This window comes from Roseburia lenta, from assembly GCF_014287435.1.
Classification (GTDB): Bacteria; Bacillota; Clostridia; order Lachnospirales; family Lachnospiraceae; genus Pararoseburia; species Pararoseburia lenta.
The window spans coordinates 288,358-346,028 of the sequence record NZ_JACOPG010000003.1 but is presented as its reverse complement, the minus strand read 5'-3'; the positions used below and the strand labels follow the sequence as shown (position 1 = coordinate 346,028).

The following is a 57,671-nucleotide window of genomic DNA, read 5'->3' as shown; positions in this document are numbered from 1 at the left end:
CTGCCCTGCCCATATCAATGACAATTACCTGGATTATCTGACCGTTGACTGTACTTTTGCACACGTGATGGCTATTCCAGAAGCTGCTACACTCTTAGCACCAATGATTGATGCTTTGATTGCCGGTCTATCCGAGCAGGCAAAAGGTATGAGTGCTGCTTTCGATGACAGCAACGGAACTTCTATGGTCAGCGATATGAAACTGCGCGACTTACTTGCCTATGGTAAGATTTCAGATGATGAACTAAAAGCCTTAGACAACCAGTTACGACAGATTTCTGTAATCTAAGCAAGCGAAAAGACTACAGAGGATGTATTTTCCACATTCCCTGTAGTCTTTTCATTTGTCTTACTTTTCTTATTTATTCCAGAGATATACCTTACCGCAAAGACCGGACTTTGATGTCGGCTTGCTCTCGCCCATCATCTTGGCACGCATGCCACTGGCATTCTCACGCCAGAGCGTTGTGGCAACCTCAATGACGATCTCATGCTCACCCGCTTTCAAATATCCACTCAAGTCATACAGATACTCCGGTACGATCTGCAAGCCAAGGCTCTGACCGTCCACAAAGACTTCCAGACCTTCTGCGGCGTCTGTGATCTCTAAGATCTTATCACCGCCATCGCTTGTGATCTTGGTCTCATAACGCACAAAACCACAGAATTTCGGCTTTTCTTCTTCCAGATGATCCGGCAGGCTGACATCTTTTGCATCCGCAAACTTTGGATGGTCTAAGGCAGAGCAGATACTGCGCTTCCATGTCTTTATTTCTGTCGGTTGCTCCTGCTTTTCTTTCTTTTCATACATGCAGTCTGACAAACGCTTGCCAACCGTCTTTTCTTCCAAAGATGGTGTATCGGCTTCCTCATCAAATACCATGATCAGACTCTTTCTTGGTTCCAAAACAAAGGACACCTGACAACCGATATCCGTCATCTGCTGATCTATATCTGCAATGGAATTATCCCACGCATCATAAACATAGCCTTTCTTTTTCATTGGAAGGCTTACCTTTCCCCGATAGGTCTGCGCCGACTCATTGATCAGCATATACATATGACAGTCGGTCTGATAATGCATGATATGAATATATGGATTTTCCGGTGCGATCACAGCATCTTTGATATCCTCTTTTTCAAGATATGCCACGAGATCACCAAGGGCTAGCACCTTGGCATCCCCGGCTAAATCATCCGCCTTTTTCGCCTTGTTTTCTGCCTCTTTTTGCATGGCATCTTCTCCCATGGTATAGGCATCCGGCAGGGCATCCACATAGATGACATTGGATAGACCGGCGATCTCGATCGGCTGGTACTTTGCATAAGGCACGATCACATAGATAAACTTGTCTGCCTGATCCAGATGATCCAGCGGTAGGAAAGAGAAATCGATCTGTGCATCATAAAGAGGTCTTGCCACCTGATCCAGACGCATACACTGACCGGACCACTCGCCTTCGGCATTGTAAAGAACTGCCACCTTTTGTACGATCTTTCCTCCACTGATCAGGCTTGCCACACGGTTCATATATGCGCACAAGTGACCGAAATGGCGATACTGCGGATTGTGTCCGTGCGCATAGAAATGTGGCGGACAATCCGGGTCCGGGTATGCTTTCGGTGAAAAAGCATGCGGCACAAAATTGTTGACACCACGCACCAGAAAATGATCTGCCAGATATTTCATATCGGTAACGCCTGTCTTCCAACCGTAATTTCCAAATATCTCACACATGGTACGTCCCTGCTTGCTTTCTTGTAAATAGGCAGCAGACACACCGAGTTTTCCCAAAGTATAATGATAAAAGGCACCATTACGCGGTCCAAACATACCGGTCGTCGGTTCTTCTTCGCCCTGCGGCATAACCTGACCACCGATATCGTCAATGCCTGCCATATCCTGTCCGTAAAGTCCACGGAAATAATGTCCCAAACCGCTTCCGGTGCAGGCATGAGTATCATCATCCTCGATGGAATGACCGATATACATGACGCCCTTTTCCCGGCACCAGCCGCCGATCTGCTCCGAAAAATCCTTTTTCACCAAATTAGATACCGCATCCATATAAGTTCTTCTCACCTGTGCCGTAAGAAGCGGATCTCCATCATTTTTCCAAAGAAGCGGTAAATTCTTGCGATAGTCTACGCCCAAGGTTTTTTGCAGGCGTTCCTCCAATTCCTTACTCCAAGGCAGATCCTGCTCGGTTCCCAGCACATTGTGCTTTGCATACAAAATACCATTTCCCAGTTCCGGCTCATCCGAGAAAAATCCCGCGATCGTATTGCCAAAAAGATCTCCATAATGTGCAAAGTGCGGTTCGTAAACTGCCTCGATCAACTTATGACAGCTGACCTCATTCATCATATTGATATAAACACGATGTGGTCCTAAGTTTCGCGACAGACCACAGACTGCCACCTGCCAGGTGCCTGCCGGCTTTTTCCATGTGGTACCGCCGGAAAGATCGATCTTCTCACCCTTTGGTCCATAGGCGGTAATGCTATAGACCTGATCGTCATCATACTTTCTGGCATCCTTGGTAGAGCCTGACATCATCATCTTCTGGATAAAGTTCAGTTTATATTTTGGTGGCTTTGCCAGTTTCTCTGTACGGAAGACCACCTCTCTGGCATCCCCTTCATAGGAAAGGAATTTACAGAAAATGCTCTGTCGGCACACTTCCTGCGGTGCATCCTTTAAGGCACCGTTAGCAAAACCTGTCGGGAAATGACTGTCATCTAGTATCCAGACTTTCATTCCCAATTTTTTTGCCTCATCTAAAATGACATCCATATCCTGCCACCACTTTGATCCACAGAAATCCGGGTGCGGACGGCTTTCCACGCAAAATGCCATACAGTTTGCATCATGGATGGCGTTTACATATTCCCGTAATGTGGCTTCATCTTCCCCATGCTGCCAGAAAAATGGGAGCATATGGTTGGTGACTTGTCCTGTGAGTAACTGTTCTACTACTTTTCCCATACTTGATCTTCTCCTTTTGTTCTTCGCTTATCTTACCTGTATTATACTTACTTTTTCCAACAAATAAAATCTCATTTTTACGTCTTTCTTTACATCTCTGCCAAATTCTCCAACACGATTCAGGCATCCAAGCAGGATCGTTTTGCCCCGGTCGGCAAACACCGGCAAGACCTTTAAGCAGATCATCCAGACAGAAAAACTCTCCCGGGCAGATCATCTGCCCCAGTTTTTCGTCCAGTGACATATCCTTTAAGGTATTGTGTTTATTATTATTTTATTGTTTATTTAACTCAGAAAGAATGTACCTTTTATACAAAAACGGATGCCGTTCTTGGCATCCGTTTTTTCCTCGCAGGATCATCCTATAAGGTTCCCAATATGTAATTGATAAACTGCTGGGCAGTTCTTCCAGAGATACCACCATGGCTGAGTTCCCACTTATTTGCCTCTGCACGCAGTGTCTCGTCACTCATCTGCTCCTCGGTCACACCATTCTTTCTTGCCAGTTCCACAACGATATGGAAGTACTCTTTCTGGCTCGGCTTGGAGTAATTGATCGTAACACCAAAGCGGTTGACCAGAGACAGTTTTTCTTCCATGGTATCGGAGTGATGCATACCGTTCTGTGTCTGCACATCATTCCGGTCATTCCAGGTTTCCTTAATGAGGTGTCTGCGGTTGGATGTGGCATAGATCAGGATATTGTCCGGCCTTGTCTCCACACCTCCCTCGATAACAGCCTTTAAGAATTTGTACTCGATCTCAAATTCCTCAAAAGAAAGATCATCCATATAGATGATAAATTTGTAATTACGGTTCTTGATGCTTGCAATGACATTGGACAGATCTTTGAACTGATGCTTGTAGATCTCGATCATGCGCAGACCATCCGGGTAAAATTCGTTGACGATCGCCTTGATGCTCGTCGACTTTCCGGTACCACTATCACCAAAGAGCAGGACATTGTTGGCGGCTCTGCCTTCCACGAACGCCTTGGTATTGTCGACCAATTTCTTTTTCTGGATCTCATAACCGATCAGATCATCCAGCATAACTTTATCCATGTTGTTGATGGCAACAAACTCAACATCGCCTCCATCCTTTTCCTTGATACGGAAGGCCTTATTCAGTCCAAACATGCCAACACCATAGTCTTTATAAAATCCGGTCACGGCAGCAAAGAAAGCGTCCACATCCTCTGCGGCTTCCAACTGGGCAGAAAGTGCAATGATCTTTTCGCTCACATTTTTATTATACATGAGTTCCTTTTTCTGGATGGCATGATAATCGGATAACTGCGAAAAACAGTCAATGCCAAGGTCTGCCTCAATTTTTGAAAAATCATAATCAAAGAGATTCTTAATCACAGTAAAATCGTTCTTTGCAAAGTGATTCACACTGCCATCGTTGGCTCCCACCTTTTCACAAGTGATGGAAAATGGGTTTTCATTGGTCACCAGATAAAATGCCAGATAATTGTGCCAAAGGTTATGGTCAAATCCATAATCTGTCGCAACCACCAGAAGTCTCTTGACCTGCGTGTAAATGTCCTGGATCAACTGCGCCTGATCCTTTGTCTTATTTTCATAGTGACGGAAGATCTCACCGAACTGGTATAAAATACAGTCCTTATCCATGTCACCATACATGATCAATTTTGAAATCTCACGATACATCTTCTAATACCTCACTCCTTTTATCCTGTGTTACACCTTATTGTAGCACAGACAAATTCGGAAACCAATGTTTTTACAATCATTATCCTTACTCATATCTAAGTGCGTCGATCGGGTTGAGTTTGGCTGCCTTATTTGCCGGATAATAACCGAAAAAGACACCGATTGCCATGGAAAATCCAAGCGAGATCAGGATACTCTTGACAGACGGTACCGCACTGGCTCCGATATAATTAGCGGCTGCAATACCGCCAACGCAACCGACTACAATACCGATCGCGCCCCCGATCAGGCAGATCACAATGGACTCGATGATAAACTGCAGGCGGATGGAGGAGTTCGGTGCGCCGAGTGCTTTTCGGGTACCAATTTCCCTCGTTCGCTCCGTAATGGATACCAGCATGATATTCATGACCCCGATACCGCCCACGACAAGAGCAATACCACCAATCAAAGCAATCGCCGTTGTGATCGTACTCATCATGGTTTCCATGATAGATACCATAGATGCCATACTGGTCGCCGACACGATAAAATCGCGGTTATTACGGTAGAGGTTGTCAAAATAGGACTCAATATCTGCCGCCAGTTGATCCGGATTCTGATTTGGATCTACAACCACGGTCAACGTCTGATAACCACTGGCATGATTGATATCCTGTGCCGTCTTTAGCGGAATATAGAGATTGGTTGCATCACTGTTCATAAACATGGAATACATGCTCATAGTCTCATCTTCGTCCTTGGCATAAACGCCCTCTATGATGAGATTGTAATACTTATCGTTGACAGAAACTGTCATGGTAGAGCCGACAGCCGCATCCGCATCTCCATGGAAAAGATCATCCAGCGCCTCTTCCGAAAGCAGGGCTACCATAGCACCATTTTCCAACTCTTCCTCGCTAAAATAAGATCCCTGTACCAACTGCACATCATTCGCCAGAAAATAGCCAAGACTTGTTCCCATAACGGATACATTGGCTTTTCCACTCTCTGCATTCTGCTGGATAGAACCGTTTCCCACCTGTTCCGTGATGGAATAGGCAGTGATAGAATCTCCAAAGGCTTCCTTCATCTGGCGAAGCATATCCGTCGTTATATAATCCTTTTGTGTCGGCTGCTTGGCATTGTCATCCTGCGAAGATCCCCAGTTCATACCAAACATGGAATCGGATGCCTCTTCATCATCTTTTCGCTCTTCCAGTGTTACAGTGATATTGTTAGCCCCCAGCGAACTCATGGAATCTGCGACTGTGCTGGTAACGGAGTCTCCTACCGTCATAATGGCAATAACAGAACCAATACCAATAATGATGCCTAACATAGTCAGAAGCGCCCGCATCTTATTGGCTTTGAGGCTAAAAAGCGCCAGACGGATATTTTCGTAAATCATCATCATCTTGCCGTACCCTTCCTCTCTCCAAGGACATTTCCATCCTTGATCGTAATGATACGCTCGGTCTCCTCTGCCAGTTCCGGTGAATGGGTAATGAGCACGATGGTCTTGCCCTCCTCCTCATGCAGTTTGTGAAAAAGATCCATGACCATACGTCCCGTCGTAGAATCCAAGGCACCGGTCGGCTCATCCGCCAGAATGATCGCCGGATCATTTGCCATGGCACGGGCTATGGCGACACGCTGCTTTTGTCCGCCGGATAATTCCTCCGGCAAATGTTTCATACGTTCCTCCATACCGACCAGTTCCAGCAATTCCTTGGCACGGGCAATGCGCTGTTTGCCGGGAATCCCCGCATATAACATAGGCATCTCCACGTTTTTGATCGCATTGGTTTTAGAGATCAGATTGTATGTCTGGAAAACAAAACCGATCTTGCGGTTGCGGATCTTGGAAAGTTCTGCATCCTTTGCCGCAATCATGTCCACACCATCCAAAATGTATTTGCCTTCTGTCGGTCGGTCTAGCGCACCGATAATGTTCATCAGTGTTGACTTTCCGGAGCCGGATGCACCCACGATGGCAACGAATTCACCTTCCATAACCTTTAAAGATATGCCGTGCAAGACCTCGAGTTCATTTGGTGTTCCGATATAAAAACGCTTAAAGATATCTTCCAGTTCTATGATCGTGCGGCTCATTATACACCTCCCATAGAACTTGACTGGTTGATCATATCCTCTAAACTATTCTGCTTCTCTGCTGCCGGAACGATCACTTGATCCCCTTCTTCTAAACCGGAATTGATGATCTCCGTATAATAGTCACTCTCGATTCCCTTGTCTACCTTGATCTTCTTGGTCTTGTAAGTGCCGTCTTCGTTTGTACCTGTTACTTTTTGCACATAATAACTAGTTCCCTCATCATCTGTCTGCACTGCATTATATGGTACAGAAAGAACATCTGCATTTTTCTGTAAAACGATATTCAATTTTGCGGTCATACCAATACGGAGTTTATCACTCTGTGTGTTTAAAGCTATGGTAACCGTAAAGGTAACGTCATCATTGCTGCTTCCTGTGCTAAAAGATGACGAGCCACTACCGCCCATGATACTTCCTAAATCGAGTCCTCCAAGACTGCCGGAAAGATCGCCACTGGAACTTCCGGTTGCGATCGGTGATACCTTTTTGACCGTACCGGAAAGTTCTTCGTCTCCGGTTGCATTGGTCTTGATGACGACTTCCTGCCCTACCGCAATGCTGTTAATGTCGTACTCATCGATCTCGGTCGTGATATCAAAGGAATCCACATTGTCGATCACTGCGATCACACTGCCATTATAGGTGTCACCCACCTCCACATTGACCGCCGTTACCAGTCCACTTGCCGTTGCTTTTACTACAGTTCCGTCAATCTGCTCCTGTAAGTCATCAATACGTTCCTGCTGGGTCTTGCCGGAATCCTCGGTAGAATCCATGGTATTGTTGTAAGTATCCACCTGATCCTGATAGGTGTCGTTGATCCGCTTGATCGTATCCTCACGCTGAGAGACCAGACGATCGTAGGAGGACTTTCTGCTGTCTGCCGTCCTGCGGTCCGTATCCATCTGACGCTTTAAAGTATTGACCTGTGAATTGGCATTGGTATATGCAGTGCTTGTCTTATCCATAATGCTGTTTGCCATCGCCACCGCCTCATTGTAGGCTGCTACCGATTCATTGTAATTGTTTTCCGCACTCTGCCACTCATCATAGGCATCCTGGATATTGGTATCAACATCTGCCAGATCCTCATCCCTGGTCTTTCCTGCCTGTTCCAGATTGCGTTTAGCACTATCCTTGGTGCGCTGCGTCTGCTCATTGGTATCCGCCAAACTCTCCTTGGCATCAGCGAGATTGTCCTGAAGGTCTGCACTGTCAAGAACGGCTATGACATCTCCGGCGCTAACCCTATCTCCCACCTCGACATTGACGGCTAGAACCTCCACGCCGGTCGTATCGGAAGTGATCTTTTCCTCATCTGCCGCCACAAAAGTACCTGTCGCCGAAACACTTTCCATCAGTGTACGCTTCTCGACAGTCGCCGTCTCCTCATTGCTATCCATCTGCTTCTTACCACCGGAAACAACACCGATGATGATCGCGATGACAACGACCACCACAATCGCGATAATGATGCATACTTTCTTATGCTCCTTGATCCATTTCATCTTTTTCTTTCTCCTTCTTTTCCTATGTAAAAAACTTCCATAATCAAACGATTTTGCATATGCTCAATTCTATAGGTTCAAACTGGAATATTCAAGAAGGCAATCAGAAATTTTTTATTAAAAAAGTATAAACTCCCGCATTTTCTGTAAGATCTTCTTTTCCCTGCGAGAAACCTGTACCTGGGTCATGCCCAGCCTGCCCGCGATCTCTGTCTGTGTCATATTCTCAAAAAAGCGCATTTGTATCAGATTTTTTTCCTCCGCGGATAATGCCTGCATGGCCAAGGCAAGGATCTGTTCTTCCAAGACTTCCTCCTCCATCGGCTTTTCCTTTCCCTCCAACTGGTCCACCAAAAGCACCTGACTTTCCCCCGAATCATAGGCAGTCTCATAGATGGAGGTGACCGGTCTGGCACTTGCCATGGCAAGGACAACATCTTCTCTGGTCAATCCCGTTTTTTCTACGATCTGATCCACAGAAATATCTTCCTGCCCCTGCTGCAGGGTCTGGATCTGCTTTCTGTGTTCTGCGATAGTCCGAGACACCTTGATGGGGTTGTCATCCCGCAAAAAACGGCGGATTTCCCCTAAGATCAGGGGAACCGCATAGGTGGAAAAGCGTACGTCATATGTAGTGTCAAAACGATCGATCGCCTGCATGAGTCCGATCATGCCAATTTGAAACAATTCCTCCTTATCCTTACCGGAAGATGAAAAGCGCCCCACCATGCTCCATACCAGGGGCATATTATCCACAACCAGCCTGTCTCTTTCTCCCTTATCTCCTTTTTGCGCACGTTCGATTCTTTCCGTGATTCCATCCATACTAGACCTGATCCTGCAAGCATTTCGTCATCGTAACCGTCGTACCGACTCCCAGAACCGACATCACATCCACACTATCCATAAAGGTTTCCATGAAAGCAAAACCCATGCCCGACCGCTCCAGTTCCGGTTTGGTCGTATAAAAGGGTTCCCTTGCCTTTTTGATATCCAAGATCCCCTTACCAAAATCCTGCACACAGATGGTCAGCAGATTTTCCTTCATGCTACAACGCATCATGACATTACCTGTTTTCTTGTCATAGCCATGGATCACGGCATTCGTCACTGCCTCGGATACCGCTGTCTTTACATCATCCATCTCCCCCACAGTCGGATTTGCCCCCACCATAAAAGCAGAAACAACCATGCGTGCGAACGCCTCATTTTCTGAGATTGCATCAAAGGTTACTGTCATATGATTTTCCATGCCTACACCTCACTTTTTTGATTTTCCTGATCTGACGGCACAACAGTGATCAGCCGTTGCAGACCGGAAATGCGAAAGATCTGCTCCACACGCGGGCTCAAATTGGTCGCCACCACCTGTCCACCGGAAAAACTCAGATTCCGGCTCCTGCCGATCAAAACACCAATCCCGGAACTGTCCATAAACTCCGTATTGGTAAAATCAAAGATCAGGGTCTTCACATGATAAGTCTCGATCAAAAGGTCCGCCTCCTCTTTGAGTTGGGTTGCCAGATGATGGTCAAGTTCCTTTGGCACGACCACACGCAATTTTCCCTGCCCCATTTCAAATTTGTATTCCATCTGCTTGTCCTCCTATTTTTCCTGTTTATGAAATAGAAAAAGACGTAGGGAAATATTTTCCTTACGTCTTTTGTATGCTTTCTTATATGAAATTCTCTCTTAGTTATTGGTAGTATTGTCATCCCCGCCATTAGATTGTGCATAGGAATCTATGCGTTCCTGTGCCGTTCTTGCATGGGATGTATCCGGGTATTGCTCAATGACCTTCTGGTAATTTTCTATGGCACTGTCAAACTCCCAGGTATTCCACTGACACTCTGCCAGATAAAAAAGCGCATCACCGTTATGATAGGTCTGGTCGATAAATACCACCTGACCGAAACTATCCTTGGCAGTCTGATAATCCTGTCTCTGGTATGCCTGATAAGCCGTATTATAGGCATCTTCCAAAACCTTGGCATAGACTGCCGTATGGATCAGATCATACATAGCCTGCCCTTTTTCTTCAAGCAGATCCCGATTGACGGAAGAAAGTGCCTCCCCTGCCTGATCCAGATTGGATGCGTCGTAAGCCTCCTTTGCCTCCATGAGTTTTTCATAGGAGCCTACCGCATCTGACTTTCCGGTATATTGTTCCAGTTCTTTGTTGAGGTCTTCCACCTGCTTTTTCAGGCTGCTGACATTGGATGCACTGTTGGTCAACTGTTCATTGGTATCGACCAAAGATGCCGCCGCATTCTCAGAAGCCCGCTGGCGAATGGTCGGGATGACCAAAAAGAAACAGATCAAAAGTCCTATGACCAGTCCTACCAGAATATTGACCACACTGGCTCTGGTGCTGTCGATCATATCCCGGAAGGAATTGCTCGGCATAACGATGGTATCATTGCCATCCTGAAAAGAAACCAGATCATCCTTCTTACGCTTCTTTTTGTTCTGGTTGAGTTCTTTTAATTTCTCGCGCACCTCTCTGGAATAACGCAGTGTGATGGTATTTCGCACATCGATCTTGTTAGTTGCATTTAACTCCTTGCGCGCCTCATTATACTTGCCATCCTGAATATACAAAAGAGCCAGCAACTGATGTCCGGCAACAAATTTAGGATTTAGGTTCAATACCTTGCGCAACTGGATAGTCGCCAGATCGCGGCTGCCCTGTCTGCAATACAAAAGTGCCTGGTTGTATTTCTTGGTTGTCTGGTTTAACTTATCAAGCATGCCAGGTGTATTCTGGATCTCGTCGAGATAGCGGTCTGCCAATGGATTGTCCGGCTCTAAGTTCTTACTGATGACCCACTCGCTCAGCGCCATGACAGTCTCGCCCAACTCAAAATATACCAGTCCCAGGAGATTTCTCGCCTGGGTATTGTATTTGTTGTATTTTAAACTCTTTTTCAAAGAAACGATCGCACCGGACAGATCGCGTACCTGCGCCTGCTCCAGACCGGTATTATACAAGGTATTGGACGATGCCAGAATGGTGCGATAGATCTTCAAATCACTGCCACAATGAGGGCATACGTTTTCATGATCCACAAGGGTGCCACACATATAACATTTCATGTCTGCTTCTATCTCCCTCTCTTTTGCTCTGTCATCTGCCGAAGGATATCCGTCATATCCGTCAGATCTCGCTTCTGGATCTCTTCTTCCGCTTCTTCTACTTCCATACTTGGCTCAAACTTTTTCAGTTCTTCTTCAAAATCTATCATTTCAGCCTCCAAACTACTGCTTTCTTCTATCTATCATAATGATTCTTTGTGAACATTCCGTCAAAATCTGTCAGCAGATGCTCTATTCATCCGGAACCGGATCCAAGAGCGGATCCATACGGATACCGGTCATGGTCTTGACAAATTCCACGCGCTTCTGAAAATCCGTCAGTTGTGCATACTGATCCATGATCCGCACCGTCACGCCGGAATATACGGTATCATAGACACGCACAGTCGCTCCTCGTCCTGCCTCCATCAAGGCTTTCAGTTCATCAAAACGCACGCGGGCTTCCGCAACCACCGCTTCATCGCGGATACGGATACGCAGCAACTGCATACGCCTCGGATCTTCCTTGTAGGAAATTCCCTTCTTTTGTGCCAGAAGTTCAAAATCCTCGATCCCCTGTTTGATCTTGGCAAGATTGGCATCCAAAGACCGGATCTTGTCTGCAAGATCTGACATTTCCTTGATGCGCTCCTCGTCAATCCCAACCATAACATGGGTCACGGTCCCAAACTTATTGCCGATCACCAGGGAAGATACGCCCTGCACCGCCGTCACATAGCCGCCGATGATAGCAGAACGCTTGCCTGCGGTCGTGATGACCTTGGAATCACAATTTACCAGACAGTTGAAAAGCACATCCGCGTGCAACATTCCCTTACAGGAGACAATGGCATACTCAATAAACTCTGCCGTAATCGCACCCTCTGCATGGATCGTGGTACGTTCTCCACCCTTGACACCGCTCAAAAGATAAATATCTTGTCCGGCGCGCAGGTCGCACAATTCCACCAGACCATCCACTGTGATCGATCCTGTCGCATGAATACGGATACCGTTTTTGACACCGCCATGAATTACCACATCGCCCTTGAAATCAATGTTGCCAATGCTCATATCCGCATCCTGGTCGATCTCATAGACAGGAGAAATATTGATCCGATTGTTCTTTAGGACGATCTTACCATCCATATCCGCATAATAGTACAGATTGTCATCCGAACGATGAAAACCACGTCCACCGATCGGTGGCATATCACGCATCATGCGCGGCTCGATCTCTTTGCCACGCACATTCATGCCCGGCATACCCATGACCGCAGGATGGTAAGTGGCGATCAGGTCACCCTCATGCACGACCTCGATCACCTTGATACTAAGGAAATCCGCAGATCCATCCGGTCGGATGGTCGGCTTCTTGGAGAAATCCTGACTAAAATGATATTCGTAGTAGCCATTGATCCCTTCCATGGGCTCTTTTCCCACAGCAACGATGAGTTCAGTATCAAAAAGGATCTCCTGGCACAAAGAGGAAAGCATATTCCTATCAATTCCATAGACTATCCCCTCTTGTGCAAGCATGTTCTCCAGTGTATCCACATCATACTGAGGCGCACTTTCCCCCTCAGCCGGAGCCGGAAAACGGATCGTCGCAAACATAGCCTTATTGTCAACACGAATGATCGGTTTCTTGGCATATGGATTCATCGGAGTTGTCATTTACGACTCCCTTCTTTGACCGCCGCTACCACGCGGCTGGTACCAAGTCTGCTTGCTCCCAGTGCAATAAAATCTGCTGCATCCTCCAAGGATGCGATACCACCTGCCGCCTTAACCAGTGTTCCATCTGTTACATGCGATGCCATCAGAGATACAGTTTCTCTTGTTGCTCCTGCTTTTGAAAAGCCGGTAGAGGTCTTGATATATTCTGCCTTGGACTCGGACACCACCTGACACATGGAAATGATCTCCTGGTCTGTCAAGAGGCAGGTCTCGATGATGACCTTTAAGAGTCTTCCCTGGCACGCTGCCTTGACCTGATCGATCTCATCTAAGATGTCATCAAAACGTCCTTCCTTGACCCAACCGACATTGACGACCATATCAATCTCGCTTGCGCCCTTTGCCACAGCATCGGATGCCTCAAAGCACTTGGTAGCCGTTGTAGCGTAGCCATTTGGAAATCCTATGACCGTACAGATTGGAAGTCTGCCATCCACATAGGCTGCTGCTCTTTCTACAAAAGAAGGAGGTATGCAGGCGGAAGCAGTCTCATAACGCATTGCATCATCCAAAACCTCTTGCATCTCCTCCCACCTACTGTCTACACGCAGTAATGTGTGATCTACCTTTGTAAGAATCTGCTTTACTTGTGCTGCATCCATTGCATATCCTCCTTAAAATAATGTGCCTTACTTCATCTGTGCCAGACGTGCGAGCACATCATCCATCATCTGCTGGTATTTATCCATCTTCGCGCGCTCCTCAGCCACCTTTTCTGCCGGAGCCTTATTCAGGAACTTCTCATTGGAAAGCATGCCCTTGCTTCGCGCAAGTTCCTTTTCCAGTTTTTCTTTTTCCTTGGTCAGTCTTTCCTTTTCCTTCTCAAAATCTACCAAATCCTCGAGTGGAATATACATGACCGCATCCGGGATAACAACCGAAACGGCATCTTCCGGTACGCCCTCTGTACCTGCCTGTACGCATACCTCACTGGCACCGGCAAGTGTCTGATAAGACTCTGTGATCTCGGTAAAGATCCCCCGCACTGCCGCATCATCCGATGTGATGATGATCTTTGCCTTGCGACTTGGCGGTACCTCCATATCGGTACGGAGATTTCGCATACCACGAACGACATCTTTGGCTCTGTCGATCATAGCCTCTTCCTTTGGATAATGACGGTTCTCATCATATACCGGCCAGTCGGTCAGCATAATGGTCTCCTCCTCCGGATGCAAGGTGCAGAAGATCTCTTCTGTGATAAACGGCATGAACGGATGCAAAAGTTTCAGAGCATCGGTAAGGACGGTCTTTAAAGTCCAAAGTGCAGCATTTGCAGATACCATATCCTGATCCTTGCGATACATACGAGGCTTAACGATCTCAATGTACCAGTCACAGAACTCATCCCAGATAAAGTTGTAGACCTTTTGTACCGCAATACCAAGTTCGTACTTGTCCATATTCTCGGTCACATCTTTTGCCAGTGTATTGACCTGTGAAAGGATCCACTTATCTGCAACGGCAAGATCTGCTTCCTCTGGCTGGGTCAGTTCTACACCTTCTAAGTTCATCAGGATGAAACGTGATGCATTCCATACCTTATTTGCAAAATTGCGGCTCTGCTCTACACGCTCCCAATAGAAACGCATATCATTGCCCGGTGCATTACCGGTGATCAAGGTCAGACGCAGGGCGTCTGCGCCGTATTTATCAATGACTTCCAGTGGATCGATACCATTGCCCAAAGACTTGCTCATCTTGCGTCCCTGTGAGTCGCGCACGAGTCCATGGATCAATACCGTATGGAAAGGTGACTTGCCTGTGTGTGCGTAACCGGAAAATACCATGCGGACAACCCAGAAGAAGATAATGTCATATCCGGTCACAAGTACATCGGTCGGATAGAAATAATCCAGATCTTCGGTCTTATCCGGCCAACCCAGAGTTGAAAATGGCCATAGAGCAGATGAGAACCAGGTATCCAGCGTGTCTTCGTCCTGTTTCATGTGTACGCCGCCACACTTCGGACACTTGGTCGGTGCTTCGGATGCGCGTGCAACCACAGTCTCCCCACAATCCTGGCAGTAGTATGCCGGGATACGATGTCCCCACCACAACTGTCTGGAAATACACCAGTCGCGGATATTCTCCAACCAGTGCAAATAAGTCTTATCATAATTCTTTGGCACGAACTGCAATTCGCCTGTCTTGATCGCCTCAACCGCCGGCTTTGCCAATTCTTCCATGGCAACAAACCACTGCGGCTTTACCATAGGCTCAACCGTCGTCTTACATCTGTCATGGGTACCGACATTGTGGACATGATCTTCAATACCAACCAGCAGTCCCATCTCGTCCATCTTCTGAACGATGACTTTACGTGCCTCATAGCGATCCATGCCTTCAAATTCGCCACCATTGCTATTGATGGTCGCATCATCATTTAAGATATTGATGACCGGAAGATCATGACGCTTGCCAACCTCAAAGTCATTCGGGTCGTGTGCCGGTGTGATCTTAACGACACCGGTTCCAAATTCCATATCTACATACTCGTCTGCAATAACCGGGATCTCACGGTTCATAAACGGAAGCATAACGGTCTTGCCGACGATATCCTTGTAACGATCATCTGCCGGATTGACAGCCACTGCGGTATCTCCCAGCATGGTCTCCGGACGGGTCGTAGCAAATTCTACATATCTGCCCGGCTCTCCAACGATCTCGTATTTCATATGCCAGAAATGTCCTGCCTGCTCTACGTGCTCTACCTCTGCATCAGAAATAGAGGTCTGGCAGACCGGACACCAGTTGATGATACGGTTGCCCTTATAGATATAGCCCTCATTATATAATTTGACAAAGACTTCCTCGACTGCCTTAGAACAGCCTTCATCCATGGTAAAACGTTCTCTCTGCCAGTCAGCAGAAGATCCCATACGCTTGAGCTGACGGATGATACGTCCGCCGTACTCCTCGCGCCACTTCCAACATTCGTCTAAAAATCCGTCACGTCCCAGGTCATCCTTGTTGATGCCCTGCTTTTTCAGATGCTCGATGACCTTGACCTCTGTAGCGATGGCTGCATGGTCTGTCCCCGGCTGCCAGAGGGCATTGTATCCCTGCATTCTCTTGTAACGGATCAAAATGTCCTGCATGGTATTATCTAAAGCATGTCCCATGTGGAGCTGACCTGTGATATTTGGAGGTGGCATCACGATGGTAAATGGTTTCTTGCTGCGGTCTACCTCAGCGTGAAAATAGCCATTATCCTCCCATTTTTTGTAAAGTCTGTCTTCCAACCCACTCGGGTCATACGTCTTTGCTAATTCTTTACTCATTTTATCTATTATTCCTTTCCGCATAGGCGGATCTACTCCTTGCCTATGTTACCATCTTATCTATATTATCTTATAAGGAAACAGGGGAAAAATCAACTGCCTTTTTCTCATTCCCGGTTAAATCCATAGGGTGTTTTGCTCCGCCATTTAAAAATCAGATTTGGCAGGAAAATATCCAGATTGCGCAGGGTAGAAAACGCCTTTGCCCCGGCACTGCCACCTCGAAACTTATCTTTATAGGAGATCGTCCGCCGCAAAAGCCGGATATCTTTGGGATCCATGACCTTTTCTTCTTCCAGAACATGAATAAACTCATAGGTGGAGTCATCCATCTTCTTGGCGTCCGCAGACAAATTCTGTGCCGTATAACCATGCACATAAAGCGGCTGGTCTACAAAAGAAAACGGTGTCCGCTGGCAAAGCAGAAGCAACCAGAGGAAATAATCGTCCGATCCGTTCTTTTTTCCTATATGCTGTGTCCAGACAGCAGGGATCATAGCCTTTGGGATCAGGCACTGTCCCGGTGAAACGATCTGGTTGCCAATGCGAAGATAGGTCCTGTAATCACCGACCAACTTTTTATGGTAATCCGTGCGATACCATAAGACCTCTCCGTCCTTTTGCTCCATAAGAGCATTGGAGACCAGTACCGGATAACGCATGATCTGCGCGATCTTTGTCCGGGAAAATTCCTGCCCCAGCGTCGCATGCACCTTATCTGCCTCCGTCTGGTATTTTTTCATAGTCGCAATAAAGGTAGCGACTGCATCCTCCCGCAAGCGGTCGTCCTGATCCAGAAAGATCACATAGTCACCGGTGCAGAGAGAAAGCCCGCGTACGCGCGCCGCATGGATCCCGCCGTTTTGCTTCTGGTCGTAGATCCAGATATTGCAATCGCCACCGTCTTCCGGCAGGACAACGCTCTCCTCCGGACTGTCATTTATGATCACGGATTCCAGTTCATCCGCACTCTCCAGATTTTTCTGGTTTGCGCGGATCATTTTTTTGTAATCTGCCATATAAGCATTTCCCTTATAAAAGGCAGTGATAATACTTACTTTCATTAAAAACTTGCTCCATATTTTTTGCCAAAGAACTTTGCTTTGAGAAAAGCGCCGCCCTTTTTCAGCCAGTTGACCGGTTCCATGTGCATGGTCGCCACTTCCTTGATGCGCGGTGCTTCTTTGCTCTCTTGCTCTTTTAACAGCCAGACATTAAAAAGAATCTCACTGACACGTCCAAAAAGTCTCGCCTCAAAGGCGCTCATGTTTTTCAGATCATCCTGCATGGCATCCTCTAAGTCTGCCAGGATCGGGAAAAGCCATTTGCAGTAGGCATCCAGATAGGTCCGCCGCATAATGCACATATTAAACATATATCCCCAGGTTGATGCGTAGACCTTTTTGCATGCTGCGTCATATTCCGGGCATTTGCTGTGAATGACCTCCTGTGCCAGATCCAGGTGCTTGGCATCCAGCGTGTGTGCATAGTGTGAATACAGGGATTCAATATAATACTTACGTTTTGCCGGCACGACGATGTCATAAGCCTCCATAAGATCCCCGGCTTCTGCTGTCGTCAATACGCAATCCATCAGGTCGTTTGCATGCGCCTTCCGATAAGAGCGGCTCTTTCCTGTAAAGTATCTGCGGTAATGTACCAGACCGATGGCATCTGCATCCAGATTTTTCCAGGCCCAGTAGAGCCCGGTCAGTTCGCAGTAAGTTGGATTTTTTGCTGATATATTCTCGCCTGTATTGTCACACACAAGTCCCGGGATGCTGTCCTTTCCCTCTGCGCCCACTTGTAGGGGCAGATAGACGGATTCTGCCGGTGTCTTGTATGGCTTATGCATGGCAATGATGATCTTTGTTTGCATAATTTTCTCCAAATCATAGTTTTTTACATTATAGCATACTATGCAGGTGAATTGTTCAAGGGGATATGAAAATAGCCGTCATTACTGCAAATAATGACGGCTGTTCCTAAAACACTTATTTAATTTTTCCGATCTTCATGCCATCACGCATCGCCATCGTCGTCATCTGCGATCGTATTGGCAACCGCTGCGCTCGCGCCTGCCACTGCCGATACCACCACAACCACTGCAACGATAACAACAAACAAGATCAGTATGGCAAAAAAAATCAAAAACCCCATCTCTGTCATTTTACCTACCTCCAAAAACAACTAAGCACAGTATAACACACCGGGATGGAAATTACACATGTTTGTTTTATTTTCTGTAATAAATAGAATTCCAGTTCATTTCATTCTTAAACTGACGGATGTTGGTGTCCTTATCAATATAAACTGCCTCAATGCCCATATTGGCAGCCCAATCCCCCATCTGCTCTGCGCTCAGATCATAGGAGAAGGCAGTATGATGTGCACCTCCTGCCAGAATCCAGGCCTCGGTGCCAACTTTGAGATTTGGCTGCGGTGTCCAGAATGCAGTTGCAACCGGAAGTTTTGGCATTGGTTTTTCTGTCTTTTTGCAATCCACATCGTTGATGATCAGACGGAAGCGGTCGCCAAGATCAACCAGTGATGTTGCAATAGCAGGTCCGGTCTTTGATGTAAATACCAGTCTTGCCGGATCCTCACGCTCGCCCATACTCAGTGGCTGCTCCTTGATTGCGATCCTGCCGTCCGCGATCGTCGGACAAACCTCAAGCATATGTGCTTCCAGAACGCCTTCCTTACCCGGTACCAGATTGTATGTGTAGTCCTCCATAAAAGATGTTCCCTTGGCATCTTTGACTCCCTGGGTCATGATCTTCATGACACGCACCATAGCCGCGGTCTTCCAGTCACCCTCAGCACCAAATCCATAGCCTTTTTCCATCAGACGCTGGATGGCAAGTCCCGGCAACTGTTTGAGTCCGCCCAGATCTCCGAAGTGTGTAACGATCGCCTGATAATTTCTCTCTTCCAGAAAACGCTCAAAACCGATCTCTATGCCCGCCTGCACTGCTACATGCTGACGGAATTCTTTTTCGTCTCTGCCCTCAAGCAGGATGTCATACTTGCTGTAATATTCCTCTACCAAAGTATCAATATCTGCCTGTGATACGGCATTCACGGCTTCTACGATCTCATTGACCGGATAGGCATCTACTTCCCAGCCGAACTTGATCTGTGCCTCGACCTTGTCGCCCTCGGTAACAGCAACATTTCGCATATTATCAGCCACACGCATCACGCGGACATGGCTGCTCTCGATCACGCCCACTGCCGTACACATCCATGCGCCGATCTCCTTCTGGACATCCGCATCTTCCCAATAGCCGGCGATGACCTTGCGCTCCATGCCAAGACGGCTGAAGATATGACCATATTCACGATCACCGTGCGCGGATTGGTTCTCATTCATAAAGTCCATATCGATGGTGTCATATGGGATTTCCCGGTTGAACTGGGTATGTAAATGCAAAAGTGGTTTGCGCAATTCCTGTAAGCCCAGGATCCATGATTTTGCCGGAGAAAACGTATGCATCCAGGTAATGATACCTGCGCAATTCTCATCCGTATTTGCTTCGTTAAAAGTTCTGCGGATCACTTCATTTGTGATCATGGTCGGCTTCCAGATGACCTCGTATGGCAGGTTGCCGGATCTGTTCAAAGCCTCAACGATGATCTTCGAATGTTCTGCCACATGTGCCAGGCACTCCTCTCCGTACAGATCCTGTGATCCGGTGCAAAACCAAAACTGATAATTCTTCTTTTCTAACATGTCTGCTCCTTTCCTATATCTCGCTATTTTAGCGTAATCATTACTCTCTTACTGATTATCTTATGTTAAAGTCCAGATCCTGTCTTTTCATTTTTTTATGAAGATAGGGTAATATTTTCAATTTCGTTGACACTGCTTTTTTGCAAGTTGTATGATGATGCCAGAAAGCCTGCCAAAGTACACATCCTTTGGCAAATACAGACAAAAGGAGCCGCTGTTTATGAAAGTAATGAATATTGAAAACCCGGAAGAATTTTTAAAAGTCATTGATGCCTGTGAAGGACAGGTAGAACTCGTCACCGCTGATGGCGACCGTTTGAACTTAAAGTCAAAATTGTGTCAACTTATTTCCCTGACGACCATTTTTTCTTCCAGTTCCGCTATCCCGGAAATGGAGATCATCGCCCATGAAGCAGATGACTCCAAGCGCATCATGGATTATCTGATGCGTGGCAAAATATAACGTAACTTTTTTTCATACTCCTTACAAAAAGAAACTGACCGGAAAGTAAGTATTCCGCGTCAGTTTCTTTCTTTTTACCGATTCTGTTTTAACTTTACATAGGCTCCCGCCATATGTTCTTTCGCCCAGGCGATCTCTTTGGCTCTGCGATAGGCTCCGCTGATATCTCCCCGCACCAATGGGGCATAGAGGATCTTTGCCACGCGCCCATCCTCCGATAAGTGGCGGCGCAGTCTGCCATACAAAGGACCTTCCAGTTCAGCCCTTGCCCTTGCCATGACCTCGCGCTTGCTGTCGCCGTGCTGTATGCCTCTGACCATGGATGACTGGAAAGACCGGAAATATACCCCAGCCATGACTTCATGCAGGCGCATGCGCCATGCTCCAACGTCCAGATTTTCCAACCCCCCTGTCTCTCCTTTGGTCATGCCCTCGGTCACCGTCTGGATCTTTCGCATCTGCATATTAAGGAATGCCTGTACTCTGGTCTTTTGCAGGGCAAAATATTCCGGCAGATACTTGTCCGTCAGGCGGCTCTGTCCGCGATTGGCATAATGGTACAAGACATCCGGCAACGTCAAAAGACTTTGCAATGCTCCTGCTGCCTGCACATTAAATAAAATATCCTCAATATGGACGATATTCTGAAACTGCAACTTCTGTTCCTGTAAGAAAGAAAGCCGGTATGCCTTATTCCATGCATAGCCAAACATAGTCTCATGCTCCAGTTCTATGATATAAGGATAGGCATAGGCAAGCGGTCTTTTCCACCCCTGTGCGCCATCATGGATATGATCTGAAAAATAATATAATTCCGGCGTCTTCTGCACCTGATAGGACAAGGCATTTTTTTGATAGTAGTCCTCGGTGTAGCCAAAGACGACCATATCCGCCGGCTGCTCGTCCAAAGCATGATAGAGCCTTTCCAAAAGGGTCTTTTCCACGCCATCATCCGCATCCAGAAACAGGATATAGTCTCCGGCAGCATGAGAGATCCCGGTATTGCGCGCCATACTAAGCCCCTCGTTCTCCGGCTTATGGATCACGACATAGTCTGCCTGCTTGCCGCGAAATGCCTGTAAGTAAGACTCCGCGACCGCTCCCGTCTGATCTGTAGCACAGTCATCTACCAGGATCACCTCAAAGTTGTTATAGGTCTGTTCCAAAAGATCCTGCAACAATCCCGGCAGATATTCTTCTACATTGTATGCCGAGATCACCACGGAAAATTTGATCTGTCCTGTCATCTTTTTGCTCCTTATCTTTGCTACTTCTTATCATAATGCATAGGATGCGCTTTCGTCTACTGCTTTCTTTCCGTTATGTACTGAGGCGAGCCGGAAGCAGGTAGAAGTGGGCAGGACCGAAGGGGCGGGGAAGAATGTATTGGAGTGTAAATTCGTCGTATTTCTGAAAGAGGCTGCTTGTTTGAAATTGAACTGTCTTTGCACAGCTTCGACAGGCGGCGGGATATGTCCGTCGGTGGCAGATATTCAGGGGCGCCGCGCATAAGAGGTGCTAAGAACTTGTCATTAGACCTACAGAAAATTGTGGTAACCGGAGCAAACAAACGTCCTGTTTGGTTGCTCCTTTCGGGTACATCCGTGTACCCTCATTACCTGGTAATAACAAGTTCAAAGCACCTCTAATACGCTTTGCATTCATATCTGCCACCGACGAACACTATCCCAGAGCCTGTTTAACTTTGCAAAGACAGTTCTTATAAATAAAAACAAACAGCCTCTTTCTAGAGATACAGAATTTCACGACGCGTTCTTCCCCGCCCCTTCGGTCCTGCCCACTTCTGCTTGCTTCCGGCTCGCCCCTATTTCCAACAACGAAAAATGCCAGCAGGCAAAACCCTCTGGCATTTTCACACATTTTATTTATATTTCTTTTCCGGTGGAGCACAAGAACTACAACCGCCGCACGATCCACAGTCACCGGAGCATAAGCCTTTCCCGGATTTTTTCTTTTTGATCAAACTGTGTAAGATTGCTGAAACAATAGCGATCAGTACAAGTAATACAATGATTGTTCCCATATCATTCACCTCGAAACCGGCTCAAAAGAGCCACATTTTTATTTATTGATTGCTGCATATTTATCCTTGCGGAAGAGCAGATAGATAAAGCCGATCACAAAGATAAATGCTACAACGGTTCCAAATCCAAAGACACCAGCCGTAAAGAGTGTTCCGATCTGGTAGATGCACATTGCTACAATGTAAGCAAGTATACACTGATATCCGATTGCAAACCAGAACCACTTTGGATTGTTCATCTCTCTCTTGATAGCACCCATTGCTGCGAAACATGGTGCACAGAGAAGGTTGAATACCAGATAGCCGTAAGCGGCGATTGGTGTCATCACCTGCGCCAGATTGCCCCATACTTCGGAACCATCTTCTGCAACTTCTGCAAATCCATAAAGCATACCAAAGGTAGCAACAACGTTTTCTTTTGCGATCAAGCCAGATACGGCTGCAACTGCCATCTTCCAGCCCTGACCTGCCTGTGTCCATCCAAGCGGTGCAAAGATCCATGCGATCGCAGTGCCGATCTTAGCAAGAATACTTGCATCCAACTGCTCTGCCTCGAGCATTCCGAAGGAACCATTTGCCCATCCGAAACTCATCAGGAACCAGAGTACGATGGTGGATAAGAGGATGATGGTACCAGCCTTCTTGATGAAGGACCAGCCACGCTCCCACATACTACGAAGTACACTGCCAACGGTTGGCCAGTGGTAAGCAGGAAGTTCCATAACGAATGGAGCAGGATCGCCGGAGAACATCTTTGTCTTCTTCAAGATGATACCGGAACAAATAATTGCTGCCATACCCACGAAATATGCACTCCATGAAACCCATCCTGCGTTATCGAAGAAAGCACCTGCGATCAAAGCGATGATCGGCAACTTTGCTCCACATGGGATAAAGGTTGTTGTCATGATAGTCATCTTACGGTCACGGTCATTTTCGATCGTTCTACTAGCCATGATTCCAGGAACACCACATCCGGTACCGATCAGCATCGGAATGAAGGACTTTCCGGAGAGACCAAACTTACGGAAGATTCTGTCCATAACGAAAGCAACACGCGCCATGTATCCACATCCCTCCAGGAATCCCAGGAAGATGAAGAGAACTAACATCTGCGGAACGAATCCAAGAACTGCACCAACACCGGCAACAATACCGTCCAAGATCAATCCCTGCAACCAGTCAGCACAATTGATAGAAACTAAGAAGTTCTCAATTGCCGGAGGAATGATCTCGCCAAAGAGTACATCATTGGTCCAGTCAGTCAGGAATCCACCAACGGTTGTGATAGATACATAATAAACAAGCCACATAACTGCTGCAAAGATCGGCAGACCAAGAATACGGTTGGTCACGATACGGTCGATCTTATCTGAAGTGGTAAGGGCGCCCGCATGTGCCTTCTTGATACAATCATTGATAATGCTTCCAATGTAGTTGTATCTCTCACCTGTGATGATGGATTCTGCATCATCATCCAGTTCTTCTTCACAGGAAACAATATCTTTTTCGATATGTGCGATGATATCCTGTGATAATCCTAACTTTTCCTGTACCTTGGTATCACGCTCAAATAACTTGATCGCATACCAACGCTGCAGATTCTCATCATCAATGTTATGTAAGCAAAGTTCTTCGATATGAGCAAATGCATGCTCTACAGAACCATTGAAAGAATGCTTAGCCTTCTGAGACTTCTTAGAAGTAGCGGCGATGGCTCTTGCTGCTGCATCCTCTACACCGGTACCCTTTAATGCGGAGATCTCTACAACCTCAACACCCAGTTCTTCGGCAAGTCTCTTGGAATTGATCTGGTCGCCATTCTTGGCAACAACGTCGATCATGTTGATCGCAACAACAACCGGGATTCCAAGTTCTACCAACTGTGTTGTCAGGTAGAGGTTTCTTTCCAAGTTGGTACCATCAACGATATTTAAAATGGCATCCGGATGCTCGTCGATCAGATAATTTCTTGCAACGACTTCCTCCAATGTATAAGGGGACAAAGAATAAATACCCGGTAAGTCAGTGATGGTAACTTCCTTATCTCCTTTGTATTTTCCTTCTTTCTTTTCTACCGTAACGCCCGGCCAGTTTCCTACAAACTGGTTGGCTCCGGTCAGGGCATTAAACAATGTGGTCTTACCACAGTTCGGATTACCTGCTAATGCAATACGTACTCCCACCTTTTAGTCCTCCTTCACATCAATCATGGCTGCATCTTCTTTGCGAAGAGACAACTCATATCCTCTTACAGTAACTTCAATCGGATCACCAAGTGGTGCGACCTTGCGCACATATACTTCTACGCCCTTTGTGATACCCATATCCATAATTCTTCTCTTGGTAGCGCCCTCTCCGTTTAATTTTGTAACGACTGCGGACTGGCCTACCTTCACATCACGTAATGTTTTCATCTTGTGACTTCCTTTCCTTTGCCATTTTTTTCCTTTATTTAAAAAGCACGTCTTACGCGTACCATTTAAACCATGATCTTAAGTGCCATTTCTTTTCCGATCGCCACACGCGAATCTTTGACATTGATGATCACATTGCCATCTGCCTCCGAAACGACGCTGACTTTGGATCCCGGCACAAATCCTAATTTTTCCAGAAACAATCTCGTTTCTTCTTTGCCACCGACCTTTTTGATCAGCTGCTCTTCTCCTTTGTTTACCATAGCCAAAGGCATCATCTTACTCACCTTCCTCATTTTGTGCACAAATAAAACTTTTGTTAGTATCCGCTAACTCACGGTCAAAAAAGAAAATGCCTGTTCCATGTGAGCAACAATGGTTAGCACTTTCTAACTACATTGATATGTTAGCACAATCTAACTACAGTGTCAATCGCCTCACTTTAGAAAATTTCATAAATTTTCCGGTCCAGTAAGCGGTTTCCTGTATGATTTTTCCATTTTCTATTGCACTTCTTGGAAAAATGCTTATAATTATTTATACAGTTGTTTAACTAATAGGAGGTTTTTACATGAAGAAAGAACAAAGACTCAATCCGGACATTTTTGCAAAGGAATCTATCTGGAAACTCATGGTCAAAATGTGTCTGCCAGCGGTTATCACCATTCTGATCATGGTCATCTATAACATGGCAGACATCTACTTTATCGGACAGTTAAAGGACCCCTACAAGGTCACAGGGCTTTCCCTTTGCATGCCGATCACCACACTCTTATCTGCACTGGGCAGTATGATAGGCACCGGTGCTTCTTCCTGCATTTCCGTTGCCATGGGACGCGGAGATGACTCCAAGGTAGCACACTACTCCAGTTTTTCTTTTTATTTTTCCATCTTCATCGGCGCTGTTTTTACCGCCATCGTTCTCATATTCCAGACCCCCATTCTGGATCTGATCGGCACCAGTGCTAATACCAGAGGCTACGCAGCCTCCTACCTTAGTCTGATCATGCTGGGTGCACCGCTTACCATGCTAAATACTGCGACCGGTCAGATCATCCGTTGTGAAGGTGCCTCTGTATCTGCTATGGTCGGAAACCTTTTGGGAACCATATTAAACATCATTTTGGATCCTATCTTTATTCTTGTGCTTGGCATGGGAGTTCCGGGTGCTGCCATCGCAACCTTGATCGGCACCGCCAGCAGTAGTATTTACTATATCGTTTTCATCATAAGAAAATGTAAACACGTAACCATTCATCTGCACGATTTTACACTGGGGCAAGGCGTTGCGACCGGTGTGCTTGCCATCGGTCTTCCCTCCGGTGTCAGTACGCTGCTCAACAGTATCTCCGGCATTTTTGAAAACAATCTTCTGGTCGCACACGGCGATCATTATGTAGCCGCCTTATCCGTTGCCGGACGTGCCACCATGATCATTGGCATGCTGCAAATCGGCGTTGCTATGGGTGTCCAGCCGATCATCGCCTACAGTTACGGTGCAAGAAATTGGAAACGTATGCGCGAGACGATCTTAAAAACTTCCCTTGTAACCGTTATTCTCGGTCTTGCGCTCACGCTTTTGTGCCGTGGTTTTTCCACTACTCTTGTCAAGGCATTTTTGGATGATACGACGATCATTCCGCTTGGTGTCTACGTGATCAGCATTGGCACACTTTCCGGACCTTTTATCGGTCTCTACCAACTTTGTACCACCTTTTTGCAATCAACCGAGAAGCCATCCTATGCGCTTTTTGTATCTCTTCTGCGGCAGGGCGTGATCTTTATCCCGGCACTTTACCTTCTGGATTCCCTTTACGGATTCCATGGTATCGTGTGGGCGCAGCCGCTTGCGACCTTTATTGCCCTTGGGCTGGCGCTGATTTTCGCCTTGCATCACTACAAAAAACTTCGCACACTTTCCGAAATTTAATGCCATTTTTGCAAAATCCGTGCTATGATGTCATCATAAGTTTATGGCTATCTCCTTGCGAGATAGCAGATTGATCAAATTTAAGATAAGAGGATTATAGATGAACACGAAAAACAACAGAAAATTTCAGGAAACAGATGCTCACATCTGCGCTACTTTTTTAGACTTGTTAGATACGCATGATTTTGACAACATCTCCATTTCCCTGCTCTGTCAGAAAGCCGGCATTACACGCGCCACTTTTTATTCTCATTTTGGCGATATGAATCATTTTTTTGATGCTGTAGCCCAACGGCTTTTTCTCGAATTGCGGGATGAGGACTGTGCAAACTTTCGAAAGATGGACTCACAGGGCGAACTCCACCATGCTTCCATACTATCGCTCTTTGAACATATTTTGAAGTACCGCTCCTTTTATCAGGTCTATATCACACGGGTATCACAGTTACCATTTCTGTCTGTTGTTGCCACCTTCGAACATACAGATGGCATTCACCAATACGCCGTCCGCCATGGTATCACCTCTGCGCGTCAGGCGAATTATTGTGCTACCTTTTACTACACCGGGCTAACTGCCATGATCCGCATGTGGCTGGAAGACGGATGTCCGGAGACACCGGAAGAAATGTATCAACTTATGCTCTTTCAAGCCAAAGCAAATAAAAATATTTTTTAACAAAACTGTTTTATTTTTCCGTCTGCTCGCTAATCTGCCTTCCCTCGTGATCCATATGGTAATTGTCGCGGTGGATGAGTTCCGAGATCGGCACGATCTCATAGCCCTGGTCGCGCAAGGAATTGATGACCGTTTCTAGGGCATCTGCCGTATAGGTCGCACCATTGTGCATCAGGATAATAGATCCATTTCCCAGATGCTTGTGCTCTGTGACTGTCTGCACGATGGAAGATACCCCGTAATTTTTCCAATCCAGACTGTCAACATCCCATTGGATGGGGTAATAGCCCATCTCACGCGCCGTCGTGATGACCTCATTGTCATAGTCGCCATAAGGCGGGCGGAACAAAAACATATCATAGCCGGTAATCTCTTTGACCTTGTCATGCACCTGCTGCAATTCCGATTTACATTCTTCCACGGACAGTTGTGACATATTCTTATGATTTTCGCTATGGTTTCCCAGATCATGCCCCGCTTCATAAATGGCTTTTACATCATCCGGGTAGGACTCAACCCAGCCTCCGGTCATAAAAAAGGTCACATGCACATCATTCTTTTTCAAAATCTCTAGTATCCGCGCCGTATCCTCATTTCCCCATGCCGCATCAAAGGACAATGCCACCTTCTTTTCATCCGTATCGACACAGTAGATGGGCAGTTCCCTGCCGCCAACGCTCGCCGATGTTGTCAGCGCATTGGTCTGATATTGTCCGATCAGCCCTATACTAAGACAGAGCAGCCCCAGTACGACCAGGCCTGCTCTGATTTTATTGTTTTTATGTTTTTGATAATCAGCCATATGTTTCCCCAAGATCTCACTTGGTTTATCCTATGACCTGACTTTTGCTTTTATGCATCCGATCTGGAATAGGCATTTTTCATCTGATTGCTCAGTTCATAAAGAACCTTATCCAGTGTGTCTGCCGTTTCTTTCTGCAGCATATCCGCGATCGCCTGATTTGCTTCATGGCGCAACTGACGACGTTTTGCCGCATCCTGCTCTTTTTCGATCAAGGCATCGTATCTGCCGATCAACTCATGTCCCTTTGCTGCCACTTTTTCCTGATATCTTTCGATATGGAAAATAGACTTGCCATAAGAAGCATCTGCCATGGCTGCGATCATGCGGCTGTTCCAATAGAAGTTGTCGGTCGAAACCTCCTTGGTCGTATTGGACATATATGCCGGTGTTTCTGTCACATCTGCATAGAACGGCACCAGTACATTAAAGGCATTGGAAGCAAAGGCGATCCACTGGATGACGCACTGATCTTCCGTCGCATATGGGCGCATCTGTACGACAGATAAAAAGTCATTGCGGTTAATGCCGATAGAACGATACGCACCAGCCAGGGATTTGTCGCCGTAGGCTGCATAAGGATCATAAGGTGTCCCCTGGAAATGCGCAGAAAGCACATATTTGACATCCTCTACCGTGACCTTTTTCTCCGGTACCACGCACCATGGGATATCATCTGAAAACGGTGTAAAGTCTGCATCCGGTCCATCCCACTTGGCAGAATTCGGATTCAGATAACGCTCCATATACCATGCACGAGGCGTATTATACACATGGTCAGAATCATCATGGCTGCCAAAAGCATCTCTTGGATTAAAATCGCCGTCCAGAGAAAGATCCAGATGATTTTTCTCGATAAATTCTGCCAGATCCGCAGAACACATAAAATCTTTCTGCTGACCCAAACCATCCTCAATATCAAAATAGTCAATGCCTAACTGATTTGGCATAACGACATAAGCATCATCCGGCACACGTCTGGCGATCCAATGATGTCCGCCGATCGTCTCCAGCCACCAGATCTCATCCAGATCCTGGAAAGCGATGCCGTTCATCTCATAGGTGCCGTACTGCTCCAGCAAAGAGCCAAGACGTTTGACACCTTCTCTGGCACTACGGATATAAGGAAGTACAATGTAGACGATATCTTCTTCGCCGATACCTCCGACAATCTCCTCGGTATCCTCAGTCTTTTCCTGATAAACGACCAGAGGATCTGCTCCCAGGACACGCGGGTTGGAAGTGATCGTCTCTGTTGCCGTCATGGCAACATGTGCCTCATTGACACCGCAGGCTGCCCAGATACCCTCGCCCTTCAAGGCATTTGGTACGGCAGTATAGCGCATCGGATCTTCCGGAAGTTGAATCTTTACATGGGAAAGTTCCGAAGTATATACCTTTGGCTGTTTTGCCGGATCCATGGCAATAAATTTCTTTGGAGTAAAATGACCGGAACCGGAATCGTCGTTGCGGGCGATCATGGTCGAGCCATCATATGATGCATTTTTTCCAACTAAAATTGTAGTACAAGGCATAATTTTGTTCCTCCTGATAAATATAGTTTAGGTTAAAAAATATGTGCAGTTGCACAAGATGCTAGTCTATGGCAACTGCACATTTTATATTAGTTACACAATATGAGCCTTTAACAGGTTCGTCGTACCTGCGATTCCCAGTGGCACACCAGCGGTAAGGACCACGGTATCTCCTTCCTGGATTAAACCAGCTTCCTTAGAGCGCTCAAGTGCATGATCGAAAAGTTCATCTGCATCCTGCTTTTCCTCGACTTTCAGAGGAATGACGCCCCAGGAAAGATTTAACTGGCGGCAGACCTTATCTGACATACAGCCACCGATGATCGGGCTCTGCGGACGATACTTGGAGATCATGCGGGCAGTTCGTCCGGACTTGGTGACCGTCACGATACTGGTCGCATTCAAGTCGCCAGCCATCAGACAAGCAGTATGCGAGATCGCATCAGTAATGCTTGGCTTTTCATTGGTCTTGCGGGCACGCAGTCTTGAAATATAATTGATGTCCGCCTCTGTACGCAGTGCGATACGCACCATAGTCTCGACTGCCTCCACCGGATAATCACCGGCAGCAGTCTCACCGGAAAGCATGATGGCACTTGTACCGTCATAGATCGCATTGGCAACATCGGTCGCCTCTGCTCTGGTTGGTCTTGGATGGCTCATCATAGAGTCAAGCATCTGTGTCGCTGTAACAACCACTTTACCGGCATGATATGCCTTTTTAATGATCATCTTCTGGATGATCGGCACTTCCTCAATCGGAATCTCAACACCCATGTCACCACGGGCAACCATGATACCATCGGCTGCTTCAATGATCTCGTCGATATTCTGGATTCCCTGATGGTTCTCGATCTTGGCAATGATCTTGATGTCGTCGCCGCCATGCTCATGTAAAATATCACGTAATTCCTTGACATCTGCTGCGGTTCTAACAAAGGAAGCAGCGATAAAATCAAAGTCTTCCTTTACTGCAAATACGATATCCTTGTAGTCCTTCGGGCTGACATAATCCATAGACAGTTCCACATTTGGTACATTGACACCCTTTTTATTGGACACCTTACCACCGTTGATGACCTTACAGATAATATCGGTATCGGTAACATCCGTAACTGTCATTTCGATCAGACCATCATCGATCAAAATATGTGTCCCCGGTGCTACATCCTTTGGCAGATCTTTGTAACTGACAGAGACACGGTTCTCATCACCCATGATCTCATCTGTCGTCAGCGTAAAGGTCTGTCCTGCTTCTAACATAACCTTGCCTTCTGCGAACTCGCGGAGACGAATCTCCGGTCCCTTGGTATCCAAAAGTGCCGCTACCGGCAAGCCTAATTTCTCTCGTGTTGCACGCAGTTGGGTCAAACGTCCCATCTGTTCCTCGTGATCTCCGTGTGAAAAGTTAAAACGAGCAACGTTCATACCTGCCAACATCAACTTTTCCAGTACGCCTTCCTTTTCTGTGGAAGGACCCATTGTACAAATAATCTTTGTCTTTCTGACCTGTTCCATTTCCTTTTCCTATCCCTATTCTCAATTCTTATTTGCCGATCATGGTGCCATTCTCGCCACCAATCGCAGCATCTTCTGCGGAGAGTTTTGTGATCAGCACCTTGCGGATCGCAGAATCTCCAATGTAATCTACTGCCGCCTGGATTTTTGGAAGCATTGTGCCTTCCTCAAACTCACCGGCTGCCATGTAGTTTTTCGCATCCTGAATGCTCATATAGTCCAGAGGTTTCTCATGATCTGTGCCAAAGCCCAGACACACCTTATCTACACCGGTCAAGATAACAAGCATATCAGCATCCAACTGATCTGCCAGTTGTCCGGCGATTGTATCTTTTTCAATGACTGCGCTTGCGCCCTTTAAGTGGTTATCTTGCTGCAATACCGGGATACCGCCACCACCGCAGGCGATCACGACCTGTCCTGCATCGCAAAGTGCCTTGATCGCATCGATCTCCACGATATCCATTGGCTTTGGTGTTGCCACGATACGTCGATAGCCGTCTTCAACAGCAACGACATGGTTGCCTTTCTTTTCTTCTTCCGCAGCCTCTGCCTCGCTCATCACACGCCCGATCACCTTGCTCGGTTTGTAAAAAGCTTCATCATAAGGATCTACCATGACCTGCGTCAGAACGGTAGAAACCGTCTTGTATATTCCATGGGTCAGAAGTTCACTACGAATCGCATTCTGTAAGTCATATCCGATATATCCCTGACTCATCGCAGAACATACCGACATCGGTGTCGCGGTGTATTCCGGGTATAATCTGCAAAACTCAGACATAGCCGTATGTATCATACTGACCTGTGGGCCATTGCTATGGGTGATAACCACCTGATAATCCTGTTTGATAAATTCAGCCACTGCCTTTGCAGTCTTGACCAATGCCTTCTGCTGCTCCGGAAGTGTTGTCCCTAAAGCATCATGACCTAATGCAATTACGATTCTTTTCTTCTCCATCTGCTAGACCTCCATCCTACTGTTCGTAAAGAAAATAACACTTCTTTACCAAGTTAAATATTATCATAATAGCCTGCCTGCAACAAGCAAAAAAAGAGCGAAAATCTCTTTATCAGAAATTTTCGCCCCTCCCATATTCTTCCTGCCTTATTTTTTCTTGGTAAGCGTGACTTCCATGGTCTTTTCTTCATAGTTGTTGGATGCCTGTGCCACAACAACGTCCACCTTGGTACCTGCCTTCAAATACTGCATCACATTGGATATCTCATCCATAGAACTTACTTCTCTGCCATTGAAAGATACGATGATGTCGCCTTTCTGGATGCCAGCCTTGCTTGCTGCGCTGTTGGCCGCTACCTTTGTGACATACACACCGGTCGGCATGTCATACTGCTTTGATACATCGCTGGCAACGTCCACACCTGAAATGCCAAAGTAAGATGCTTCATCATCGGAAACTACTTCCTGGTTGATGATGGTCTCGATGATATTCTTTGCAGTAGAGATTGGGATGGCATAGCCCATGCCCTCAACCTTGGTATCTGAATATTTTGCAGAAACAATGCCGATGACCTCGCCTTTCATATTCAGAAGTGCTCCACCACTGTTACCAGGGTTTACGGCTGCATCGGTCTGCATCAGGGTACTGGTGACCGTGTTGCCGGACTCATCCTCTAACTGAACTTCACGGCTGAGCGCACTGATAACACCGGTAGTAACAGACTGTCCATAGCCAAGTGCATTACCGATAACAACAGAGGATTCACCAACCTGTACCTGATCGGAATTGCCAAGTGTTGCCACCTTGATCGCATCCATAGTGCTGTCTTCCACATCAGAAAGCGCAACTGCTACGACTGCAAGGTCTACAGAAGAATCTGTTCCCTTTATGGTTGCCGGGGCTGCACTGCCATCGTTGAAGGTGATCGTCAGTGATTCTGCACCGGATACTACATGATTGTTGGTTGCAATGTAAAGATAATCATTATCCTGACTGACAATGATACCGGATCCTGCGGATTCACTCTCGTAGGTCTTGGTCTGCCCAAACATGCTGCGATATTCCGTATAGGAAATATTGGTAACTGCCACAATCGCCGGCATAACATTTTCTACAATGTCGGAAACATCGGATACCGTCGTTGCCGTAGAAACTGCGGTACTGTCCACACTGTCATTGGTCGTCAGTGTCTTTGCTGTTGCCGCTGTCAGATCTACACCAGTCTTCTTGCTGACTGCGTAGGTCACACCGCTAAAGGTGCCGCCTGCTACCAAACCAAAGACAAGGGCTATTGCAACGACCTTCAGCAACTTATTGCCAAAGTTGCCCTTGGAAAAGAATTGTTTGATCTTGCCATTGCCACTTCTATGATGCTTCTCATGACCACCTGCATTCTGTCCGCCATAGGGATTGTAATTGTAGGTATTCTGGTCTTGATAAGCATTCTGCTGATAGCCGGTCCCTGCACCGCTCGTATAGGTCTGCCGGTTCTGCTGATCTGCTGTAGCATTTTCTCCCTGATTGATGTCAGAGTAACTATAAGAATAAACGGAACTCGCCTGTTCTCCATTATTATTCTGCGTGTTCTCGCCTTGTGTATTCTGATCGAACTCGCTCATTTGTATCGTCTCCTTTCGGTTCCTTGCTTATGTCACTTAGTGTAGGGGTTAAATGTGATAACTTTGTGATGAAAGATAGGACATTTTTTGAAGTCTTGTGAAGCGGCGGATTGGATGGGCGCGTGTACAGCTGGGGCTGAACCAAGGGGGAGGCAGGGGAGGATGTGTCATAAAATTCTGTATCTCTAGAAAGAGACTATTTGTTTTTATCTTTTAGAACTGTCTTTGCAAAGTTAGACAGGCGCTGTGCAAGAGACAGTTCATTTTCAAACAAACAGTCTCTTTCAGAGATACGACGAATTTTTACTCAAATACATCCTCCCCTGCCTCCCCCTTGGTTCAGCCCCAGCTGTACACGCACCCATGCAATCCGCATTCTTTAGGAACGCAAAAATCCGAGGGCAATTCCCTCGGATTTTTTTCTGTAGATTTAGAAGCCGTAATCCAACGCATCATCCTGCGTGTAACCGGTGAAGTTTACGATATCATCACTGATCTTGACCAGTTCATCAGACAACTGTGCATCCTCATTTCCAAACAGATATGCATGCAGATATTTTACATTGGATTCCAGTGTACACGGTACGACCAGACTTCCCTGCGAACCAAAGTTACCTGTTCGCTTAGCAAATGGGAATCCTGCGGTTCCTGCCAACTGATAATCTTTCATGGATGTTGCCATGGAAATGATCTGTGTCATGGTAAAGTTGGTGCCGATATCATCAAATACGGCATCTACCAGATCGTTCAGTTCACTCAGGCTTGCGCCATCTAATTTTGCCACCATCTGCTCTAAGACGGTTCTCTGCCTCTCCGCACGACCGAAGTCACCGCCTGCAGTATAACGGATACGGCAATAGGCAACTGCCTGCACACCATTGACCGTCTGATGACCAACGGATACATTGCCGCCCTTTCGTCCGGTGATCTCAGCGGTCATTGCGATGTAGCCGCCGACACCATTCATATAAGATGCTTCTTCATCCGTAATGTCCAATTCAATGCCGCCCAAGGCATCTACCGCCTCAGCCAGTGCATAGAAGTCAACGGATACATATTTTTGAATGTTCAGATCCAGGTTGCGGTTGAGCATCTCAATGGCTTCCTGCGGTCCGCCATGATTGTATGCATAATTACATTTACGGAATGTCTCATCACCATCCACATCCAGACAGGTATCACGGTAAACAGATACCAGTTTTACTTCCTTGGTGTTGTTGTTAATGCTGCAGATCATGATGCTGTCACTGTTACCGGAATCATAATTACCGGTCGCACGGTTGTCCACACCAAACAGGGCAATCGTCGTATAGTCATCCAAAAGATCCTGTGTTTCTTCATCCAGATTATTTGTCTTTAAGTTCTTCAGATCATCCCAGTTGATCAGACCGACCTTTAACCAAAGGAAAAGACCTGCCAAGAGCAAAAGTAAAACAATTACCTCAATGATGAGGATTGTCTTTCTTCTCTTTCTCCGTTTCTGGCTGCGGGTCATTTTTTACCCTTCTTGCCTTTGCCACGCACCTCTTCCTCATGGTCGCGGCGTGAGCCACCACGGCTGCCACTACTGCGCCTTCTGTCGGATGTCTCCTGCGGCATTTCTATATTGTATATCTCTTTTTTTGCCATTTTATTCTCCCTTGTGGAATCCTCTTTACAAAATTGCACATATCAAACTAGAATTTTATACCATAACAAGTTTGTCGTCAAGAAATACCACTCATTATTCACAGATGCTATGCCAGTCTCTCCTCTTCGGATCCGATCGCATCCAGGCGATAATTGAGTAATCCCATCGGCAGATTTGGATTATAGTAAGGATCTCCCTCTGCCAGCAGATCTGCCCATTTTTCCAGCATTGCTTCATGCGAAACCCGACTGCTCTCATCCTGTTTGCCGGGACTTTTGACAATGATCCCCGGATCTACGATCGTACGATAGCCTGCTTTTTTTGCACGCAGGCAGAAATCCAGCATCTGGTCTCTGCCGGAAAGTTTTGGATCCAGTCCTCCCAGTTTTCGATAAACCTTGGCATCGATCATGCAATAGCGGAAATCGACCATACTGACCTCCCGCGGAATGCCTGCCAGATTATCGTATGTCGTCTGATAGATCTTCGTATCGTAAAATGCCGGGTAGATATCTCCCTGCGCATCAAATAAAAAGCCACAGTTTTCCATGGCAAATCCGCCTTTTAAAAAGCGTACTCCCACAACAGCAACATCCTTCCGGCACAAATGCCCGTACATTTTCTGCAAATTCGACCGTGTCAGGGCACGCACCGATGGCTCATGCAAAAACATATAGTCCCGCTGCTGTGTCGCCACACCCTTGCCATCGTAAGGAATCTGCCACCATGCTCCACCGGCTGCCGGCGTGATCGAACCGTCCAGCAGGATACCCTGCCGTCGCAAAGATGCTTCTACCGCAAGGATGTGTTCTGCCGCAAAACGTTTCTGCCAGACTTTTTCCTCTTTCCGCAGTAGTTTTTCCCGCATTCTCTCATGATATAAAAGCATAGGAATCCGAAGACTTGCTCCCCCCATTTCCACCAGCCGGAGCAGATATTCGTAAACACAGGCATAGGACAATTGCTGGCGAAACTCGCCCAAGGCATATGCCGCCGAACAGGAAACCAGGAAATGCTGCCCAATATAATTGCAATGCCGCAAAAGTTCCATGTTCAGTTCCGGTTTAAAATGCGGTTCCATGCGATCCTGTCCTACCAGCATATCGTGATCCATATAGATCAGCTCCGGTGCTTTCTCCTGCTTTTGCATAAAGCGGTTGTATGCGCCGGCGATCTGCAAAAGGGCATCCGGTTGTAGTCTATCGTGCTGTCCTACAAAGAAAATATAGTTACCTTCCAGGTCACGTCCTTTTTTTCCAAAGTCTGCCATCACATAATGAGAGCCTATGTTATACGCATAGGCTCTCCCCTTAGAATTCTTTAATTGTCTGTAATGTGCCCGGTCATCTTCCGGGAAAAATTCGGCTACCATGGAAGAAAAACCATAGGCCGGATTCTGATCCAACACATAAAGTTCCCATCTGTCATAGGTCTGGGAAACCAGTGATTCCAGCAGATCACGAAAATATGCTTCTTTCGTTTCATGCAGCCAAACAATGACTGAAATTCCCGGCATCTCCATTATTTTGATCCCTTTCCCGTAAGTACAACACCAATGGTCTTAAATAACAACATGATATCCAGTCCCAAGGACCAGTTGGAAATATACTGGGTATCCAATGCGACCACATCTTCAAAATCTGTGATGTCGCTTCGTCCGCTGACCTGCCACATACCGGTCAGCCCCGGTTTGATCCCCAGTCTTGCCTTGTGATGATATTCATAGTTTAAAAATTCATCCTCTGTCGGCGGACGCGTACCCACCAGACTCATATCGCCTTTTAGGACATTCCAGAACTGCGGCAGTTCATCAATGGAATACTTTCGCATAAAATGACCGATCGGTATGATCCGCGGATCATTCTCCATTTTGAACATATTGCCGCTCATCTCGTTATCTTTCATCAATTCTGCCTTGCGCTCCTCTGCATCTACATACATGGAACGAAACTTGTAGAAATTAAAGCGTCTGCCATTCTTGCCGATCCTCACCTGTTTGAAAAAGACCGGTCCCGGTGACTGGATCTTGATAATCGGTGCAAAGATAACAAAAGCGATCGCCGTCAGTGCCAGACCCACAATACCGCCTGCAATATCCATCAGGCGTTTTACAAATAATTGTCTGGCATTGGCAATGTGCATGCTGGATGTCAGGACAATGAAGCTTCCATAATTTTCAATACGACGGTTTGGAACCATCTGCTTGGTATTGATCAGGCTGATGTGTGCCGTGATGCCAAGTTCCACCATCTCTGCCGCAAGTGCCTCAGACGAAGATCTGGTATTGCCGTTGATAAAGACCTCGTCCACCACATTGGTTCGCAGATACTCCATAAAAGTATCCGCACTGGCAACGACCGGGATCCCCTGTATCATCTGCCCCCGCATATCTTGATCAATAACAACGACACCTGACACCTTAAAATCCGTGTACTTGTCGTGTGCGATCTCATTTAAGCACTGTTCTACCGTATGCGTATCTGCCACAACCAGCATCCATGCCTTATTCTGATCTTCCAACTTGCGCTTGCGGATGACTCTTTTTAAGACCACCCTGCTAAAATAGGACAGGATGATAAAAAGTCCCAAAAAGACAAAAAGCATCTGTCTGGAATACTCCACAGAGGTCTTTGTCGCATACATATATACCAGAACACCGCCCCAGACCACGGCGCAATGCGTCACAGTCGAGCGTAATTCCTGATACTTGTTTCGCCGCAGGATACCCGTGTATGCCTCTGAAAAAAAGACCACACACACATCGATCAAAAGCGCGATCACCGCAATACGCACATATAATTCGTGATTAAAAAGCCATGCATGCTCAAAGCGCCAGCCATACGCCAAAATGAGCGCCAACTCCATCATGAGCATATCTAAGATCGTAAAATCCAGATGCTTCATCCAACTACGTTTTTCGTCTCGGTACATTCATGCCTCCTGTACGCCCATAACTCTCTACAAGGATGCTTTCATGCTCCCTGCGTGTTTTCTCTGTCGTGTAAAAATCTCTTATGCCTTTGCCTTGCCGTGGATAAACAACCAAGACTGCGCGTAATCTTCGCGCTGTTCGTCGCTCATCTGTGAGTATTCTACAAAGGTCAGACGGGATGGCAGCATCTGCACGCCACTGCATTTGTGACATTCAACTTCTTTTCTGCGTGATACTGTGCGAATCCATCCACATTCCGGACAGATGAAAACTTTCATCATAACTCTACTCCATTCCTCTCCAATAATTCTCTTGCCGAATCCAAAGAGTCCACACCATGTAAATTCTTGATCGGTGCGAATTCCTTTTCTCTGACGACCTCATAAGGCAGATTGTCATCCATCATACGGATCATATCTACAACCAGTGTTTCAAACTTGTAACCATTTGGTGACTCCGGTTTGATCAGATTCCCCGCCTCGTCAATATATGGGATCTTTTTCTCCACCACATGTACCGGAAGATGGCGTCCCACGATCTCTTCCAACTTATCTACACGGAAAATGTAATTTAAGATCACTCCAAAAGCATAGAGCAAATCTCCCTTTTCATCGGTGCTCTCTGCCATTTCCTTGCTCATTTCATAGTATTCCACAACAGATGGCTTTCCATCCTCCAGACAGAGAACTCCCATCTTCTCATAAGCGTCTACCTTGCGCACCACCTTACTGCCGCTGACCTTGCCGCTGAGAATGGTTGCTCCGACAAAAGCAGGATCACAGATGCGCTGCAAGACATTATCTACCGCGAAAATGTTGATCCATTCTACCCCACGCTTATGTACATCTTCCAGCAATCCAGCCTTTTTCAAAGATGAGAACCAGCCGCCATTACCGTTTGGTGATGTTGCCAGACGTCCCGGCTCCTCTAATAACAACTTGCCATCATAGTCGACAGCCGCTGCCATCTCCTGTACGAAGAAGGCGACATCCTCTTTCGGATAACCGAAATAGTCGTGTTCCTCGAAAAAGCGGATCGTCTCGTCATTGTTCTTCTCACTGGTCATGATGTAAAGCGGAATACTCTTACCGGCAACACTTGTCACATCCATCAGATTGTGGATGAGGCTTTCAAATAAGTACAAAGTACGGTTGATGCCCACATTTAACTCGCCCTTTGGCTTGTCCAGCCCCAGACGCGTTCCCATACCGCCTGCCAGTAAAAGCGCTGCAACCTTGCCTGCCCGGATTGCCTCATAACCTGCTTCCTCGAACTCTGCACGGCGCGCATTGATCTCATCAATATCCACGGCACTGAGCGGAGAAATCTCTCCTACCGGCACCTTTTCCTGCACACCTGCCAGTGCCAGATCGTCCCAATTCACCTCGGAGATCTGGGTCAGAAGTCCCTCCTGTGCCTCCGCGGATAAGTCATCAAAATGTCTGAGGACATGTTCTTGTCCATGTTCTTTTAAAATCTCTTCTGCTTCATTTCTTGTCATTACGATACCTCTCCTATCTCATATCTGGTATAGATCGTATCTATTCTACCGACCTGTCATACATGACCGGCAAATGCGTAGGGTCCTTTAACTTGTAGAGCGTATAGCCCAGATTCGGATACTCCGCCACCTGCGTCATAGCATCGGTTTCCTCTATGGTATAGGCATCATTTGACACCAAAATATAATCCAGCGTCTGCGGTGCCCCGTAGCCGGCATACTTGGCTACTTCGCCCTCACTCCACAAACCATACTTTTTGATATTCCCCTGCGTCAAGGCAAAATACCAGCCCCCGGCAATACCGATATTGCGCACATTATCACAATCGATCAGAAATGTGTCGAGCAATTCTTCATGGGTAACCGGCTCTATGACCCCAATACCGACATCCGCATGTTCCCGCACAAAATCACATACCTGCTCCGCCTCGGTCGTTTCCGCCTGCGTATGCGTATGTGTTTTATACTGGACATATGTGGATAATATATTATTGCCAAGTGATACGATCAAAATTCCCGACAATAATAATGTGATAAAAAACTTGCTCTTATTATAAAACAGATAGGTAAAAATTGCCACTATTACTATCAAAAGCAGCACGCAAAGCCTTGCCTTGTATGGCAAAAAAGTATGTCCGTCCTGCGAAAATACCTGAACGAAAAAGAGCATGGTGTGGTCGATCGTCTGTCCGTTAAAACCGACAAAGGAGACCAGGCATAGGCCAAGGGCTGCCGCTAACGCCAAAACATGGCGAAAAGCAAAGACCGGTCTTTTTTGTTCCAGCAGATGAAAAAGAAGGATCAAAAACGGTACAAAAAGATACTCCACATAGCGGATATGCGCACGTGGGGTCAGGCTTGGATAATCCTCATAGATATAGATCGTATAGGACACAACTGCCGCTGTAACCACGATCACATAGACCAGAAAGAGACATAACTTTCTGGCATTTTTCTCCATCGTTCTGCCAAAGATGACCGGATAAAGTATCGGCAAGAACAAAAAGGCGATCAGTGTGCTCACGATAAAAAAGAGGGTTCCGTATAAAAGATACCAGAATCGTTCCTGTAAAAGCGTCAAATCAAATCCCAGTTGATAATACTGTGTTCCCGCATTGGAAAACAGGTAGATCCCGATACAGGCGACCGCCATCAAAAGCAGTGCCAGAAGAAATTTCCAGGTCTGCTTTTTGCCCGGTGCCACGTCGTCCTTTTCCATCCCTTTCCGTTGTCTCCAGCCCAGCAGGCGGTCTGTCACAAAATATAAGACCAATGCCACCGGTATCACAAGTACCAGTTCCTTGACCAGATATGCCAGCAGCCAGACCAGCACCGTCACAACCAGCATGAGTATCTTCTTTTTCCCATGCCAGGCATCTGTCAGCAACTGATAGATCAAATAGATCAAAAGTACCATGACCGGTATAAAGAGGACTTCACTGGCATAGGTCATAGAATAGGTCATGGTCGCAGACAGGGCATAAAAAAGCAGACTCCATCTGCGAAATCTTTCCTCTTTCAGAAGTTTCTTTGCCAGAGCATTAACCGGAAAAAGTCCCAAGGACATGACCAGCGCACTGATAAAGCCTATGACCATAGTCCGCACCCTGAGATTTGAAAAGGCAAATGCCGGTGCGATCAGAAGCGAATAACCGATCTTTCCAAAGTCTGTCGGCAGATTGAATGCCAAAACCTTGTGCTGGTTCCACAGACTGGCTGCTGCCGACAAATATAAAGCCTCGTCCGGATAACAATTAACGGTACGGGGATAGTAACATCCCAGCACCGTTCGAACGATCACGCTGATCCAAAAGACCGCCCATACAAAGCGGTTCTCCTTTTTGTGTATCAATGTCATATCTGACTCTCCTACTTTTTCCCACGGAATACGATCAACTTGCTGAACACATAATTGAGTGCGATCACAATGATCTGCGCCAACATCTTGATCAACATGTTTGGCAAATGATAAACCTCGATGCAGAAATATAGCATCATCTCCTCGATGCCAAGTGTCAGCAGACGTCCTAAGCAAAATCCGCCCAACTGCACAAAAAAGGCATACACGCCCTTGGGGTGAAAAATAAATACCCAGCGGCGGTTCGTATAAAACGCAAACAAAGTGGCAAAGATCCAAGCGATCGCATTTGCCACTAATACACCAAGATCTATCGTCTCAGTAAATAAGGAATATACAAATAAATTGATGAGTACTGTACCTAATCCAAATAAGGCATAAAGCCACATCTCCCGATATTTGTAATAAATCGGACGAAACCAGCCAAGCCATGATACGGATACAACCCGATCAAATATATCTTCTTTTCTCATCCATTCCCTCCTACAGGGAGTATTTATCTACAGAATGAATGCATTTTACCACTTTTGTAAGAGAGTGTCAAAAACCTTGCCTGACCTCTTATGCCGACTTGCAATAGCCCATGCGGATGTGATCCGCCAGCATGGCAATAAACTCCGAATTGGTTGGTTTCCCCTTGCAGTCATCCACCGTATAACCGAAAATGTAATCGATCATCTCCACACTTCCGCGCGCCCAGGATGTCTCGATCGCATGACGGATCGCACGCTCGACGCTAGCAGCCGTCACACCGAACTGGTCTGCCAGGCTCGGATACAAGCGCTTTGTGACAGATGATATATACTCAACACTCTGCAAAGTCATAAAAATGGCTTCGCGCAGATACTGATAACCATTCAACTGTGCCGGAACACCGACTGCCAGCAGGAGTCTGGTGATCTCCCTGCGGATACATGCCGCCTCATCCGTCTGCGGATTACTGTAGACACGCGTTAAGACATTCTGTTTTTGCCCCTGCATCCGGTCTTCGACACTCCGCTTGATCTCGCGCAGAATCAGATCCGCGTGGAAAGGTTTGACAATATAATATTCTGCCCCTTTGGCAAAAGCATCAGCCGCCACACGCTCGTCCCCAAGTGCGCTGACCATAATGAACTTGGTCGGAATATCTTCCTCCTCTTTTACCTGACTCAAAACCTCTAAACCATCCCCTAAGGGCATGACAACATCCAATAACATGACATCCGGCTTCTGGCTCTTTACCAAAGCCAGGGCTTCCACACCGCTCATCGCTTCGCCAACGATCTCCAGATCTGTGTCCATTTCTGCGATCGCACGAAGCATCTGCCGCGAAAGTTCGTTATCGTCTGCTATACCAACCCTGATCTTCTTCATTTTTCATGTTCTCCTTTTCCCACCGTTTACGAAAAAGCAGACCTATATCCACAGATACATCCATCCGGTTCCCTGATTTCTCGTAAAACCATATTTTTTGTAGAATTTTATACGCTGCCATTTGGACAATTTTCCGATCTCGGAAAATTCTTCCAATATTTTCTTTTGTTTTTCCGGAAGGGCATCAACCAAATACATCTGCCCTGCCAGATCCCTTCCCTTTTGCAAAAAAGCCCGCTTCTGCTGCATAAAACGACCGCTGCATAAATCTATCAGATTGCGCTTGATCTTATCTGCCTTGCTCTCCGTCCTGGCTCCCATCTCATTGTTGGCATGCTGCCTGTAATATGCACAGGCCTCATCCACTACTCCGACATGTTCTGTGCCATATGCCGCCGCCAAAGCCAAGATCCATACATCATGCATCTCAATCTTGGTCGGATCCCGCAACTCTAGCGCCGCATCACGCAGCGGGCGGTTAAACAGCATGGTACATCCTGCCGCCGGGTTATCCATGATGATCTCTGCCATAGACGTACGGTAAGGATCCCGTCCGATATAGCGGATGAAAGACGGGGCAATCTCCTGCAAATTCTCATCGACCACCTGCATATCCGTGAAAACACAGAATGCCTGGTATTTATCCTGACAAAGCGTCTCCGTCTGTTTCATCTTTCTGAAACTTTTCTCGACCTTGTCCGGCATCCATACATCATCCTGATCAGCAAACATATAGTAGTCGGATTCCACCTGCGCAAGCATCCAAAAAAAATTATCCTTTGCAGATCCCTGTGCTTGACCCTCAAGGATCATAAAGTGATACGGATGATCTTCCACCCACTTTTTGAGAATATGCATCGTCTGGTCTGTCGAACCGTCGTCATGGATATAGCAGAAAAAATCGTCTTCTGTCTGTTTTTCCAGCGACCGTAGCATCTCTTCTACATATTTTTCACCATTGTAGGTTGCCATTAAGATTGCAATCGTTTTTGCATTATTTTTTATCATTTATGCCACCTCGTCTTTTCGTGCTACCATTTTAACACCCTATCCATACTGACTCAAGTAACATTCCATGATTCCATCTTCCCTATGGACTTTTTCACATCTGTGTATTATATCAGACCCAAAAGTCGAAAATCTCACCTAGATTTTTGTACTTTACTCAATTATAATGGTAACGTAAGTAGAAATTTTAGACTTCGGGGAGATAAAAGTCGATGACACATATTGAAATTACACAAAATTTTATCGAAAATCTGGAAAAAGCAAGAGAAGAACTCGGATGGACACAAGCACAGATGGCGGAAAAGTTACAGATGTCCCTTTCTTCTTATAAGTATATGATATCCGGCAAATCTGCCAAAATCCCTATTTATGTTGCCTATCTGGTCTATCAGACGACAGGGAAATTTTTCTTTGAACTCTGTGGCGACATTGTACCCGAGATGAGTCTTCTCATGGATTACCGTCAACTGTCCAAAGAGCGTCAGCAGGCGATTCGTACCTCTATTGCAATGGAACGCGCGATCGCTGCCCAGTCACCAGAGGCCATCGCCCAAGCAAAGGACACGCCGGAGGAACTCCTGCCGCTTTACACCATCCTTGGCAATATGGAAGATGGCATGTATTACGATACCTCCAATGTGGAATATTTTAATGTAGCACCTTACCGCGCCTTTTATGGGGATGAGATTACCTGTGGTGTGCGCGTCACGACCAACCATTTGCATCCTGCATATCATGCAGGCGATATTTTGTTGGTCTGCCAGCGTCCTCCAAGAGATGGTGACACCGGACTTTTTCTCAACAAGAAAAATCGCCGTTTGTATATCCGGCGATTTCGTCAAACAGAACCCTGCCGTCTGGAACCGATCACCGCGTATGGTGAGCCGATCACAGTCGACAGTTATGATTACAATGATATGTACCAGTGGGTCAAATTCGGTTATGTGGTTGCCAAGATCAGATAATCCGCAACGGCAGCAATGTACTCCGTATTGGTCGGTCTTCCTTTGGATGCCTGTACGGTATAGCCGAAGATCCGATCCATGGTATCCATATCCCCCCTGCTCCAGGCTATCTCAATAGCATGACGTATCGCCCGTTCTACTGTGTAGTTCGACACGTCATGCTTTTTTGCTATCTGTCCATAGACGATCTTTGCCATCTGATGCCTGGTATCCGGTCTGGTCGCCACCATAAAGATGGCCTCTCGTAAATATTGGTATCCACGCAAATGCGCCGGCACCCCCAAGAGGAGCATCAATTCCGTAATGCGATGCTCCAAGGGCTTGCCCGGTGTGTTTTCTTTCGTGCCTGCATTTTCCGAACTCTCCAAGATCAATTCCCGACCCAATGCCGCACGAATGCTTTGAATGATCGTCTCCGAATCAAAAGGCTTGATAATATAATAAAGAGCCCCCAGCGCAAACATTTCTTCTGCTAATGCCCGCCTGTCTGCCGCGGTAACGACGATCACTTTGGTGTCTGGTGATATAGTTTCATCCGATTGCAGTTGCCGCATTACTTCTTTTCCGTCCACCAGCGGCATGATCATATCTAGCAATAAGATCTGCGGTTTGCACCGGCGCACCAAGTCCAATGCTTCCTCTCCATTTCCGGCAGTTCCTGCCAAAACGAAATCATCCTGCGATGCCACGATATTGGATAGCATCTCCACTGTCATCTCCTGGTCATCCGCGATAGCAATCGTAATTTTGTCCATAACGCCCAGTCTCCTTATATCAACTTCATAACCCATGGAAACCTTATCATTTTTTCTCGTTTCCCTCCAGTCTGCATGCGCGAAACCTGTCGTTTTCTGCGTCAATCTCTGCAATCACATCTTATCCGTTTGCCATTTCAAATTTGCGTGCCAACAGTTTTTCTTTAAATTCGGATTGTTTATCCTTGCTCAGATATGCCTTGGTCCCATCACTCATGATGATATTCATACCCTCGTAATTGATGGTCTCATCTAAATTGATCAGATAGGAACGGTGACTCCGGTAAAAGCCGCAGCCCTTTACCAGATCCTCCATCTCATGCATGGTACAAGAACTGATGAAATCCCCCTTTCGCGTGTGGATCAGGATATTTCTGCGGTTCATATTGACATAGATAATGTCCTTTATCAGAATCGGCATGGTTCCGAGTCCTACGATATTAACCTCAATACACCGCTCCTTTTCTTTGGCTTTGCGCACTGCACTCAGCGCCTCCGTGATCTCCGCCTCCATGCAGGCTTTATCAATGTATCGAAAAGCATTGACCACATAGCCTCTGCGGCTCAACTCGGTATGGGAGGTCAGCATGGCTATCTTTGCATATTCGTATTGCTTCTGATAACGTTTTGCTGTCTCAAAACCATCCAGCCCCTCCATTTCGATATCCATAAACAGAATATCGTAATAGGTGTTCCGGTCTAAAAGTTCCCTGCCGCTGGAATAGCGGTCGATATGTGGTGCATCCAGACCATATTTATTCTCGATCACATCTACTGTCTTCTGTTGCCATAGTGGTTCATCGTCCACTACCGCAATCTTCAAGAATTCTGCTTCATATTGCATAAACTTAACCGAACGACGAATCGGGCATCTGCTGTATCATAAAAGATGTGTCCGTTATTCTTACGGACCACCTCGTTGATATTGGCAATCCCAAACCCCTGATGTCGTAAATCTCCTTTCGTTGATACAAACCGATTGTCAGTCCTTTTGATCGGATTGACATAATCATTCTTCACTACAATTAAAATCTGTGTCTCATCATAACGTACGCCGCAGTATATGGTCTTACCGCCCGCTTCTTTCTCTGCATCTATAGCATTGCTCAAAAGATTGGATAAGACGGTACAAAGATCGTAAGCAGACACATAACATTCTCCCGGGAAGTGACCTTCCACCTCCATGGTAATGCCTGCCAGTGCCGCTTCATCATAGTAGCGGTTGATGATGGCGTCCGCTATATCGTTGTTGACGGTCACACGATTGCCAATGGCGGCGATCTGCTCTGTCATCTTGTGAAAATAGGCTTCAAACTCTTCCCGCTTGCCTTCCTCATATAACTGTTTCGCCATAGCCATATGCGACTTGAAGTCATGACGGAAGCGCTTGGTATTCTGCTCGCGCTCACTCAGATACTGATAATGTGCCACTTGTTCTTCCAGATACTTTGTCGCCAGCGCCTGCTGGGTACGGTAGGTGTTGCGCGAAAAATAGAGAGCGATGAGAAGTCCGAGTTGGACGAAGACGCCAAGTCCCATAAGGACGTAGGCGAGTTCTGCTATCCATGCTCGTTCATAATCTAACGCCTTTAATACAAATTCCCCTAAAAAGGTGATACTAAAACATTCCGCAGCCAAGACAATCATAAAAACAAAGATATATCTCAATGGTATTTTCTTCATTTCTGACGCATAATTTTTCAATATATACCAGTAAAGCAGACCTATTACGATCCACAAAATGGTTTGCGTAACAATTTTAACCATGATTTCTGCTACTGAAATAGAAAAGATCGACAGAAATGTAATTGTTGTTACTTTTAACAATTGTGTCATGATACTGATCAACACCATTGCTATTACTGTACTAAATAAGATGTTAATAGGGTTTCCCACTAAGATAATTTTATAGATCACTATGATTGTCACTACATATATGAGCATTTGTTTATTTGCATCTTTCACATACACAGATTCCAGTGTATATGCAAAAATCACTCCTATTGTCCATAATGCCTTTGTCTTGTTCCATTTAAGCGATATTTGAGATATCAATGAGATAATTGTAATAATCAAGCCTACATATTCCACATTGCTAATAAATGAAAAGATGATATTCATTATTTTACACCCTTTTCCCGTTTTCTTAAATTATACCAACAGAACGGAAAAAGGGGTACTAAATTCTACTTACCATGAACAAGATTTTTGATCCAGTTTTCGATAACATCAAACATACTCATAAGTCACTGTCCTCCTTTCAAAAATTCAAGAAGACAATAACTTTTCTTATTACATTACCCAGATTTTTCGCGTCAATGCCTTAATTTTTCGCGCAAAAAAGCCAGCCCCATCGGGCTGGCTTATCATCTCATCATATTCACGATGCTTTTATTTACCTACAACATAATCCTTATATGAGGAATTTACCTTATCCTTATCAGACAGGATCAGATCATCTGCTGTCATACCTTCCGGCATCGGCCATTCTACACCAATATCCGGATCATTCCACATCAGACCACCTTCATCATTTGGATGATAGAAATCGGTTACTTTGTAGCAGAACTCTGCGTGATCGGAGAGAACGATAAATCCATGTGCAAATCCCTTTGGAATGAAGAACTGCTTTTTGTTCTCAGCTGTCAAAGTCACGCCAAACCACTTGCCAAATGTCTCGGAACCCTCGCGGAGATCCACTGCAACATCAAATACTTCTCCGCTGATCACACGCACCAACTTATCCTGTGGATAATTGATCTGAAAATGAAGTCCGCGAAGAACGCCTTTTTTGGATGCTGACTGATTATCCTGCACAAACTGACAATCGATCCCTGCTGCTGCGAAATCATTGTAGTTGTAAGTCTCCATGAAATATCCTCTGTCATCACCGAAAACGGTCGGTTCAATGACCTTCAATCCTTTGATTCCATTGCAATCATCTGTTACTGTTATTTTTCCCATGATTAACACCTTCCTGTGATTCTAGTCTTATCTGCTATCTATTATACAGACACATAAAACGTTCGTCTAGTCTACTTTTCCAAATGTTCGTACTCATAATGCACATGTTGCAGTTCCATCTCAAAATCCTGCCGGTTCTTTCGCGTGATCGTCTGGAGTTGCAGTCCCGCAAAAAAGGAAACCATCGCCGCTAAAATAACAAAGCAGCATACGATCAAAGTCGGAAAACGTTCCACCAGACCTGTATGATTGAACTCAACCAAAACAGGTATCATAAACCCAACGCCTAATACCGCCAAAATCAATGCAATCACGCCAAAGAATGCCATTGGTTTATACGTACGAAACAGGCTTGCAATGGTACGAAGCACTTTAAATCCGTCACTGTATGTATTTAGCTTTGACTCACTGCCTTCAGGTCTGTCTCGATATTCAATAATCACATTCTCTACAAACATATTCTTATCTGCTGCATGAATGCTCATTTCCGTCTCGATCTCAAAGCCCTGGGAGAGAACCGGAAAGGTCTTTACAAATTGATAACTGAATGCCCGATAGCCTGTCATAATATCCTTGATATTGGTGTGGAAAAGGCTATTGATGGAAGATCGCACAATGGAATTCCCAAAATTGTGGAAAGGTCGCTTATTTTCCTCAAAATATGTGGATGAGAGGCGGTCTCCCACCACCATATCTGCATGATGATTTAACACACAGTCCACCATCTCTCTGGCACTCTCTGCCGGATAGGTGTCATCCCCATCGGTCATCACATAACATTCTGCATCAATCTCGCGGAACATACGGCGGATAACATTACCTTTGCCCTGCTGGTATTCATACTTAACAACCGCCCCTGCCTTTCTGGCAATCTCATCCGTACCATCAGAGGAATTGTTGTCAAATACATAAATGGTTGCCTCCGGTAAGGCTTTCTTAAAATCTGTAACAACCTTTTCGATCGTCTTGCTTTCATTGTAGCAAGGTATTAAAACTGCAATTTTGTCCATTTTGGTGTTCTCCTTCTCGTAGAAATATCATTACTATAAATAATGGTAACAGTAATTGTTGGGCAAGTCCATAGCGCGGCCAGTAAGATATTGGCGAAGCTAATATAAGTGTAGCCATAAGTCCAAGCGCCGGTGCAAGCACAGTAAGCCGGCGAAAATCCAAGCGCAACAAGGCAAAAAGAGCCACTCCAATCAATAACCAATGAATATATCCAATTGGTATACATCGTGCTGTATATGGGAACATTTTTGTCAAGAATGAATTATTATCTACCAATTTAGTTTCAATTCCCTCTACCCCCATTCCATACTCAGGATAGATATTTCTTGGCACACCATTCAAGATATTTCCTGTAAATCCATTGACCCACTTCTGATTCACCGACCAAAATCCAAAGGTCTGTAATTCCCACGCTTCAAAACAAATACGCGGATTCTTTCTCAGAATGGATAGATATGTACGAAAAAATCCATCCTCCAGCACTTCTTTTTGAAAATTGGGGTTCCACTTCAGATTATCTACCAAACATGGTGTATAAGCTGACTGATATTCCTCCATAGGTAACAAACGCCCCATATAATCACTGTCTTCTGCAGAAAGTTCTCCGTTCTCAACAACAACGCGTGCCATCTGTGCCAGAAAGATTCCATAACTTTCCGCTTTTTCATCATCCTTTACAATACCATATGCATCATAAACCGGTCCAGTAATAAACTTGGAAGCAATCATTACTATCAAGCATATTACCAATATCTGTATGCCTTTTTGCCTGGTCATTTTTCTAAACAGCAAGAACACTGACAAACATACTATCGCTATTGCAATATAAAAGCCATTATTCCGGCTAAAGATCATAGCCAATACCGAAATTAGTAATAAGATATTTCTTATAATATTTTGTTTTTTGTCTGTTTCTACATATAGTATATCAAATAACAAGATTGTGACGCAAACAATTGTAACTGAGAAAATCGGGTCTTTCCAGATAGCAATCGAATACTGAGCAATATATGGCGAACATCCAAAGACTACAAGCATCAGCCAAGTAAGCCATCGGTTCAATCGAAATCGCGTCCGTATCCATTGAACCATCAATCCAATTCCCAGAGCCATAATTCCCATCTGTATCACAGAATAAATTGCAAGGCCCATTGTCAATCCGCCTAGATGTTGCCCCAAACGAAGGCATAATCGAATGAACAACACATATGCAACCGGATGATGATTGGTAAGCGGTTGCTGTCCCAAGGCTTGCGCAATATTTGCTGTACTGTCGCCAAAGATAAATCCAGGATAATAAACATATAAATATGGTGACCATAGAAGCATCAGGACGATACTACTTACTGTGATTTTCCCCAGTGGAATGCGCTCTCCCGAAACTCCTTTTATTTCAATAGGTCTTTTCTTAATCATTCGTTCACACAATAAGATACCAATGTAAATACAACATGCAAATAATAATCCTTCTGCCAGATCATATCTATGATAACTATCAATTGTGTTCCCTGTACCCTGGTAAACCTGATCAGTAAGATGTATGTGTTTTCCAAGTATAATCACAGCCGACAAGCCAATGGAGAATAGTATTGTTGCAAATTTATCTCGTAATCCAACTACTGATTTTTTGAAATCCATGTATGATTTGTCCCCTCTCTATTTATTTTAGTTGTTGCTTCTTTGTATGTCTGTATGCATCTGATTCTATTAAATAGTATACATATTTATAACCAATTTCTCATAGACAACATTCATCTCATCATGTAAACTACCCTTATACAATATATGAATAGAGGTATTATCATGAACATTCTAATTGCTGGTGCCGCTGGTTTTATAGGAACAAACCTTACATTAGCACTGATGAAAAATCCTGCAAATCACATTACAATTACCGACACAGACACTTCATATTTCACTAATGAGACAATTATTGCTGCCAATAATGTCTCTTGCCTTGCGCTCCACACACAGACACACAACTTCGAGAATATTCTGGAAAATATAGATCTTGTATTTCATCTCGTCAGTACGACAAATCCGTCTTCTTCTAATAATGATATTGAAGCCGAATTAAACGAAAATATTACTTTTTCCACTCGCTTACTAGAAGCCAGTGTAAAGCATCATGTTTCCAAAATTATTTTTATTTCCTCTGGTGGAACCGTATATGGAAATGTCGCATGTCCAATCACAGAAAATGCCCCTACAAATCCCATTACCGCATATGGCATCCAGAAATTGACAATCGAGAAGATATGTCATCTCTACCATTGTATGCATGGGATTGACTATAGTATTTTGCGTCTAGCGAACCCATACGGACCATATCAGCGTCCAAACGGAAAACTTGGTGCCCTCACCACCTTCACTTACAAGGCTCTTCACCAAGAGACACTTCATGTCTATGGAGATGGATCTGTTGTTCGCGATTATATCTATATTGATGATGCCATTGACGCAATGTTAAAAATCGCCTTTGGATCCCCCCAATATCATATCTATAATATTGGTAGTGGCACCGGAACAAGTCTCAACGACTTAATTGATCATCTTCGTTCTGTGCTTGATATCAGAATAGACGTAAATTATGAAAAAAAGCGCAGTGTCGATCTCCCCGCAAATTATCTGGACATCACACGATACGAAACGGAATTTGGTACACTAGTTCACACTCCAATCGATGATGGCATCCGGCGTACTGCTGATTTTCTTAAAGCTCATTCCTAATTTATAAGATTCCTTATACTGCCCAGTAGTTTTCCAATGCCCCAGAAAAGCCACCTACGAGCCATATCAATCAATAAACATCCAAAGAAAACTACTAACATCTTCTCTGCAAACTGACCATATGGTTCAACTGTCTGCAATGCATTCGGTTTCCATATGGTCCAGACCACAGGTCGCAAGAAGTCATTCTCATGTATCATATAAATACCAAAAACTGAGCCCGCAATATATGTCACAAGTTTCGAATAGAAATTGACATTGGCAAAAAAGGCAAACCAGGATAGTGCCCAGATCACGCCAACAAAAGAATACAAAGGCATCAGATACTGTGCGCATCCCAAAATTGAATTATTCTGCCACTTAATCCCCACATAATTGCAAAGTGCCACAGATCCTATGGCTATGCCAAAACAGATCATTCCCACAAGGGCATTCCATACGTTTGCATACTTTTTCTTTCCATATATATGTAAACGATAGTAACCTCCAAACGCATACATGACAAAGAAAAAGTCCACATTGCTAAATTCCCATGATTTATCCAACTGTGTCAGCGTTGGTACAACAGACCAACAAAGGAATAAGATCAGCAGGAGCCGTCTATACTCCTTTTGCGACAACTGATTTAATAAAGGATTGATGTATGGCACCAAAAGATAGAACAGCAAATATGCTATGATATACCAATTTCCCCACAAGGTCGGGAAAACGACCCGCAGCATATTGAAAAAAGAAAATGCCGCCAATCCCTTGTAGGCTAATATTGCAAAGATTACAATCGCATAGAAATATATTTCCACTACTAATTGTAAGATCTTTTTCAAACGTTTCTTTCCGTCATTCCGAGATCCGATCATATAAAAGCCCGTGATCAGCGCAAAAAGATCACAACTCCATGATCCGTACATAGAGACTTGCTCCAAAAAGATGCGTCCCTTGCTGATATTATCCACGCTGACCGGTGCAAATCCTCCATGCACATAATAATGATGTGCAATGATAAGGAACATACCAATGATCTTTAACAAGTCCAAACTGGAATTTCGTTTTTCCCCTTTACTTATCATACTTAACCCCTTTATCTCTTAAGATATTGTTTTGCCATAGAAGCCAATGCCATGAACTCCTCATTGCGCGTTATCACGGAGAGCAAAACATAAATAACAATACCCACCAGAATTTCTACAAACAGTAATGCTATCGTCCCAAGTCCCAATGGTAAATGGGCTACCAACAACACGCCTGCTCCCATAAGGACTGACATAATGGTTGCCGGCAGGCAATCCCATAACTGCTCTCTGATCGAATAATCGACGGTCTTATGCGCCATTACACCATTGATCACAAATTCCAACAAGGTATTTAAAGGAAGCGTCAACGCAATCGCCATCACGCCATATTGCATGGCAATGATGATCGAAAGGATCAGAATTGGCTTCTTGAAGATCTCTGCCTTCAGCATTTTATCACTGTAGCCCATTGCCTTAACTGACTGTAGGGTAATCGTTCCGGGCACTGAAAAAATTGCCTCAATACATACGACCCAGACAAACGGAACCATAGCGATCCATTTCTCCGTATACAAAAAGATCGTCAATGGCTCTGCCACTACTAACAGCCCTGTCATCAAGGGATAAATGATATAGGTCAATACACGGATGCTCTTTCTTGATAAAGCCTTCACTTTTTCGCCCTCGTCATTGATCTTTGACATTCCCGGAAACAGAACACTGATCAAGGAGGTGTAAATATTACTCTTGATCAATGTTGGCAGCTGTTTTCCCTTCGTATAATACGCCAAATCCGCTGACGTGTATTTGGCTCCGATAATGAAATCTCCCAAATTGTTGCATACCGTCCCAAGCAGGTCTGTCATCATAACCTTTCCGCCGTAGCGGATCATAGGCTTTGCCGCTTTCCAGGAGAACATCAGGCGCGGATGCCAGCGAACCGTAACTGCTAAAAACAGGGTGTCAATGATCGTGTTTGTCAGATACTGTGCGATCAATGCCCATACCCCATATCCTTGCAGCGCCATAACAATGCCAACGACAGCAGACACCAAAGTACCTATGATCGTAGAAAAGAAAAAGCGTTTAAAATCCATACGTCTGGAAATGTATGCCGTCTGTATGGATTGATAGGCGGAAATCGGCAGGCGCAATGCAAATACACGCACGGCAGATGTCAATATCGGCATATGGTATGCTTTTGCCATCCAAGGTGCCGCCACAAACAAAATGGCATATAATAAAATTCCCAGACCTAAATTACAATAAAAGATTGTTGAAAAATCCAGTTCATCCGCATCCTGTTTTTGGATCAGGGCTGTATTTAAGCCACTCGTCAAGAAAACATCTGCCACTGTAATAAAGACATTAATGATAGATACAACACCATAATCATCCGGCATCAATATGCGCGCCAATACCAGCGATACGATAAAGGAAACTCCCTGTGCGATAAAACGCTCTGCAAATTTCCATACCATACCTGACATGATCTGTTTTTTCAATGATGGTTCTGCCATACTCTCTTAGATCTCCTGCTCATCTTCTGCTGACACCGGCTGCTGCCCTTGTGCCATTGCATGTTTTAGTTTAATCAAATATCTGTATGCAGCATAATCTGTCGCTTCACACCATTTTTCATGGTTATAAAAGTATTCTTCGTCATGAGGATTTACTTTAAAATATACATCCCCCTTTGCCCTTTTCCATGCATACTCCTGATATGATTTTGTAAAATAGTGATTGATCTGTATCGGAAACTCCGCTGTCGGGATCACATTGACATCCCCAAAACATACTTTGCCAAAAATATTGACCGGAGGAAGATTACGTCTGCCATTGTTGGTCCATAAATTGTGATGCAAATAATCATTCTTCGGCGATTTTTCGTCAAATCCGAATGCCGTATTATAAAAACATTTTCCTACGTCATAATACTTGGACCAGCACACCGTAAAATCTTCTGTGACAAGCCCCTTCACATCACGCGCCATATGCCCTGATGTCCCATACATACGCCAGTATAATTTGACCGCGCCATATTTATTTTCAAATGCCTGTAAGAAATCGTAAATATTATCTGTCTTTCGTGGCACGACAAACTCATCAATATCCACAAATCCCATCCAGCGCGTTTCTTTTGCATACTTATGGATGCAGTCTTTGTACGCCTCTATCTGCGCCTGGTTTTTCGGCCAGTCTACCAGAGTCACGATATTTCTTTTGATATACGGCTCTAAGACTTCACGGTAGTTATCATCAGAATTATTATTGTAAAGATAAAAATGCTCCACCCCCACAATGCGGTGAAACTCAATCCATTCCTTGAGATAAAGGGCTTCATTCTTAAAAATTGCCCCTATAGAGACCTTGTATTGTCTCTCCGCCATATCGCGCTTCTTAGGACTGATCCTCCACGCCCATTGATACAGCATTGCCATCCCCTTATATGCCAGATGCATCCATCTGCCTTGTTTTCCATTCGCCGGCTGATCTAACATCAAATACCGTGTCTGCTTCATTTCTTTTTGCATGATATTCTCCTAAAGCCTGCTCACTTGATGATATGCAATATCCGTCCCGCGGCTTTGAAACATTCTTTTACAATATAGCGCACAGCACTCCAAAATGCTGCACCCTTTTTATAATAAACAACAATAGAATCACTAAAATTACTAAGATCATAAGAACATGGTCGTTTTATCATAACAAACGAAACATAGAATGACATCACCAGATCCAGATTTTCTTTTTTGACCTTTTCAAAAGTCTCCAGTGTAATATCGCCATCCTTATATAATCTTTCAATGATCTTGACATACTCTACTGCAAAAGTATCAAACAGATCGTACTTTCCTTTTTGTGACGCGTTCGGCTCCAGATCCGTAAGCAGTGCTGTATTATCAATAATATACATATCTTTCTTTCTTGCCGAAAAGATCACATCTGTATGCGGAAACATCTTATTGAATGTCTGTGTAAAGTCCAATTCCTCTAAGTCTTTTTTCCAGATCGTCGTACCCGCCGACCAGGAGGACCAATGCGATAATGCCCCCACATACGCGTCAAAATTTTCATAAACCGCCTGCGTCTCTTTTCGTTTTTCCGCCTGATTTAAAAAATAAATGCCCGGACATTTGTCTGTATATTTCTCTGAGAAATCAATAAGATATTGCAAAGCACCTTCTTTTAACGCATACCTGTGATTGATAAATTTGATCATGTTGCCACGCGCTAATTTGAATGCCTCGATCTGGTTCAAAAACTGAACTGCATCTGTTTTTTTATAGATCAGATTCTGATATCTTGCCGCATATTGTTCCATCATGGACTGAAATTCCGGATCGTTGCCATTATCCGTAACGATCACTTCATATTCCGATTCCCGACACCGGCTGGCGTAGATACTATCCAAAACAGGTCTGACCCACTTTACGATACCATTGGTCGGTATACATAAGGAAACTTTGATTTGCTCTGTCATTTAATCTTCTCCATCCTTACCAACTTGTTTTAATACCCGCGCCGGCACACCGCCCACGATAGCATATGCCGGAACATCTTTTGTCACGATCGCTCCTGCTGCGACAAGGGCATTATGACCGATCGTCACGCCATCCATGATAACCGCATTATCTCCAATCCACACCTTATCGCCAATGATCACCGGTCCCTTGCTTGACAGTTCCCGCGCCTCCGGTGCCAGAGACATATCCTCATAAGAAGTGCTTCCATGCTGATGATCGGTAATATAGATCTTGGAACCAAGTAAAACATCGTCACCGATCTCTACCCGGTTCATGGCTCCGATATGCACATAATTTCCCGCCGAGAAATTCTTTCCTATGATGATCTGTGGCTCGTAATGATGGCCTAA

General features: G+C 45.4%; 54 protein-coding genes (2 of these 54 only partly in view). 6 read left to right on the top strand and 48 right to left on the bottom strand.

Going from position 1 to position 57,671, the window contains the following annotated elements:
- A protein-coding gene (locus H8R94_RS09040) for an alpha/beta hydrolase (protein WP_186854458.1) crosses the window boundary here: on the top strand, window positions 1–289 show its 3' portion. The gene continues 758 nt to the left of window position 1, outside the view; the window shows 289 of its 1,047 coding nt (coding positions 759–1,047); its start codon lies off the left edge, out of view; the stop codon is at window positions 287–289.
- A gap of 69 nt (window positions 290–358) precedes the next feature.
- Here H8R94_RS09040 and H8R94_RS09035 read toward each other — a convergent pair whose 3' ends face one another.
- The 17 genes from H8R94_RS09035 to araA form a co-directional block, all read right to left on the bottom strand.
- Window positions 359–2,989 carry a hypothetical protein gene (locus tag H8R94_RS09035; RefSeq protein ID WP_186854457.1) on the bottom strand — a complete coding sequence of 877 codons (2,631 nt, stop codon included), beginning with the start codon at window positions 2,987–2,989 and terminating at the stop codon, window positions 359–361.
- A 362-nt stretch (window positions 2,990–3,351) separates the two neighbouring features.
- On the bottom strand, window positions 3,352–4,665 hold the full coding sequence (locus H8R94_RS09030) for an ATP-binding protein (protein WP_118281639.1): 1,314 nt from the start codon (window positions 4,663–4,665) through the stop codon (window positions 3,352–3,354).
- A gap of 88 nt (window positions 4,666–4,753) precedes the next feature.
- Entirely contained in the window at window positions 4,754–6,064 is a 1,311-nt protein-coding gene (locus H8R94_RS09025) for an ABC transporter permease (RefSeq protein ID WP_243238491.1), read from the bottom strand.
- Window positions 6,061–6,762 carry an ABC transporter ATP-binding protein gene (locus H8R94_RS09020; protein ID WP_118281638.1) on the bottom strand — a complete coding sequence of 234 codons (702 nt, stop codon included), beginning with the start codon at window positions 6,760–6,762 and terminating at the stop codon, window positions 6,061–6,063. Before H8R94_RS09020 ends, H8R94_RS09025 begins: the two co-directional genes overlap by 4 nt.
- Window positions 6,762–8,273, bottom strand: a complete 1,512-nt coding sequence (locus H8R94_RS09015) for an efflux RND transporter periplasmic adaptor subunit (RefSeq protein WP_186854456.1) — start codon at window positions 8,271–8,273, stop codon at window positions 6,762–6,764. Before H8R94_RS09015 ends, H8R94_RS09020 begins: the two co-directional genes overlap by 1 nt.
- A gap of 117 nt (window positions 8,274–8,390) precedes the next feature.
- Window positions 8,391–9,098: a sigma-70 family RNA polymerase sigma factor gene (locus H8R94_RS09010; protein WP_186854455.1), complete on the bottom strand. Its 708-nt coding sequence runs from the start codon at window positions 9,096–9,098 to the stop codon at window positions 8,391–8,393.
- Window position 9,099: 1 nt separating this feature from the next.
- Complete coding sequence (gene spoIIAB / locus H8R94_RS09005; RefSeq protein WP_118281635.1) at window positions 9,100–9,525, bottom strand: anti-sigma F factor; 426 nt, start codon at window positions 9,523–9,525, stop codon at window positions 9,100–9,102.
- A 2-nt stretch (window positions 9,526–9,527) separates the two neighbouring features.
- Window positions 9,528–9,866, bottom strand: a complete 339-nt coding sequence (locus tag H8R94_RS09000) for an STAS domain-containing protein (RefSeq protein WP_118281634.1) — start codon at window positions 9,864–9,866, stop codon at window positions 9,528–9,530.
- Between the two features lie 99 nt (window positions 9,867–9,965).
- On the bottom strand, window positions 9,966–11,369 hold the full coding sequence (locus tag H8R94_RS08995) for a tetratricopeptide repeat protein (protein ID WP_118281633.1): 1,404 nt from the start codon (window positions 11,367–11,369) through the stop codon (window positions 9,966–9,968).
- A gap of 8 nt (window positions 11,370–11,377) precedes the next feature.
- Window positions 11,378–11,518, bottom strand: a complete 141-nt coding sequence (locus tag H8R94_RS08990) for a hypothetical protein (RefSeq protein ID WP_178011201.1) — start codon at window positions 11,516–11,518, stop codon at window positions 11,378–11,380.
- A gap of 82 nt (window positions 11,519–11,600) precedes the next feature.
- Entirely contained in the window at window positions 11,601–13,025 is a 1,425-nt protein-coding gene (locus H8R94_RS08985) for a DUF342 domain-containing protein (RefSeq protein WP_186854454.1), read from the bottom strand.
- Window positions 13,022–13,690, bottom strand: a complete 669-nt coding sequence (gene deoC, locus H8R94_RS08980; RefSeq protein ID WP_186854453.1) for a deoxyribose-phosphate aldolase — start codon at window positions 13,688–13,690, stop codon at window positions 13,022–13,024. The genes H8R94_RS08985 and deoC overlap by 4 nt, the downstream gene beginning before the upstream one ends.
- Window positions 13,691–13,717: 27 nt before the next feature.
- Entirely contained in the window at window positions 13,718–16,372 is a 2,655-nt protein-coding gene (locus tag H8R94_RS08975; RefSeq protein ID WP_118535354.1) for a valine--tRNA ligase, read from the bottom strand.
- A gap of 107 nt (window positions 16,373–16,479) precedes the next feature.
- On the bottom strand, window positions 16,480–17,436 hold the full coding sequence (locus H8R94_RS08970) for a glycosyltransferase family 2 protein (RefSeq protein ID WP_186854452.1): 957 nt from the start codon (window positions 17,434–17,436) through the stop codon (window positions 16,480–16,482).
- Entirely contained in the window at window positions 17,436–18,251 is an 816-nt protein-coding gene (locus tag H8R94_RS08965; protein WP_186854451.1) for a DUF4422 domain-containing protein, read from the bottom strand. Before H8R94_RS08965 ends, H8R94_RS08970 begins: the two co-directional genes overlap by 1 nt.
- 143 nt (window positions 18,252–18,394) lie before the next feature.
- On the bottom strand, window positions 18,395–18,541 hold the full coding sequence (locus tag H8R94_RS08960; RefSeq protein ID WP_178011194.1) for a hypothetical protein: 147 nt from the start codon (window positions 18,539–18,541) through the stop codon (window positions 18,395–18,397).
- A 67-nt stretch (window positions 18,542–18,608) separates the two neighbouring features.
- The gene (araA, locus tag H8R94_RS08955) at window positions 18,609–20,108 is read right to left on the bottom strand and encodes an L-arabinose isomerase (RefSeq protein WP_186854450.1); all 1,500 of its coding nucleotides are present in this window, start codon (window positions 20,106–20,108) and stop codon (window positions 18,609–18,611) included.
- Between the two features lie 220 nt (window positions 20,109–20,328).
- On the opposite strand from araA, the gene H8R94_RS08950 reads away from it, so the two are divergent.
- Window positions 20,329–20,571: a polya polymerase gene (locus H8R94_RS08950; protein ID WP_118281626.1), complete on the top strand. Its 243-nt coding sequence runs from the start codon at window positions 20,329–20,331 to the stop codon at window positions 20,569–20,571.
- Between the two features lie 74 nt (window positions 20,572–20,645).
- Here H8R94_RS08950 and H8R94_RS08945 read toward each other — a convergent pair whose 3' ends face one another.
- The 5 genes from H8R94_RS08945 to H8R94_RS08925 all read right to left on the bottom strand — a co-directional run bounded on the left by H8R94_RS08945 (window position 20,646) and on the right by H8R94_RS08925 (window position 25,310).
- Window positions 20,646–21,818 carry a glycosyltransferase family 2 protein gene (locus H8R94_RS08945; protein ID WP_118281625.1) on the bottom strand — a complete coding sequence of 391 codons (1,173 nt, stop codon included), beginning with the start codon at window positions 21,816–21,818 and terminating at the stop codon, window positions 20,646–20,648.
- Between the two features lie 635 nt (window positions 21,819–22,453).
- Complete coding sequence (locus H8R94_RS08940) at window positions 22,454–22,615, bottom strand: FeoB-associated Cys-rich membrane protein (protein ID WP_118281624.1); 162 nt, start codon at window positions 22,613–22,615, stop codon at window positions 22,454–22,456.
- Window positions 22,616–22,653: 38 nt separating this feature from the next.
- Window positions 22,654–24,801, bottom strand: a complete 2,148-nt coding sequence (gene feoB / locus H8R94_RS08935; protein WP_118281623.1) for a ferrous iron transport protein B — start codon at window positions 24,799–24,801, stop codon at window positions 22,654–22,656.
- A gap of 3 nt (window positions 24,802–24,804) precedes the next feature.
- Entirely contained in the window at window positions 24,805–25,032 is a 228-nt protein-coding gene (locus tag H8R94_RS08930; RefSeq protein WP_118281622.1) for a FeoA family protein, read from the bottom strand.
- 65 nt (window positions 25,033–25,097) lie between these two features.
- Window positions 25,098–25,310, bottom strand: a complete 213-nt coding sequence (locus H8R94_RS08925) for a FeoA family protein (RefSeq protein ID WP_186854559.1) — start codon at window positions 25,308–25,310, stop codon at window positions 25,098–25,100.
- A 293-nt stretch (window positions 25,311–25,603) separates the two neighbouring features.
- Between H8R94_RS08925 and H8R94_RS08920 the strand changes: the two genes are divergently transcribed.
- Together H8R94_RS08920 and H8R94_RS08915 are read left to right on the top strand one after the other, a co-directional pair.
- Window positions 25,604–26,962: an MATE family efflux transporter gene (locus H8R94_RS08920; protein WP_118535359.1), complete on the top strand. Its 1,359-nt coding sequence runs from the start codon at window positions 25,604–25,606 to the stop codon at window positions 26,960–26,962.
- Window positions 26,963–27,062: 100 nt separating this feature from the next.
- Window positions 27,063–27,638 carry a TetR/AcrR family transcriptional regulator gene (locus H8R94_RS08915; protein ID WP_118281619.1) on the top strand — a complete coding sequence of 192 codons (576 nt, stop codon included), beginning with the start codon at window positions 27,063–27,065 and terminating at the stop codon, window positions 27,636–27,638.
- Between the two features lie 10 nt (window positions 27,639–27,648).
- Here H8R94_RS08915 and H8R94_RS08910 read toward each other — a convergent pair whose 3' ends face one another.
- The 15 genes from H8R94_RS08910 to H8R94_RS08840 form a co-directional block, all read right to left on the bottom strand.
- On the bottom strand, window positions 27,649–28,440 hold the full coding sequence (locus H8R94_RS08910; protein ID WP_118535361.1) for a polysaccharide deacetylase family protein: 792 nt from the start codon (window positions 28,438–28,440) through the stop codon (window positions 27,649–27,651).
- A gap of 50 nt (window positions 28,441–28,490) precedes the next feature.
- The gene (locus tag H8R94_RS08905; protein ID WP_178011181.1) at window positions 28,491–29,975 is read right to left on the bottom strand and encodes a C69 family dipeptidase; all 1,485 of its coding nucleotides are present in this window, start codon (window positions 29,973–29,975) and stop codon (window positions 28,491–28,493) included.
- 93 nt (window positions 29,976–30,068) lie between these two features.
- Window positions 30,069–31,493 (bottom strand): pyruvate kinase, encoded by a 1,425-nt coding sequence (gene pyk, locus H8R94_RS08900; RefSeq protein WP_118535362.1) that lies wholly within the window; start codon window positions 31,491–31,493, stop codon window positions 30,069–30,071.
- A gap of 28 nt (window positions 31,494–31,521) precedes the next feature.
- Window positions 31,522–32,454, bottom strand: a complete 933-nt coding sequence (gene arcC / locus H8R94_RS08895; protein ID WP_118281615.1) for a carbamate kinase — start codon at window positions 32,452–32,454, stop codon at window positions 31,522–31,524.
- 147 nt (window positions 32,455–32,601) lie between these two features.
- Entirely contained in the window at window positions 32,602–34,074 is a 1,473-nt protein-coding gene (locus H8R94_RS08890; RefSeq protein ID WP_186854449.1) for a S1C family serine protease, read from the bottom strand.
- A 430-nt stretch (window positions 34,075–34,504) separates the two neighbouring features.
- Window positions 34,505–35,569: an LCP family protein gene (locus H8R94_RS08885; RefSeq protein WP_186854448.1), complete on the bottom strand. Its 1,065-nt coding sequence runs from the start codon at window positions 35,567–35,569 to the stop codon at window positions 34,505–34,507.
- Window positions 35,566–35,703, bottom strand: a complete 138-nt coding sequence (locus H8R94_RS08880; protein WP_186854447.1) for a hypothetical protein — start codon at window positions 35,701–35,703, stop codon at window positions 35,566–35,568. Before H8R94_RS08880 ends, H8R94_RS08885 begins: the two co-directional genes overlap by 4 nt.
- A 107-nt stretch (window positions 35,704–35,810) precedes the next feature.
- Window positions 35,811–37,226, bottom strand: a complete 1,416-nt coding sequence (locus H8R94_RS08875; RefSeq protein WP_118535364.1) for a glycosyltransferase family 2 protein — start codon at window positions 37,224–37,226, stop codon at window positions 35,811–35,813.
- Entirely contained in the window at window positions 37,226–38,635 is a 1,410-nt protein-coding gene (locus tag H8R94_RS08870) for a sugar transferase (protein ID WP_186854446.1), read from the bottom strand. The genes H8R94_RS08875 and H8R94_RS08870 overlap by 1 nt, the downstream gene beginning before the upstream one ends.
- An 81-nt stretch (window positions 38,636–38,716) precedes the next feature.
- Window positions 38,717–38,917, bottom strand: coding sequence for a DNA-directed RNA polymerase subunit M (locus H8R94_RS08865; RefSeq protein ID WP_118281611.1), 201 nt, complete (start codon window positions 38,915–38,917; stop codon window positions 38,717–38,719).
- Window positions 38,914–40,137 (bottom strand): UTP--glucose-1-phosphate uridylyltransferase, encoded by a 1,224-nt coding sequence (locus H8R94_RS08860; protein WP_118281610.1) that lies wholly within the window; start codon window positions 40,135–40,137, stop codon window positions 38,914–38,916. Before H8R94_RS08860 ends, H8R94_RS08865 begins: the two co-directional genes overlap by 4 nt.
- Window positions 40,138–40,177: 40 nt before the next feature.
- Complete coding sequence (locus tag H8R94_RS08855; protein WP_186854445.1) at window positions 40,178–41,995, bottom strand: glycosyltransferase family 39 protein; 1,818 nt, start codon at window positions 41,993–41,995, stop codon at window positions 40,178–40,180.
- An 11-nt stretch (window positions 41,996–42,006) separates the two neighbouring features.
- On the bottom strand, window positions 42,007–42,468 hold the full coding sequence (locus H8R94_RS08850; protein WP_118281608.1) for a GtrA family protein: 462 nt from the start codon (window positions 42,466–42,468) through the stop codon (window positions 42,007–42,009).
- A gap of 88 nt (window positions 42,469–42,556) precedes the next feature.
- On the bottom strand, window positions 42,557–43,351 hold the full coding sequence (gene spo0A, locus H8R94_RS08845) for a sporulation transcription factor Spo0A (RefSeq protein ID WP_118281607.1): 795 nt from the start codon (window positions 43,349–43,351) through the stop codon (window positions 42,557–42,559).
- A 42-nt stretch (window positions 43,352–43,393) separates the two neighbouring features.
- A complete protein-coding gene (locus tag H8R94_RS08840; protein WP_186854444.1) occupies window positions 43,394–44,359 on the bottom strand; it encodes a glycosyltransferase family 2 protein in 966 nt (321 codons plus the stop codon).
- Window positions 44,360–44,571: 212 nt separating this feature from the next.
- Between H8R94_RS08840 and H8R94_RS08835 the strand changes: the two genes are divergently transcribed.
- The gene (locus H8R94_RS08835; protein WP_186854443.1) at window positions 44,572–45,324 is read left to right on the top strand and encodes a helix-turn-helix domain-containing protein; all 753 of its coding nucleotides are present in this window, start codon (window positions 44,572–44,574) and stop codon (window positions 45,322–45,324) included.
- Here the strand turns inward: H8R94_RS08835 and spo0A (H8R94_RS08830) are convergent.
- From spo0A (H8R94_RS08830) to H8R94_RS08805, 6 genes are all read right to left on the bottom strand, one after another.
- Window positions 45,300–46,079 carry a sporulation transcription factor Spo0A gene (gene spo0A / locus H8R94_RS08830; RefSeq protein ID WP_186854442.1) on the bottom strand — a complete coding sequence of 260 codons (780 nt, stop codon included), beginning with the start codon at window positions 46,077–46,079 and terminating at the stop codon, window positions 45,300–45,302. The two genes, H8R94_RS08835 and spo0A (H8R94_RS08830), sit on opposite strands and share 25 nt — an antisense overlap.
- Before the next feature lie 121 nt (window positions 46,080–46,200).
- Window positions 46,201–46,902 carry a LytR/AlgR family response regulator transcription factor gene (locus H8R94_RS08825; RefSeq protein WP_158573051.1) on the bottom strand — a complete coding sequence of 234 codons (702 nt, stop codon included), beginning with the start codon at window positions 46,900–46,902 and terminating at the stop codon, window positions 46,201–46,203.
- A complete protein-coding gene (locus tag H8R94_RS08820; RefSeq protein ID WP_186854441.1) occupies window positions 46,899–47,846 on the bottom strand; it encodes a sensor histidine kinase in 948 nt (315 codons plus the stop codon). The genes H8R94_RS08825 and H8R94_RS08820 overlap by 4 nt, the downstream gene beginning before the upstream one ends.
- A gap of 624 nt (window positions 47,847–48,470) precedes the next feature.
- Window positions 48,471–49,043, bottom strand: a complete 573-nt coding sequence (gene rfbC, locus H8R94_RS08815) for a dTDP-4-dehydrorhamnose 3,5-epimerase (protein WP_118281601.1) — start codon at window positions 49,041–49,043, stop codon at window positions 48,471–48,473.
- A 71-nt stretch (window positions 49,044–49,114) separates the two neighbouring features.
- Window positions 49,115–50,053 (bottom strand): glycosyltransferase family 2 protein, encoded by a 939-nt coding sequence (locus H8R94_RS08810; RefSeq protein ID WP_118281600.1) that lies wholly within the window; start codon window positions 50,051–50,053, stop codon window positions 49,115–49,117.
- Window positions 50,016–51,692, bottom strand: coding sequence for a DUF6020 family protein (locus H8R94_RS08805; protein ID WP_186854440.1), 1,677 nt, complete (start codon window positions 51,690–51,692; stop codon window positions 50,016–50,018). Before H8R94_RS08805 ends, H8R94_RS08810 begins: the two co-directional genes overlap by 38 nt.
- A 165-nt stretch (window positions 51,693–51,857) precedes the next feature.
- Here H8R94_RS08805 and H8R94_RS08800 point away from each other — a divergent pair, with 165 nt between their 5' ends.
- Window positions 51,858–52,784 carry an NAD-dependent epimerase/dehydratase family protein gene (locus tag H8R94_RS08800; protein ID WP_118281598.1) on the top strand — a complete coding sequence of 309 codons (927 nt, stop codon included), beginning with the start codon at window positions 51,858–51,860 and terminating at the stop codon, window positions 52,782–52,784.
- Here H8R94_RS08800 and H8R94_RS08795 read toward each other — a convergent pair.
- The 5 genes in view from H8R94_RS08795 to H8R94_RS12295 are tightly spaced (at most 20 nt apart) and all read right to left on the bottom strand, a layout consistent with a single transcriptional unit that may run on beyond the window.
- A complete protein-coding gene (locus tag H8R94_RS08795; protein WP_118281597.1) occupies window positions 52,781–53,851 on the bottom strand; it encodes an acyltransferase family protein in 1,071 nt (356 codons plus the stop codon). The genes H8R94_RS08800 and H8R94_RS08795 overlap by 4 nt on opposite strands.
- Window positions 53,852–53,862: 11 nt before the next feature.
- Window positions 53,863–55,314 (bottom strand): lipopolysaccharide biosynthesis protein, encoded by a 1,452-nt coding sequence (locus tag H8R94_RS08790; protein WP_186854439.1) that lies wholly within the window; start codon window positions 55,312–55,314, stop codon window positions 53,863–53,865.
- Between the two features lie 6 nt (window positions 55,315–55,320).
- A complete protein-coding gene (locus tag H8R94_RS08785) occupies window positions 55,321–56,328 on the bottom strand; it encodes a glycosyltransferase family 92 protein (RefSeq protein ID WP_186854438.1) in 1,008 nt (335 codons plus the stop codon).
- Window positions 56,329–56,348: 20 nt separating this feature from the next.
- On the bottom strand, window positions 56,349–57,278 hold the full coding sequence (locus H8R94_RS08780) for a glycosyltransferase (protein ID WP_186854437.1): 930 nt from the start codon (window positions 57,276–57,278) through the stop codon (window positions 56,349–56,351).
- Window positions 57,279–57,671: the 3' portion of an acyltransferase gene (locus tag H8R94_RS12295; protein WP_147403375.1), read on the bottom strand. Its footprint extends 183 nt past the window's final position; the window shows 393 of its 576 coding nt (coding positions 184–576); its start codon lies beyond the right edge, outside the window; it ends in the stop codon at window positions 57,279–57,281.

Coding starts and splice junctions, on each gene's coding strand:
- H8R94_RS09035 (WP_186854457.1), bottom strand. CDS start 2,989: ATGGGAAAAGTAGTAGAACAGTTACTCACAGGACAAGTCACCAACCAT.
- H8R94_RS09030 (WP_118281639.1), bottom strand. CDS start 4,665: ATGTATCGTGAGATTTCAAAATTGATCATGTATGGTGACATGGATAAG.
- H8R94_RS09025 (WP_243238491.1), bottom strand. CDS start 6,064: ATGATGATGATTTACGAAAATATCCGTCTGGCGCTTTTTAGCCTCAAA.
- H8R94_RS09020 (WP_118281638.1), bottom strand. CDS start 6,762: ATGAGCCGCACGATCATAGAACTGGAAGATATCTTTAAGCGTTTTTAT.
- H8R94_RS09015 (WP_186854456.1), bottom strand. CDS start 8,273: ATGAAATGGATCAAGGAGCATAAGAAAGTATGCATCATTATCGCGATT.
- H8R94_RS09010 (WP_186854455.1), bottom strand. CDS start 9,098: ATGGATGGAATCACGGAAAGAATCGAACGTGCGCAAAAAGGAGATAAG.
- spoIIAB (WP_118281635.1), bottom strand. CDS start 9,525: ATGGAAAATCATATGACAGTAACCTTTGATGCAATCTCAGAAAATGAG.
- H8R94_RS09000 (WP_118281634.1), bottom strand. CDS start 9,866: ATGGAATACAAATTTGAAATGGGGCAGGGAAAATTGCGTGTGGTCGTG.
- H8R94_RS08995 (WP_118281633.1), bottom strand. CDS start 11,369: ATGAAATGTTATATGTGTGGCACCCTTGTGGATCATGAAAACGTATGC.
- H8R94_RS08990 (WP_178011201.1), bottom strand. CDS start 11,518: ATGATAGATTTTGAAGAAGAACTGAAAAAGTTTGAGCCAAGTATGGAA.
- H8R94_RS08985 (WP_186854454.1), bottom strand. CDS start 13,025: ATGACAACTCCGATGAATCCATATGCCAAGAAACCGATCATTCGTGTT.
- deoC (WP_186854453.1), bottom strand. CDS start 13,690: ATGGATGCAGCACAAGTAAAGCAGATTCTTACAAAGGTAGATCACACA.
- H8R94_RS08975 (WP_118535354.1), bottom strand. CDS start 16,372: ATGAGTAAAGAATTAGCAAAGACGTATGACCCGAGTGGGTTGGAAGAC.
- H8R94_RS08970 (WP_186854452.1), bottom strand. CDS start 17,436: ATGAAAGTAAGTATTATCACTGCCTTTTATAAGGGAAATGCTTATATG.
- H8R94_RS08965 (WP_186854451.1), bottom strand. CDS start 18,251: ATGCAAACAAAGATCATCATTGCCATGCATAAGCCATACAAGACACCG.
- H8R94_RS08960 (WP_178011194.1), bottom strand. CDS start 18,541: ATGACAGAGATGGGGTTTTTGATTTTTTTTGCCATACTGATCTTGTTT.
- araA (WP_186854450.1), bottom strand. CDS start 20,108: ATGTTAGAAAAGAAGAATTATCAGTTTTGGTTTTGCACCGGATCACAG.
- H8R94_RS08950 (WP_118281626.1), top strand. CDS start 20,329: ATGAAAGTAATGAATATTGAAAACCCGGAAGAATTTTTAAAAGTCATT.
- H8R94_RS08945 (WP_118281625.1), bottom strand. CDS start 21,818: ATGACAGGACAGATCAAATTTTCCGTGGTGATCTCGGCATACAATGTA.
- H8R94_RS08940 (WP_118281624.1), bottom strand. CDS start 22,615: ATGGGAACAATCATTGTATTACTTGTACTGATCGCTATTGTTTCAGCA.
- H8R94_RS08930 (WP_118281622.1), bottom strand. CDS start 25,032: ATGAAAACATTACGTGATGTGAAGGTAGGCCAGTCCGCAGTCGTTACA.
- H8R94_RS08925 (WP_186854559.1), bottom strand. CDS start 25,310: ATGATGCCTTTGGCTATGGTAAACAAAGGAGAAGAGCAGCTGATCAAA.
- H8R94_RS08920 (WP_118535359.1), top strand. CDS start 25,604: ATGAAGAAAGAACAAAGACTCAATCCGGACATTTTTGCAAAGGAATCT.
- H8R94_RS08915 (WP_118281619.1), top strand. CDS start 27,063: ATGAACACGAAAAACAACAGAAAATTTCAGGAAACAGATGCTCACATC.
- H8R94_RS08910 (WP_118535361.1), bottom strand. CDS start 28,440: ATGGCTGATTATCAAAAACATAAAAACAATAAAATCAGAGCAGGCCTG.
- H8R94_RS08905 (WP_178011181.1), bottom strand. CDS start 29,975: ATGCCTTGTACTACAATTTTAGTTGGAAAAAATGCATCATATGATGGC.
- pyk (WP_118535362.1), bottom strand. CDS start 31,493: ATGGAACAGGTCAGAAAGACAAAGATTATTTGTACAATGGGTCCTTCC.
- arcC (WP_118281615.1), bottom strand. CDS start 32,454: ATGGAGAAGAAAAGAATCGTAATTGCATTAGGTCATGATGCTTTAGGG.
- H8R94_RS08890 (WP_186854449.1), bottom strand. CDS start 34,074: ATGAGCGAGTTCGATCAGAATACACAAGGCGAGAACACGCAGAATAAT.
- H8R94_RS08885 (WP_186854448.1), bottom strand. CDS start 35,569: ATGACCCGCAGCCAGAAACGGAGAAAGAGAAGAAAGACAATCCTCATC.
- H8R94_RS08880 (WP_186854447.1), bottom strand. CDS start 35,703: ATGGCAAAAAAAGAGATATACAATATAGAAATGCCGCAGGAGACATCC.
- H8R94_RS08875 (WP_118535364.1), bottom strand. CDS start 37,226: ATGGAGATGCCGGGAATTTCAGTCATTGTTTGGCTGCATGAAACGAAA.
- H8R94_RS08870 (WP_186854446.1), bottom strand. CDS start 38,635: ATGTACCGAGACGAAAAACGTAGTTGGATGAAGCATCTGGATTTTACG.
- H8R94_RS08865 (WP_118281611.1), bottom strand. CDS start 38,917: ATGATGAAAGTTTTCATCTGTCCGGAATGTGGATGGATTCGCACAGTA.
- H8R94_RS08860 (WP_118281610.1), bottom strand. CDS start 40,137: ATGACAAGAAATGAAGCAGAAGAGATTTTAAAAGAACATGGACAAGAA.
- H8R94_RS08855 (WP_186854445.1), bottom strand. CDS start 41,995: ATGACATTGATACACAAAAAGGAGAACCGCTTTGTATGGGCGGTCTTT.
- H8R94_RS08850 (WP_118281608.1), bottom strand. CDS start 42,468: ATGAGAAAAGAAGATATATTTGATCGGGTTGTATCCGTATCATGGCTT.
- spo0A (WP_118281607.1), bottom strand. CDS start 43,351: ATGAAGAAGATCAGGGTTGGTATAGCAGACGATAACGAACTTTCGCGG.
- H8R94_RS08840 (WP_186854444.1), bottom strand. CDS start 44,359: ATGATAAAAAATAATGCAAAAACGATTGCAATCTTAATGGCAACCTAC.
- H8R94_RS08835 (WP_186854443.1), top strand. CDS start 44,572: ATGACACATATTGAAATTACACAAAATTTTATCGAAAATCTGGAAAAA.
- spo0A (WP_186854442.1), bottom strand. CDS start 46,079: ATGGACAAAATTACGATTGCTATCGCGGATGACCAGGAGATGACAGTG.
- H8R94_RS08820 (WP_186854441.1), bottom strand. CDS start 47,846: ATGGTTAAAATTGTTACGCAAACCATTTTGTGGATCGTAATAGGTCTG.
- rfbC (WP_118281601.1), bottom strand. CDS start 49,043: ATGGGAAAAATAACAGTAACAGATGATTGCAATGGAATCAAAGGATTG.
- H8R94_RS08810 (WP_118281600.1), bottom strand. CDS start 50,053: ATGGACAAAATTGCAGTTTTAATACCTTGCTACAATGAAAGCAAGACG.
- H8R94_RS08805 (WP_186854440.1), bottom strand. CDS start 51,692: ATGGATTTCAAAAAATCAGTAGTTGGATTACGAGATAAATTTGCAACA.
- H8R94_RS08800 (WP_118281598.1), top strand. CDS start 51,858: ATGAACATTCTAATTGCTGGTGCCGCTGGTTTTATAGGAACAAACCTT.
- H8R94_RS08795 (WP_118281597.1), bottom strand. CDS start 53,851: ATGATAAGTAAAGGGGAAAAACGAAATTCCAGTTTGGACTTGTTAAAG.
- H8R94_RS08790 (WP_186854439.1), bottom strand. CDS start 55,314: ATGGCAGAACCATCATTGAAAAAACAGATCATGTCAGGTATGGTATGG.
- H8R94_RS08785 (WP_186854438.1), bottom strand. CDS start 56,328: ATGCAAAAAGAAATGAAGCAGACACGGTATTTGATGTTAGATCAGCCG.
- H8R94_RS08780 (WP_186854437.1), bottom strand. CDS start 57,278: ATGACAGAGCAAATCAAAGTTTCCTTATGTATACCGACCAATGGTATC.